Here is a 56,721-nt window from a genome sequence, read left to right as displayed (position 1 = left end):
CCTGTATTGATTGTATGGACTTACTAGGAAGATGCTCTTTCCACTCACCTGTTTAACTATTTCCTCGGTGGCGATGAGCACGGGTTTTGAGAAGAACCTGTGAAGCAGTTTCCATCCATGCGGAGAGAAGACACCGTAAGATCTTGCGTAAAGTATCAGATCTCCCTTCTCCACTTCACCCTTGATCTCGGAAAGCTCTCGGAACATCCTCTCCCTTTCCTTGTGAGTCTCCCCGTGGCCCGGGTAAAACTTCATGTAGAAAGCCCTCACGTCCATCAACGCGGAGAGATCCCTTTCAAGTGTTTTATTTTCCTCAGAAAGAATGAGAGAAATTCTCATTTTTCATTTAGAAATGATAATCTTTTTTTACTTAATAAGTTTATGGTAAAGCCCCGTGGAAACGCTGATCTCAACACAACCTTGAAGCTGTGTTAGGACAATAACGTTAAACGTTAGAGGGAGGTATTATCCTCATGAGAGTGGTAGTGACAGGAGCTGGTGGTCTTCTGGGAAAGAGGATAGTTCAGGCGTTCAAGAACGAGGAGGTGATAGGGGTATACAACAGGAGCGAGCCGGAAACCTCTAGACATCTTATCATGGATTTAAGCGCCCTCAACATGAAGCCTATTGAGGACCTGTCACCTGACGTGATAATTCACGCTGCAGCTCTCACTGACGTGGATAGATGCGAAAGGGAACCCCAGCTGGCCAGGCTAATGAACGTTGAGGTAACCAGGGAAATTGCTAAGGTTGCAGGGAAGAGTAACGCCCTTCTGGTTTACATCTCCACAGATTATGTATTTGATGGAAACCGGGGAAATTATAGCGAGGAGGATGAACCCAACCCAGTGAACGTGTATGGTCTGACAAAGCTAGAGGGGGAGAAGGTGGCGAGGGAGGTGGACAGCCTGGTGGTCAGGACCAGTACCCCTTACGGTAGCAATCCAGCCAGCGGGAAGGATAACTTCGCCCTCTGGTTATTGAAGAAGTTGAGGGCCGGGGAGCCGGTAAATGTTCTGGTAGATCAGATTACCTCTCCCACCCTCAACACTAATTTCGCCCTCATGCTGAAGGAAAGCGTGGAGAAGGGGGTTAGGGGTGTGTTACACCTTGCCGGTAAGTCTCAGATCAGCAGGTACAACTTCTCGCTGAGTCTGGCCAGAACATTCGGTCTTGATGAGAGGCTGGTGAGACCTGCTTACTCCAGGGATATGAAATGGCTCGCGAGGAGACCCCTGAACTCATCCCTGAATGTTGACAGGGCCATGTTGCTGGGTCATAAACCAATGACTGCTGAGGAAGGGCTCATGGAGTTGAGGAGGGAACTTGAAGGTGAGGCAAGGTAACGGGAAACATCTAGTTGGGGGCTACCCCGTTGTTTAGAAGACTTTGTGGTGTGTGGAGTATTTAAATGAATCACGTCAGGATAAGGCTTAGCTGAGCCGTGGTGTCACGATGGATAAGGCTTAGTTTTCAGAAAATCCACACACTAGAGCCTTTGACGTGAAATACACAACAAACCGAGCTAGGCCCTCTGGTTGAACGACTCCAGGAGGGACTTAATCACCTCGCTCTCTGTCCAGAACCCTGTCAGCACTTCCCTTTTCTCCCTCATGAAGTCCTGAAGCTCCGGATGATCCCTCACTACCCTGTCCATTATCTCCTCCACGGTCAATGACCTGTCCTTGACGTACTCTGTCACCATCTCTGACACGGCCAGGGCCAGCATCTTCCTGTCCACCCTGAGTTTCAGCTTCTTGGCTTCATCCTCCAGAAGGTTTGTGAAGGGTTTGTACTTGAAGGTTAACATATTGAAGTTTCTTCCCACTCTCATTTCCTTGAGCTCCCCGTTGTCGAAGACCTTTATCACCACCCCTTCCTTGCTCCTCAACCAGCTCATCACTCTCTCCGCATCAATATCCTGAGGGGTCCTCACTCTCATGTACTCCACAGCGTGAGGTAGGGTTATCTCGGGAGGTTCCAGGTATCTTCCCTCCCTCAGCACGTCAAAAACACTGAAGTTCAGGGGTTCCCTCTCCACGTTAAAAGGGGTATACTCTCTTCCGAAAATCTCCATCTTGACAACAACCTTCTCTTCCCTCATCAATTCCATCAGCTTCAGCAGGTCGCCCTTAAACCTGGCGTAGACCCCCAGCAGGAGCCCAAGGTCCTGTTTATCCACTTCCGTCCCGTTCTTATGCTTCATGTGGATTCTATCATCAACCCTCATGACTATCTGCGTTCCGTCATGTTTCGGCTCCAGGTACGTGGGAAACCTCAGGAAAGCCTGAATTTCTTTCAGTGAATCCAGATTTTCAGTATTGTACTGGATCTCGCTCCTGGACAGTTCCCCGTCATAGTCCCCGAAGATATCTTGAAACTCCTCCAGAACCTCCTCTCCCGGAGTCAGACCCAGTCTTTTCTTGCAGTATTGTAGAAGTTCCGATTTCATGTTGGGATTGTTCTGGAAAAGGTTCACATGATAGGTGATCTCCTCCATATAAAAGGATATGTGGAGGTGTCGATTTAGAACCCTTCAAGGACCATCTTCCCGGAATGGGTTTGTCGGATTCATGCAATCAGGTCAAAACTAGACCTTGAGAAGATCATATCTTTCTCTTAATTCGTTCAAGTCTGATCTCCTCGTTGAGTTTCTCCAGGAATCCATTGATCCATCTGTCCCTGGACATTAGGGAGAATGTGCGTTCGAACACTCCCTCATACTCAAATTTAAGGATCAACGTGTCACCGTTCTGAGTAAACACAAGTTTTCCCGTCCCTATTCCTCCGCTTTTTATCTGAAAGACATATCTTATGTCCACTCCCTTGAAGACAGTTCCGGACATCTCGAAGTCCCTCATGGCGTACCTTCCCTTGCCCACAAACTCCGAGCCATTAACAGTCAGCTCCTTCACCACGGGAAACATCCTAGGGATCACGAATCTAGGATCTGAGAGAATGGTACTTGTGGCATCCCATCCGTGTTCCAGCTTTACGCTTTTCGTTATCTCCATGAGAGAAGTTAATGCTCAACGCATAAAAGCGTTTTTACAGTGTTATTTAACGTAACGCATTTCACTCAGTGAAAGAAATCATGATCACTGCTTTCATAAATTCAATATTTTAAAATGTGAAAAATCAACTATTTTAAATCGTGACACACAACATGTAAAGAAACTTTAATAAATAAAGATTAACCTTCTAACTATATGGTTCAGTACAAGTGGATTGCTTTATCCAACACCAGTCTTGGCGTCTTCATGGGCTTCATGAACGCCAATATTGTGTTGATCTCCCTACCAGCAATATTCCGAGGAATAGGAATAAACCCCTTTAACTCATTTCAGTATCTATTGTGGATTTTATTTGGGTACAGCATAGTTTCTGCCATCCTCGTGGTGAATCTGGGCAGGATATCGGACATCTTCGGGAGGGTGAGGATGTACAACCTGGGTTTCCTCATCTTCACCATAGCTTCAGTTCTCCTTTACCTGACGCCTGGACAGGGAGATGTGGCTGCACTCCAGCTGGTGCTGTACAGGGTAATGCAGGCAGTGGGAGGAGCACTCCTGATGGCAAATAGTGCCGCCATCCTTTCCGAGGCGTTTCCACCCAAGGAGAGGGGATTCGCACTGGGACTTAACGGGGTCATAGGAATCTTTGGTGGAGTGGCCGGGATAATCATAGGCGGTATATTGGCCTCAGTGTACTGGAGAGATGTTTTCCTGGTGAATGTCCCTATAGGTATCCTTGGAACTATCTGGTCCATGAGGTCACTGAAGCAGTTGAGTAAGCCGGAGAGGAATCAGAAGATAGATATTCCAGGCAACGTGTTATTTGCAGTGTCCTTAATACTCATTCTGGTGGGAATAACTTACGGTATTCTCCCCTACGGGAATCAGGTAACTGGATGGTCAAATCCATATGTGATCTCTGCGATAGTGGGAGGCCTGGCCTTATTGGGCGTCTTCCTCTTCGTGGAAACCAAGGTTCCTGATCCCATGTTCAGGCTGGAACTCTTTAAGATAAGGGCCTTCTCCATGGCATCAGCTGCTATAATACTGGCCCAACTGGCTTTCGGTGGCCTTCAGCTGATGCTGGTTCTGCTTTTACAGGCCATATGGTTACCATTACACGGCTACAGTTACGAGGTCACCCCGTTCTGGGCTGGGATATATCTGCTTCCCCTACTTGCGGGATTCGGAATAATGGGTTCCGTAGCCGGGAGACTATCGGATCGGTATGGGGCTAGGACTCTTGCAACCCTGGGGCTGGTGATACTAGGGGTAGGCCTTCTGGCCTTGACCACTTTGCCATATAATTTCAATTATCCGGAATTTGCCACCATCATTTTCATGATGGGCTTGGGGAATGGACTCTTTGTATCTCCCAACACTGCTTCCCTGATGAATGCGTCTCCTCCACGTCACAGGGGATCAGCGTCTGGCATAAGGGCCATGTTAACCAACACCGGAAGCACGTTGAGCATTGGAGTGTTTTTCACCATTGTCATTGAAGTGCTTTACGTGATCCTGCCCACAACCCTCTCCACGGCGTTAACATCCGCTGGCGCCCCGCAGTTGATTCCCTACATGACTAGGATACCTCCCACCGCAGCCATATTTGCAGCGTTTCTGGGATACAACCCGGTATCAGCCATACTCTCCCAGCTTCCTGCCTCTGTGGCCAGCTCAATTACCAGCTCCGTGATCTCCACCATAACTGCAAATACCTGGTTCTCCAACGTGATTGCTCCCGCCTTCATGAAGGCACTTAAGATCGCTTTCTTCACCGCATCTGGGCTGTCATTTGCGGCTGCCATAGCTTCAGCTCTCAGGGGTAAAACCGTGATCTATGAAGAGAGAGTAGTGGAGACGACCAAGGGTCAAAGCAAATGATTTCTTTTTAATCAAAATCTGTGAAGCTCCATGGATAGGAGGATAGTTCTTCTAGCCCTGACCATTGTTATATCCACCCTGTTAATAAGGGCCTCGAGTAACGTGATCTCAACTACCCTTCCGATCCTCGCCAGGTATTCACTGGGTTTCTCCAGTTTAGGTGTGGGCGCATTGAGCGCCGTGTTCACCGTGACCACCTTCGTGGGGAGTGCCTTTCTCGTTAGATATTCCAGCAGGCCTGTTCTCCTCTCCAGCATCCTCCTGTACTCCCTGTCCCTGGCATTGCTATCAAAGGTCTCCTCCTCATCTGTCTGGATCGTAACTGGTACCTCTGGGGGCGCACTGGGTCTCATCATGCCCAACCTGATAACCATTTCAGGAAAAGAAGAGGAGAGGAGGACGAGGGAAAGGTTATTGAACGTATATGCTCTATCCCTCAGCATAGGTTTGGTGGTGGGACCACTTCTTGAGGCCAAATTGCTTCCTGTCCTGGGAGTTCGTGGGGTCTTCCTTGGGTTTGCCCTGGCGCCACTGGTTGCCCTACCCCTCCTGAGCGAAGCACGGATCTCCCCCAGTTCGAGCAGGACCAGGATCGTGGGAAATCCAGCGCTTACGGTGGCAATCCTCAACATAGCCAGCTACGAACTCATCTTCTCCTTTCTTCTCACTTTCGGTGGGATCTACATGAAGGAGAGATTTGGTTCAACCCTTTCTGAGGTGGAGGTAGGGTTTTCCCTTTTCTTTCTTGCCTCTCTTCTAACCAGACTGATCATGTCCATATACCCTGTGGAGAGGGTGAAGAGAGGGGTAACCCTGTCCCTCTGTCTCACGGTGACAGGTATAGTGATCATGATCCTTTCAAGGTCCCTGGTTGAGTTTCTGGTCACCTTGGCGATACTCGGGGTACCGCACGGTATAACCATGCCTCTCTCCACCGTGGCCATAACGAGGAGAGTTCCACCTGAAATGAGGGGCATAGCCAACGGTATTTTCTTCGCGTCGTTAACCATGATGGGCTCTGCCACCTCATTTGTGTCCGGTATAGGGATAACATTTCTGGGCTTTCGGGGAGTCCTGCTCGCGATTCTGGCTCTCGTGATGGCCATTGGGGTAATCTTGATGAGGAAGGTGGGAATAGTGGATGAATAAGATGGTTGTAAGCATTCGGAAAACCTCGCCCTTCAGGGCGGATAGCTTACCCACATCATATGTTCAGAGTCAAGGAGACGTTAAAATGAAATACACGCAAACTAGGCAAGCTTTAAAAAAGGAAAGGGAGTTCAAAAAGACTAGTAGGAGTCTGCAAAGTTCATGAGGGAGATCGTGTTTGCAACTTCCCTTAAGGATACCACACCTATGGGTTGGTCCTTATCCTTCACGAGGAGATGGCGAATCTTCTTTTCTCCCATCAGCTCCAGTGCCTCAAGAAGGGGTAAATCCCTTTCCACAGAGATAACTGGACCATTCCCTATTCTCCCCGCAGGGGTGGAGTAGTCGAGCCCGTCCGCCACTGCCCTCGTTATATCCCTCTCAGTCACTATGGCCACAATCTCTCCCTTTTCGTTGGTGAGTATAACCGAACTTACGTCATTCTCCTTCATAACTTTCGCGACCTCTCTCATGGAGGAGGAAACAGGAAGTGAAACTAACTTTTTTACAACTAATTGTCCAACATTCATTATCATATATTATAACACCTACTAGTTAAAAAACTTTGACTTAACCATACCTGAGGGACATCCCGAGACCATATCTGGGATAACTCCAGGCGATGTTGTGGAAGGGACAGGCAATCCTGCATCCACCGCACTCAACGCAGTTCTCGTACGACAGCACCAGTCTGTGTCCATCCCAACTATAGACGTTCGCGGGGCACACCGCTATACACGGTTGTGGCATTCCGTACTCCTGTTCGCACTTGAGGCATTGCGCCGGATCCCTTATCTTTAGATGAGGTTCTTCATCCCTCTTGTATCTCAAGGTGTAAAGTTTCTCCTCAACTCTCATGATAGAGCACCCATGAGAAGTAACGCGTGTTTGAACAGTTTCCATGAGTTCTTCTTCACGGCATCGAGGGAGAGATCTCCGGTGATCCAGGACGAGGAGAGCTCCGTGGCCATGGAGATGTAAGACTTCATGTTTTCCTCCCTCAACAATTCCTTTACCAGGGGTCTCATCTTGACAGACTGGGACACAACCCTGTCCTCGAGGAGAGCCCTCTCGTAACCCTGACATTCTCCCCTCACTGCGTACTCCCCCGCAAGGGCCCCTGAGATTACCGCGGGACCTATTCCGTTGAAGGTGACGGGGTTAACCAGACCCAGGGCATCCCCAGCCAGATACACGTTACCTGAACATGGCTTCCACGCCGGAAAACCGTTCTCAGGGATGATCTTGGCGGAGTACTCCCTCAGTGAGAAACCCTTCACTAGCTCTTGGATACCGAGCGTTCTTTTGACCTCCTCAAGAACGTCCTGTGGTCTAATCCTGTGGGAGATGAGTGAGGTCATGTGCACTCCCACGCCAAAGGCTATGGAATCCTTGTAGGTGTACAGGAATCCAGCTCCAGGGACGGGGTCCTGGAACAGGTATCTCACTGCCAGCCCCTCCTGATCGGTGGATAGGCCCAGCCTCCTGTTCACCTCATCCTTGTTGAGAGAGTACACCTCCTTCACCGTTTGAACGGTCTCCTCTGGAGTAAGGTCTCTCCTCAACCCTACTCCCATGGACACCAGGGCATTGGCACCCTCTGCGAGGATTATCACCTTTCCCTGTACCTCTCCTCTGTCAGTTACCACTCCCTCGGGCTTAAGTTTCAGGACGCTGGTCTTGGTCAGGACAAGCGCGCCAGCACTCTCCGCCTGGGAGGCCATCCACCTGTCCAGCTTCAGCCTTCCCACGTTTATCAGCCTCTCCCTGGGCTTTATCTCCAGTGAAACTTCCCCGCTATTCCCCAGCGTCAGCCTCACCCTCTTCACTTCCCTCTCCACGGGGATGTTCTTCACGTCAAATACCTTCAGCTCATCTACCCTGACCATTGCTCCCGATACGTTCTTGGCCCCTGGCTCTGGCCCTCTCTCAAGTACAAGGGTCTTTACCCCCATGCTGGCTGCCTTGAGGGCAGCAGCACTTCCTGCAGGTCCTGCACCAACTACGATAACGTCGTACATCTTCATAACCTCCTTATCAGTTCTGGCACTACCTCAAAGAGGTCCCCAATCAGACCATAGTCGGCATTGCCGAAGATCTGTGCCTCAGGATCGTTGTTTATGGCAATGACCTTCCTAGCTCCAGAGATGCCCACCAGGTGCTGGACTGCCCCGGAAATTCCCACAGCGATGTAGAGCTTCGGTCTTATGGTTGTCCCGGTCTGTCCCACCTGCCTGTCCTTGGGATACCATCCTGAATCAGCGAGAGGTTTCGTGACCCCCACCACTCCACCTAGTTTGGAGGCCAGCTCTTCAATCATCTTGATATTGGAGGGATCCCTTATTCCTCTCCCCACACCCACAACCACCTCAGCCTCTGCCAGCACGTTCCTCTTTTCCAGGGCCTTCCTGTCCAGAACCTTGAACCTTGTGAAGAGATCCTCGATTTCTTCCCTTATCACCTCTCCCTTTCCTTCCAATCGAATCGGCCTGAACACCCCTGGCCTCACGGTCACCATCACGGGCCTGGAATTGGGACAGATGATCGTGGACATCTCCTTTCCTCCAAAGTCCGGCCTGGTGGAGTTGAGTACTCCCTTGTCATCAACCTCAAAGCTGGTGCAGTCAGCTATCAGCCCCGTATTCACCGTGATCGCTGTGGTTGATGCGAGCTCTCTGGAGTTCCTGGTCCCAGGGAACAGGACTGCCTCGGGCTTGTATTTCTGAATAACCTTGGAAAGGGCCATTGTGAACACGTCATTATCGTAATAGTTGTAACCCCTGGTTACCGCGTGATACACCTTATCTGCACCGTGCTTGAAGGAGAGCTCCACCAGGGAGTCAACACTGTCTCCCACGATAACTGCTCCCAGCTTAGTGGACATGAGGTCAGCGATCCTCCTGGCCTCTGCCATGATCTCAAAGGACGCCAGGTTTGGAGTTCCACTCACGTGATCCACGTAAACCCATACCTCTCCCTGAACCTTCACCTTGGGTTGGGGTTTCACGTACTGCGCGGTGCTGGAGGAATCCTCCTTGAGCGATTCCCTTATCTTTTCCGCAAGCCAGTCTATGGCTCCCGGTTCACTCGCCTTCCTGATCTCCGGGTTCCTCGTCCTGGGTGGAGGATGAACCTTTATCACCTTCGTTGGGGAACCCGCAAGCCCAATCTTGTTCGGTTCCGCCCCAATATCATCCTTGGAGAACTTGACTATTTTGGCTGACTTCGCCCTGATCAGGGAGTTGATGTCTGGTTCCCTTGGTTTATTGGCTGTATCCATTATTGTGAGAACTGCCGGGATTGGAGACTCCATGGTAACCTCCTCCACCTCCGTTGACTTTACCGCAACAACATGTCTTTCATTCACCTCCTTCACCTCCTTCACGTACCCGATCACCGGTATCCCCAGCCACTTTGCGGTCTGGGGACCCACCTGTTCCGTCTCCCCGTCCACTGCCCTCCTTCCAAAGAGATATAGGTCTGCCCCACCCAGCTTCTGAATTGCCTTGAACAGCGTGTAAGAGGTGGCCCAGGTATCTGCTCCGGCCATTGTCCTATCGGTGATGAGATAGGCGTCATCCGCACCCATGGCCAGGGCATCACGAAGCGCCTGCTCGCCCTGAGGTGGACCCATGGTTATCACCGTGACCTTACCACCATATTTCTCCTTGAGCCTCACAGCCTCCTCTATGGCATGAAGGTCCGGGGGATTAACCACGGCAGGAACCCCTTCCCTAACCAGCGTGTTTGTAACCGGATCAACTCTCAGATCGTCAGCATCGGGGACCTGTTTAATGGAGACGATAATTCTTACCATTCTTTTTCATCATTAATTACGAAATCCGCGTATATAAATTCACCATCAATTGTAATGAACATGATGATAGATGTTTTAACATGAATTGTTGTATAAAATAACGGGTCTTGAGTGGTCAACCCAGTATTTCACGGCAGGTTTCATCCAGCAGGTCCTTCCATTCTCCCACAGCTACCTCTTTGCAGAAAGCAGTTAGTCGTCTCACGTCCTCAAGGTTCACGTAATCCAGGAGCTTAGGCAGAGTGACGTACCATGTCAGCCTTCTCACGTTGAGATCCTCATCCTTGAGTAGTTCAAGTAAACAGGGGATGTCGTGGAGAACAGCCTCCCTGTTAACCTGCGTGAGACCTGGAATCAAATTCCATACTCTGTACCGTGTTCCGTGGTCCGGAAAGCAGAGGAGTGATTCCAAGCCGAGCCTTCCCTGGCTGATAAGTTTCTCGGCAGCGATCCAAGCCTCATGCTTGATGTCCTTATCTCCACTTTGCAGGTATTTGAGCAATTCCTCCTTTCCTATCTTGAGTTCCCTTATTTTGGAAAGGATCCTTTCCTTGTCTGAGGACACCATGTAGATCCAAATGTGAAATTAAAAAGTTCTGGGTTACAAGCAGGGGTATAGGTGGATAAGGATATAGGCGAATTTAGCTAACTAGATATCTAGATGATGAAAAAGACCCTTGTCCGTCTGGACGAAAATATTTACAGGGAATTAGTGAAGCTGTCCATCAAGGAATACGGAAATACAAGGCATATATCTGACGTGTTAAACGAGTTGTTGAGAAGACAGCTAGGTCATGGAAAGAAGAGGGTTAAAATGAAAGTATCTGTGAGAGTTGAGGGGGCAGAGAACCTCTCTCCAGAGGAGGTAGATAGGCTTGCAGAGGATGCATACGGCGGTAGTTGACACGAATGTTTTGGTTTACGACTTTGTGGAAAATTCCCCCTTTCACAGGACGGTAAGGGAAAAGATAGTAACTTGATGCTATTTCCAAATATACCTGAAGAGTTTATCTCTTTGAGAGTTAAGGGGGCGAAAGGCCCTCATCGCGAGGGATGGACAGCCCCGAAGAAAGGTTTTAAATGATAATATATACATCAACTGTGGCCCGGTAAACACCATCATACGGTAATAGCTGTGGGATGACCGCCTAGGGATGGAACCGAAATCAAGCCTGCGGAGTCCAATACCACCTTAACCCTCCCATACGGGGCGTCAAGGATGGGTTCCATTCGACGCTATGAATGGAGGGTGATCGAGCATGATCAATGAACTGGGAAGTCCCATCATGCGGGCGGGACAGTTCACCTTTAGCATGCTAATTGCTTCACATTGCAAAATTGTGGTAAGAAAAATCTAACTTAAAATACTAGTTTTCCGATAGTGTACCTAGGTGTTCCATAGTGTCCGTTCCTATCACAGTAAAAGTAAAGAAAGAGATTGCTGAATTAGCCGATGAGATGGTAAGATATGGAATGGCTAAAAGTAGATCTAACGCAATTAATATAATGATAGAGCTTGGAATTCAGAAAGTTAAACAGGAATTGGATTTTTGGAAGAAAATCTCTGAGGGTGTTGAGGAACTCAAGAAAAATAACTATAGAATACAACACGGTGGTTTGTCCAAGATCTTAGAAGAGGGACGTCAATGATTTATTTAGATAGTAGCTTTATTATCTCATTTATGGATGAAAAGGACAGTAACCATGAACTGGCCATTAAGTTAGATGAAAATATTGAAGATGATAATAAGGTTGTATCAGGATTGGTTCTACTTGAACTAGCATCTGTCTATACTAGAGCTGGATTTGATAAACCTATTGAACTAGCTTTCTATTTTTATAGATAAAGTAGGCTCTAAGTTGATAGAACCAGATTTGAACATTGCTTTTAAAGAAGCTTTAAAATACTATACATTAAAGTTAAGGACTTTAGATCTACTACACTTAGTTCTAAGTAAAATAATTGGAGCTACAAAATTTGTAACTTTTGATAAAGATATATTTTCTAAAAGGGATAAGATACATAGTATCTTAGGTATTAAAGTAATATCAGTGAGTTAGTTGCATAGTATACATTTTACGTTACTGTTTCCAGTAAGATCTTTGTACAATAGGAGTCTTTGGCTAAGTATCTTTGCATGAAAACTAGTCGAAAGATTTTCAGTGATTACTATCGTTATTACTATCGTTTATTGTTTTTCGTGTTTTTAGGAGGGAAGTCCTAAGTGGTGATGGAGGTTATGTTTCAGGCAAAGGGAGAGGTGAGTCGAAAGAATTTCAGGCTCTTTCTTAGTTTTCATGAACGAGGTTATCGATGAATTTATATCTAAATATATTAAAATTATGGAATCGTTTTTTATAATTTAGATTTATCTTCAAGGGGATGATTTTGTGTCTGCCGTGAAGGACGGCGTAGCTCGCTTGATCAGCAGACGCTTTTGGATATGGGATACCTGCCCAGTATGGGAATCACGTGTCCCTTGATCATGTGTTCCACTAGTTCAGAGAAATTGAAACCTGAAGCTCTCAGCCAGATACTGGACCCATCTGAGGTATTAATCATGATCTTAACCTTTGTCCCGTCATTCACTCTGCTAGCTGAGATATCAATTTCAAACTTCGTCTGGTGATCAAGCAGTTCACCCTTGTAGGAGATACCCAAAGGCGAGTATATAGGTCCTTCAAGGAATCCTTCCCTGGTTTTCACCCCATTTCCAACCCTTATCCAGGCCTTTCCCGAACCAAAGAGGTAAGCTACGTGAAATTTCGTGTAGTTGGGGGAAGTTGCCTGGGACGGCATGACGAAATTCTGGGAGGATTCGTCATATAGCTCAAGGATGGCCACATGTCCCAAACTTCCCACGAAAAAGAAGGGATTGGTTAATCTGGACAGGACTACTTCCCTGGGATGATCAACCGTGAATTCAATATTTTCGATCAAGGGACTCTATTATTTATAATTGTCATGGTATAAAAACTTTCCTATATATTTTCTATTTCTAATTATAATTATTTTTATAAGATTCAGGGACCGATTGGTATGTTACGAGCAGATTCAAATTCGTATTGTAGAATTAACATGAGTATAGCAGGAAATCTCCGAGATTTGAAGATCTCCTGCCTCTCCTATTTAGCATTACAGGTTGGTACTGAAGCGTCGAAGCGTGAGTTCTCAAAGCATTACGTGGGCCTTTCTCACACACCTTCTCAGGGTTCGATCAAGGCTGTTAAGCTTACGGGTCAGGAAACTCTTTCCTCGTGGAGAGGGCAGACGAACCTGTGTACCTCAGTAAGGTTATGGGGTGTGGCGAGACCTGGGAAGAAAGGAACGGGCACCTCCTCATTGATGATTCGGAGATGAACCACATTTCCTCATGATGCTGATGTTTGGATATCTTTAGATCATATATGAACAACTGTTCAAGTGTAGAAATATTTATTAGTGATGACGAGGATATATCTCTATGAAGCTAAATCTTAGAATTAATCCCGAGGCATCAACGGGAGACAAATGCGAGACCTGTGGTAAGCCACTCACCCCTGAAAACCTGTATACAAGGAGGATAGGCGGTCAGGTTCATTACTTCTGCTGTTCCCATTGCGCGGATGCCTTTGAGAAGAACCAGCACTGCTGTTAGTGAAGAGAGATGTATAAGCTCGCCATCATTGGCTATGGGGCATCCGGATTTGCAGGCATGATTAAGGCAAACGAACTGGGGGTAAAACCGGTTCTCATAGGGAAGGGAGAAGTGGGAGGTACCTGCGTTAATGTGGGTTGCGTTCCTTCCAAGAGAATGTTACACGTCGGAGAGATCTATAAGGTGGCGAGAGAAGTCACCGGAAGCGAAGTCTACCCGGAATTCACAGCCTTTCGGGAGAAGGACCTCCTGGTTCAGGAGATGAGGAAGACCAAGTACGAGGATCTTCTCTCCTATTATGACGTGGAACTGATTCAGGGAGAAGCCAGGTTCGTGTCACCCCACGCTGTGAAGGTTAACGGTAAAGTTATTGAGGCGGAGAAATTCCTGATCGCAACGGGTTCATCTCCACTGGTACCGGATATCCCAGGGATAAGGGAGGTTGGGTTCTGGACCAACAGGGAGGCCTTGTCCCCGGACAGGAAAATTGACTCCCTGGTCGTAATAGGGGGTAGGGCCCTGGCCCTTGAGTTCGCCCAAATGTATAGGAGGATGAACGTGGATGTGGCAATTCTTCAGAGAAGTTCCATGCTTATCCCTGACTGGGAACCGGAGGCCTCGATTGAGGCCAGAAGGATCATGGAGAGGGAGGGGATATCCGTGGTTACGGGGGTCAGGGTTAAGGAAGTGAGGAGAGGTGCAGGGAAGGTGGTGGTCACAGACAAGGGTGAGGTGGAGGCAGATGAGATACTCCTCGCCACAGGGAGGAAACCCAACGTTGAACTGGGACTCGAAAATGCTGGTATTTCCCTGAATGAAAGGGGAGGAATCAGGGTGAATCAGGAGCTCAGGACGGATAATCCTAACGTTTATGCGGCGGGCGACGTGCTTGGAGGTAAGATGCTGGAGGCTCTCGCTGGCAGGCAGGGTTCGGTCGCTGTCGAGAACGCACTGACGGGCTCTCATAAGACAATTGACGAGAATGCCGTTCCTCAGGTCATCTTCACCCAGCCCAACCTCGCCAGGGTCGGTCTCACTGAGGTTGAGGCCAGAACAAGGGAGGGTAAGGTGGAGTCGAGGGTTCTACCCATGAGTTCAGTGGCCAAGGCGGAGATACTGGACGCCAGGGACGGATTCGTTAAGATGGTTACCCTGAACGGGAAAGTGGTGGGAGTTCACGCTGTGGGGGAGAACGTGGCGGAGATGATTGGTGAGGCCTCGCTGGCGATCAGACTCGGGGCGAGCGTGGACGATCTTGTGGAGACAGTCCACGTATTTCCCACGATTGCGGAGTCCCTCAGGTTAGTGGCATTGGCGTTCCGCTCCGATGTGAGCAGGTTGAGTTGTTGCGTGTGAACTGAGGACCTAGGTTCTTGATTTTCCCACCTTCATGGATCTCAGAACCTGAACGGCCTTCAGTGCGCTTCTTTCCTTATCCCTTATCTCCAGCATGATGTCAGCGTCTCCCACCCTGGATATCTCCTGAACGTATCTTCTGAAGTCGTCCTCATCCAGGGTACTGGCGTGAACCCCCGCTTCCTCACCGGGCTCCTGAGAGCTGTAATCGGTCATTGGAGTTCCCCTCCACGTTTCTCGGGCCAGGGAGAAGGCCTCAGATAGTCCCTCTCCACTGCTGTTAACCTGATGATGAAGGTTGTCGAATATCACGGGTATTCCCAGCTCCCTGTTAAGCACAAGGCAATCGCGAAGGGTATATATCCTATCATCATTCTCCACCGCGATCCTCCTGGCAACCCTCTCCGGCAGAAGGGAGAAACCCCTCACGAACCTCGCCAATCCCCTCTCTTTCCCTCCGCTACCGCTCCCAACGTGAATCTGTATGACTCCCTCAACGCCCATCAGGTCAAGCAGATCCGCGTGATACTCCAGCTCCCTCACGCTAGCCTCAACCACCTCCCTTTTCTCGGAATTAATAACCGTGAACTGTCCAGGATGCATTGATATCCTCAGGTAGTGGTCCCTGATGAAGGAACCGACCTCCTTGAGCAAGCCCCTAAGTTCCTCTCTCCAGTTCGCGGTGTTCATGGGATGGGAGGCGAAGGGAACGGTGTTGGAGCTAATCCTAAAGAAGAGAATATCATTGCTCACGTTCCATTTCAGAATTCTCTTGAGGCAGTTCAGGTTTGAGGACGCGGTCTCAATCACCTTCTCCTCTGTAAGATTCTTCAACCTGAAGGTTGCGTCAGCCTTACACCCCATGGAGTAGTTGGTGGAAACGTAACCTATCTTCACGGGATCCCGTGCAATTGAAGGGTTAAATTTTAGCTTTAGGGGAAATGTAACGCTGATTCCGTGGGAAACGCGTCGCTGGGTTGACGTGAGTTCTATCCCGGACAGTTAGTCGCTCAAGTCAAGAGATTTAATCCTTGCTTCACAATGTATTTTCATGTTCGTTCATGACCTCTTGGATCTTTTGAGATTCGAACATGCGGTAATTCGCCTCAGGTTCTCCATAGCCCAGGAAATTTTGGATCAGAACCCTCAACAGGGGCTATCCCTTCTCTGGGAGACTCACTCCTTTGTGGTGGGATGGCATGCCAGGATAGAGGACAAGTACGTCTTTCCCCTTCTGGGAGACAAGGCCAAACCCTTCAGCAATGATCATCTCCTCATAGATAAATACGGCACAAGTGCCATTTCCCAGGGAAGGAAGGACTGGATTCAGAAGTATGTGAAGATCGTTCTGGATCACAACCTCAACGAGGAGGAGAAGCTCTTCGTAGAGCCCTTGAACCTCTCAGGTTTATGGAACGAAATTCTTGAAGAGATAAAAAGATATTCGGATTATACTAAAATTACAGGAATGAGAGAGTGAAGATAATGTCCTGAAATTAGCTAGATGTTCTCTTCAACTCTTTTTGATGGAACTCATGTTGTCTAATATATCCTTTTTTATCTGGGTAGAACGAGATAACATATGTCATACTTACGGAACTATCTGAAGGCACTTATTCAGATTGGCAACGACCTGGGCACTGAGGTTATTGCGACCAAGATCCAAAAAATCTTCTTTCTTCTCCAGGAGGAGGGTGGAAAAAATCTGGGCCTGATGTTCGAACCTTGGTTGTTCGGTCCTTACTCCAGGGAATTGAATAATGCGTTAATAGATCTGGTTGAGACAGGCGAAGTGGAAGAACTCAGGAAGCCTGTAGTTGATCCTTTCACCGGTGACGTAGTGGGATACAAAAGAAGCTACGTTTTGAAAGAGAGGAGGGACTTGAAAGAAGTGGAGCCTGAAGTCAAAGAATTCTTCAAAAAGTGGATTGTTAAAAGCAGGAAAGATATACTAGTATATGTGTATAGCAATTATCCTAAATACAGTGACTACTCCATCATAAAAAAAGAATTCATGAGCTGATAAATGGATAAAAATGACAAAATACAAATCTCTCTTTCGGAGCTATGTTAAGGATGCTCATGGAGATATTAAAACAATACTGAAGCTTTATGACGATATTCAGAGAGAAGTTGATCCTACAGCGAAAGAGGGGTACGAAAATAACAAGATATTTCTTATGGGAGCGGCTACCGAGAAGCTAAGTAAGGCTTTACACGCAATTTACCAAATTGCACTGATCATACCCATATTTAGAAGAGGCTGCCGGAGATACACCCAGATACAGTTACGAAAGAACCCCAGAAGAAGAGGAATACCTTTTAGAGGTAAAGGAACATCAAAAGGAGATAATCCAAATTATCAAGGCGATGGATATTTTTCTCACTTATTTGTCGGAGAATCCGGAGTTCGAGGATAACCTTGACGAACTGGTAGAAAGATTGATTGAGAACAAAACTCTCTAGGATGAAGATTCGGAAAACCTCGCCCTTCAGGGCAGGGTAGCTCACCACTCTTGTCCCTGTGGATAGCTTCTCTGAAACATGCATATTTTCGGTTTTGCTTAACTATTTCAAATATTGCGGTATTCGTCCTGATTTAGAGACCTTAAGCCCAGCTTCTCGTAAGCGCCACATTTCAACAAAAACTTAATCCACGGGTAGTTGGGAGATTTCCAAAGCTAGAACATATGCCCTGGAATTACTCCATGTTCCAAAGAACAATGCGTCAGGTTGAAGAGCCTGACTGAGGCGAGAGTGATAGATGTTGTCTGCTCAAATCCGGGCCGAACAACTTAAGCAGGGAGAAAAGCCTTCTCATGATCCTCGTAGGCACTACTTCCTGGATGCGCAGACTAAAATAATACGCACAAGGACCACAGTAGCATCACGATCAGAAGGGTAGAAAGTGGGGAAGGCCAAGCGTCCACTCACCGGTATCAACATTAACCCTCAATTGCACATATTTGCGGTTTTCCCATTTATTTAAAGTATTAATTAACATAAATCGTGGATAACATAGCTAGAAATTATAAACAAAATATAAATAAATATGCTATATTTAAAGGTTTGAAAATCGAGGATGAATTGGTGATTGAAATGGTATTCATAGATGATTTAGCCCTGATGTTATTCACCTTACCCCTTGTGTCCGTTCTCATATCTTACACCACTATACAGGCCTACCTTGGCTTCAGAAAGGAGGGATACAGTGCCATAAAGAGGAGCTTAGACGATTCCATTATACCTGCAGGTATCTTGGGCGTGGTCATTACCATTATGGCTCTCTGGGGAGAGTTCACCTGGACCTTACCCGGTAGCTACAACATCCTGTTCTACGATGTTTACCTCCTGCTGGGTATCGTCATTCTTTCCTATTCCATTGCAGTTTACATGGAGAAGAGACTTCAGACCACGGGAATATTCGCCCTCTTCGCCGGGTTGATTACCATATACTACGGCGTTGTGGGTTACAGGTTGGGCTTAACTCAGGAACCTTTGGCCCTGCTAGGGCTTTACACGGCCTACGGCATTGCAGGAATACTGGGTTACCCTGTTACAGTGGCACTAGATAGATGGAGAGCTCAATCGGGAACAAACAAGGCGTCCATTGGCGCGTGGATGGTGGTTTTCGTGCTATTCTGGCTGGCAGTGATCGTTGCAGGTATACTGGGCGCGATAATAGGAATAGAGACTATCCCGGCCCACCTGGCTCACGCCCCGTGAAAAGGAATCTTTTTATCGTTCTCTTTTTTCCGCAACTACGAAATAAAACAGGTTTAAGGCCATTTCCCTGTAGACCTTGATATCCAACAACCTGGAGAAGAGGGTTTTGTAATACAGGTTCGTGGATAGCCTCCTGAATATGTAGTATATGTACCTGTAATCCTGGGGTTTAGCCCCGCCAAGCATGGCAATGTAGGGCATCAGGTAGTGCAGGTAAAACCCCACGTAGGCCCTCTTCCAGGGACTGTCTGGTTTACCCATGGCAATGAAGGCTATCAGGTGCCTGGAGACCCTATCCATCTCCCTGATCACCAGCTCCACGTCGTCTGATGCGTGAAGGGCAAAACTACTCATGACCATGTCGAAGGAGTTATCCCTGAATGGCAGTGAGTCAAAGGAACCCTGTACCCTATCTCCCTCAATTACTGCTCCTTTTAACATGTTCTCAGAGTAATCCATCATCACAGTGTAAGCGTTGGAGAACTTTCTGAAAACGTAAGTGAGTTCCCCTTTTCCTGAGGCCACATCCAGGACTAACAAGGGATTGGGGCAGAACTTCAGTGCCGTCTTGACCAGGTCAGCCCTCCATCTCACGTCCTGATTGAAGGAAATGAACCTGTTAGCCCTGTCGTAACTTGAGGGTATGTCCTCGTAAACCCTCTTCAGCTCTTCATCTGTGGCCTTAACCTCTTGCATTCTGAAAAACCCCGGGAGTTCAATTGTGATCCGTAAACCTGAAGACCTTCCCAACTCCCATGTCCAGGAAGACCTTCTGGTTCTGGGCTAACGCCTTGATCACGTTTCCGCTACAGTGTGCCGGTCCCACCTTTCTGGCCTGTCTCACGAGACTTGAGAACACCTCCTCCACATGATCCCGGGGAGAGGAGAGAAGATGGAATCCTCCCAGCACAGCCTCTATTTCCCCTGGCTTGACCTTCTCCTTCATGTCTGACAGTATGTTCAGGATTCCTGCGTGACCGCAACCCGTGAGCACAACTGCTCCCCTGTCACCGCTCACGTATAGGGATGCGTCGTCCTCCATGTTATCCGGTACAACGGAGTTCAGGGCCTTGTAGAGACCTCCTGTATACTGGGGGAAGCCAAACCTCTTCACCTCCCCACTGAAGTGAAGCCCCTCCACCACCTCCAGTGGATCCCTTGTAAGGACCAGGGAGAACTCCCTCTCCATCTCCTCCCTGGAGAGGGGGATGGAAATGTCCTGAATCCTTCCGGACCAGTTGAGGAGCTTTCGCTCAAACACGCCAGGGTGAGCTATCACCATCTTTCCCCTCAGTTTCCTCAGGAGCTTTGGGTTGCCGAGGCCACCCGTGTGGTCCCTGTGACCGTGGCTGAGGACAATATAGTCAACCTGCGTCAGGTCGATTCCCAGGAGGGAGGAATTGTGTAGCAGGGGAACACCCGAGTTACCCACGTCGAACAGCACCTTAACGCCTTCGTATTCCACGAGGGCTGAGAATCCCCACTCTCCGAGGAGGGGAGGTATGACCGTGGATGAGAAGTTATCGCTCAGGACTGTGATCTTGAGGTCCATACACTATTTCCTTCGATGAGGTAATTAGCTTTCTTTAACCGGGGAGTTAAAGACGTCGCAAGGAAGCGTCTAATGTTGCTGGTTAAGCTGATCGGGAAGCAATACTTAGTAAGAAGTAACCTGATCTCCCAATCAGGGCCCAGCTCGGTTTGTTGTGTATTTCACGCTAAAGGCTCCTTAAATACACAATCTGGAGTGGCCCCCAATCCATCTCCCGCTGTCAACAAGCTCTTAAACTAGGTGAGTAACCTTCATGTCATACTGTGGTGACGATTTTCTCCACGACCTTGTTCCAGTAACCGGGGACAAGTAAGAACGGTAAGGAAATTATGCTCTCGAACACTGCAACTCCAAGTATAACTCCCGGAATGGGAAGGAACGCCACCAGAACTATCCCCACCAGTGGAATCACCGTCAACATCCCCACCAGGTAACGGGAAGGGCTGAAGGTCATGGGATTCTGAAAGTTGATCTGATAGAACCTGGCGTATAGGGAAATTATCATGATTGAGCTCAAGGGGAGGTCCACCACCATTGCCACAGCTATTCCTATCTTTCCCAGCACAAGGAAGGAAAGGGCTATGGGCAACAGCATCAACAGGATTGATACCGCCTTGCTCAACACGTAATACCTGGCGAACTGGATGGGACTCATCACGTTCATGTCAAGCCACACTGGTTCGGATATGAAGGCTGAGTTGGAGTATGACACCGTGAATATCCAGGTCCCGAGTAGAACGTAAAAGCCCAGCGCAAACCCCCTGAAACCCAGGAGATTTAACACGTAAATCACCACCCCAATCCCTGTGGTCACGGAGAGTATCTTCCACCATTCAATTCTCCTCGAGACGAAGGTGTAACTCCCCATGAGGTTCATTCTTCCTCCTATCTCAAAGATCTTCAGGTTCCTGCTGAGCATGAGAAGGAAGGGACTCCTGGAGTTGAAGGTGATCTCCCTCTTAACCTCCTGCTTCCCTGGAGGAGTGTAGGAGAGGGTGGAGAACGTGGTGTAGTTGAACCTTCTCAGGGCCAGTGCAAGGAGCACCACGGAAAACGCCGGAAGGATCAGGTAGCCGTATTTGTAACCGGCGAACATGGAGAGGGGACTGAAGGGGAACCTCAGCAGGGCTGAAAGGAACCAGGCCACCATAACCACGCTCACCAGGGCCTTCCTCCTGTTGTCCAAGTTGTAGAGAGTCCCGGACATGGATGAGATCGCGAGGGCGAGGAAGGGGGGTATGACGAGGCCAGCCAGTCCCAGGGCATAAACAAACCATGCCACAAACACGGCTGAAAAGAGAAGACTCACCACGAAGTATCCAAGGATAAATGAGGCTATCAATTCCCTGTCGTCCACGGGAAGCATGACCAGGAAGTCGGAGTCCGACTTGGTTACGAGGTTGAACCTGGAGTTGAAGGGCGAGATTCCCACAAGGAAGGTGATGTAGAGAATGGAAAGGAGGGAGAACTCTGGAGATATTGCAGGTGAGAAACTCCTCCCGGGAAGGCTCATCCCCACGAGAACCGTGTCCAGTAGAACGATCATCAGGATTGTACTCTTGGGGAAACGGGATAGTATGATGACCTTCAACAGTTTAGTGATCATCGGTCATCATCCTCGACACCACGCTCTCTATGGGTTCGTCCTCCCTCCCCAGGGCCCTGAGCTCCTGGATACTCCCGGCCCAGATTACCCTACCCCTGGAGATCATGACCACGTGGTCCGTGAGCCTGGAGGCAATGGACATGATGTGAGTGGAGACCAGGAAGGTTGAGTTCATTCCCCTCAGGATATTGATTATTCTCTCCTGCGTTGGAATGTCCAGATAGTTCAGGGGTTCGTCCAGGAGCACTATCTCAGGATCGTGAAGCAGGACAAGGGCAAGGGAGAGCTTCTGCTGGTTCCCCCTGGAGAGCTTCCCGGCCTGTATCCTCTCGTACTCCCTCAACCCGAACAGGTCAATCATCTCCTCAGCCTTTTCCCTGGGGTTCTCAATTCCCCTCAGGGACGCGAAGTACTCAAGGTTCTCCCTCACGGTCAGGATCCTGTAGGGCACGGGATCCTCGGGCAGGTAAGCCAGGATCCTCTTGACCTCCTTGCTCCCTGGGGTCATCCCCTTGATGAGGGCCTCCCCACTGTCCGGTCTTATCAGTCCAGCGAGGATCTTCATGGTCGTGGATTTACCGGCTCCATTGGGACCCAGGAGGGAGTACCTGCCACCACACGGTATTGAGAAGGAGAGGCCATTCAACGCGTATGTGGTCCCAAACCTCTTCACAACGTTGGTCAGCGTGATGCAGTCCATTACCATTCAATGAACCCAAAAAATTAAATGGTTTTGTAAATACCTAATCGTAAAGTCGTCTAAGGAAAGGTAAAGTAAGGGTAAAGAGGTTAACTTACCGGCTTGGAAAGCATTGTCTACAACGTAAGATTTTCTCGCTTCCTGTCAGCGTTAACTTGAATTTCAATAGCTTATTTGAGTCCATAAAGAAAGTTCTGTGTACATCTTTAGAAGGATATAGCTTCAGATCACCTAACTTATTCAAACTCGTCAAAATTGAGCAATGATTATAGGCAAAATTAATATAGAATAACTTACTCTTACTATTCATGAGATACTTAAAGGGTATAATTCTAATGACCTTCCTACTGCTTCCAGCACTCATAACTACTGGGGAAATTGGTAATTACTTTCACTCCAATAGTGAAATAGGTTTAGTTGGTAATACGCAGAATCTTCAGCCTGGATTTTATACCTCTGAACCGGCCCCTATGGGAATTGCAGATTACGGGGTTGGACCCAATGGGGACTATTCCTATCACACCACACAATTTTTAGGACAGGTTTACATAAACAGCCTACAGGCTCTTAATCCGGTGGGATCTACCAGCGTTACTTTCCAGCTTAATGTAGTGCTTAACTATAAATATAACGGGGTAAGTTACGCCCTGTGGGTACAGGACGTCGCGCGGTTTAATACGATAAATAATAATATTTATTTTATAGATAATATCTGGAATTATAGTGCGCCATTTGGTAACGTTACATCACTTCAAGGAAATGGGCAGTATGGTAACTTCACTGGAAATGGGTACCCATCGCGAGTTTACTATTATGATCGCTCTTATGATCAAGGATCTTTCGTTACCCTATCACTTCCTGCGTCATTCGATCTTCTCGTGAACGTCACTACCAATAATCTTGGCCAACCGGTTATTTATTTCTGGTATAATGACGGTTACGGGTGGGTAAACTATGATACGGTCACCGTCACCAATGTCCGTGGTGCTTCTAACGTATATTTCGAAGTAAACGGAAGTGCCCTCACAGGAAGTGGTAACTACTATGATGCTGAACTTGATCTAGCCGGACCTGGGGGAGGGTCAACAACCTACATTGATCAGGCTAACGTCGATTTACTCTTATTTTACTGGAACGGGCATAATTTCCAGGAGGTGATAAATGCCTATAATTACGGTTCGGATACAGCGGAAACGTCATCCAACCTGCAAGTCCTTTATTATTATTATCTATTTTCTGGCCTCCCAACAGCGTATATAACTACTGGACCTGGCACTCTGGGACCGTTGTGGAATACATCCGACATTACCTGTTTGACCGTAAATACGGGACTAAACCAGGGATATGTTCGAATATATAATGATGATTATTCCTATCAATACGCCCAAAGGTATGGAAATCTCTATCCATTCCAGGGAGGATCGGCCACATTCACGCTAGAGCCTTACGTTAACTATTCGGTCCTTGTCTATAACACCAACGACCAGCTGGTGGGAGAGGCTAACGTGATGGCTCTGCCTGGTTCCGTAACCACCAGTGTCACTCAGTTTAATGTAATAGTACCTCCAACCGTAGATATGTCGCTAGGACAGACAACCAACGTACCGGTTCAAATTCAGGCCTACGGGTACGTTACTCTTCAGGTCTCAAGTCCATCTCAGACCAGAACATACACCTTACATGTGAACGGTCAGACCACGTTCAACATTCCCGTTGAGGCAACCACGTCAGGCTCCTATCAACTGGAGGTTAATGCTACATTATTTCCCGGATTTTCAGTCGTGAAATATGTAACGATTAACATTGCACAGCCTCAAGTTTACTCTGTGACGGGGTCCTACTCCGTCAATGGTCAAACGCCTCCCTCTACACCCATGATAACTTTCACCTTCCCTAATGGTACTAAGGTTACCGAGCCTCTCAATAACCTGAACATTAAGGTGCCATCTGGCACTACCTATTCAGCCTCCAACATAACCGAAGGAGGCTATCGATGGATTGCCGTCAATGGTCAGGGGGAGATATCGGGCTCAACTAAGCTATCAATCACCTACTATGAACAGGTTCAGATAAGCTTCCAGTATCAGGGGCCCGAGGTTCCCACAGTGAGCTATTATTATCTGGGGAATCTGAGAACTGCAAAGTTACCCACTACCCTGTGGGTAGATTATGGCACCAACTATGAATTTCCTCAAATTCTTTCCAGCAATGGAGGGGAACGAGTAATTACATATAACTATCAGGGATCAGCCACCTCTCCTAACACTGTCACCGTGACCTATTATCAACAGTATTATGTTGATGTCTCTTCAACCATTCCAGTTTACGCCATGGTTAATGGTCGCAACGAGACCTTGAGTTCAGGCTGGTATAATCAATCAACCGCCATAGACATAGAGAACATTCCATACTATGTGGCCACAGGGGAAAGGGAGGTGATTGGCCATGTAACACCTTCAACCTCTCTCACCGTTAACTCCCCTCTTAATGTTACCATTACTCCGGAGGTACAATACTACGTTCAGGTATCGTCTCCCATACCCGTGTACGCTCAAATAGGATATGAAAATTCAACTCTTCAATCGGGCTGGTACAATCAAGGAACGTTGATACAGGTGGAAAACATTACCTATTATCCGTCTCCCAACGAACGGTATGTGATAACATCAATAACTCCTTCAAATGTAACAGTGAACCAACCGGAAACTATCACAATATCAACCGTTATTCAGTATCGACTTATCCTGAACTCTCCAATCCCCACATATGCATTGGTTAATGGTCGCAACGAGACCTTGAGTTCAGGCTGGTACGACGCCGGTACAATCATAAACGTGGAAAATGTGACGTATTACGTTAACCCCACGACAAGAGAACTTGTTACCGGAATCTCTCCTGCAACTCTGACCATGAATGGTCCTGCAACCATATCGGTTAAAACAACTAAACAGTATTTAATTCAGATTAACTCCCAATATCCTGTGACCATAAACGGAGTTCAGACCAACAGCGAATGGGTAAATGCCGGATCCACTGTCACATTGAATGCTAATTTACCATTCTACTTAACTGGAAGTTTCACCGGAACAGACGTAGTGGGACTGGGCGGGAGCATCATGGTAGATCAACCAGTTCAAGAGACTTTGCAGACCTCGATAAGTTCCGTGTTTCTAGGGATTGTTATTGTCGCAATTGCGGTAGCAGGTGCAGTATTAGTGATATTGAGAAGAAGATAGTCAATATATTCAAGGTTTCACCAAGAGGATTATTAAGCTGATAAAAATTCACTAATTTCACTTTTTTATAGGATTTGGTTTCTGGATTGTGCTCAATTACATTCATGAGAAAATATTTTAGAAACATTAAAAAAACTGTAGTATATTCGGTGAGCCACATTCAGGTTTCCCCATTGGAAATATACTCTAGTCTCTCTATTTCTTATAATTCAACGAAGGATTAGTTAGGGGAGATCATCCTGATTGTGTCCCTCTCTTCTCATCATCGAGAACTTCACGCTTGTCCTTCTGAGCCTCTTGGTGCTTCTCCACTCTCAACCACAACCAGGACCTGTCAAGAGTCTTCACCTAGCATGTCTCCTCCTTTTCACGCTCTTACCTAGCTCGTGTCTCGCGCTAATCTCGTTCGCGTCCTTCAAATACAGTTCCTCTATCAACAGGTTTGTGATTCTGTGCTTAAGAAATACGGAGAAGAACGTGATGCGTGTAGAGTCCTTGGGGGATTGATACGATAATTCTTTGGTTAGATTACGCATGCTATGGTATCGCGTTCACCTTAAACCACTACAGAATTAATAGATTGAGTTTGATCAACCTCACGTATATTAATTAAATTATAAGGAAAGCCCGAATGGCCTATTCTCTCACATCTTATGTGAAACTTTTATATGGTGTACCTACGTATTATACGCGTAATATGTCAATTACTCTTACAATAAAGGTGAGGAGAGAGGTGGCCAATCTAATTAATAAGCTTCTGGAACTGGGCATTGCCAAAACTAAAAACGAGGCTGTTAATCTCCTCATAGAGTATGGCAAGGCGGAAATTGAAAGAAAGTTGAGGGAGGAAGAGGAGGTTAGGAAGCTAGTTGATAAGTGGTTAAGGGAGGGTTTTCCATACGAGGGATTGGATACCTCAGATTTAAGGGAAGAGAGAGCATGAATTACGTGGATACTAATGTTATTCTTTCTTTTGTTGAAAAAGATAATACATGATAAAGCAAGAAAAATTTTAGAACTTGATAATTTAATAACGGGAGAAATCACTTTCAATTCCTGTACTAAACTTTCTTGAAAAAATCTCACTCCGTTAAAATCCGTAAAGCGCCACCCCTATTCAACAGGATTACAATAGGATCACCCTGATCGTGACCCTCTCCGTCAAACATAGCAACTTCATGCTCATCTTGTAAGTCTCACCCTTCTCTCTCAACTGCAACCGGGAACACTCGGAAGCCTCCACCCTAGCTATCTCTTCCCTATCCTAGAGTGTCTGAAGTTACCTCGCTAGCTTCCATCAACGTCAGGGCTTCAACAGGTTCACGAATTGGTAGCCTGAAAACACAGGACGCAGTGTATATCCGCCTTTATGGAGTTAATGAACTGTGCACTATATTCTGAATGCGATATCACGTTCCCTTAAACCGTTATCGAAAATCATGGATTAGTTTTGTTTTTGATCATATCGTGTATATTAACTAATTACTATTCACAAATGAGAACTGAATATCCCTAAGATCGATCTAGTGTAAGTCTGAGAGTGTGTTCAACATATAGAAACATTAAAATAGTGGAACAAATTGTATCATACAATGTTTAAGTTTAAAGCGATGATCCTCCTGGTTATCCTGTTCCTTCCATCATTTTTTGTTGCTCCAGTTCAGCAGTCTCCCATCTTTTTCCCTCCAGTTCACGGTAAACCTCAGCCACGCGGAGAGTACGTGAATCCTTTCCTTTACTACACTTCGCCTCCAGCTCCCTCCGGGATCGCATCCTTTGGCCTCTACAACTACTCAGGTAAGGTGACACCATACGTCATAGAGACCTCCAAGGTACTGGGTTACGCCAACATAACCAGTCTGCTGGCTTACTACAAGCAGGCCAGGAAATACGGGGTCAATCCCTACTCAGCCACCCTGCAGATGAACGTGGTACTGCAGGTTAACACGACTCAGGGAACCTTTGCGTACTGGCTTCAGGATGTTGGTAGTTTCCAGACCAATAATGATCAGGTTACCTTCATTGATAACATCTGGAACCTCACTGGGAACCCCTCCACCCTGTCCTCCTCCGCTGTATCTGGAAACGGAAAGGTTGCTTCAGCGGGAAGCGGTAACACGTTCTACTACGACGTTGGGCCAACCTTTGCCTACTCCTTCCCGTTCTCCTATGTGTACGTTGTAAACACTTCGTACACAAGTAACTCGGTCACCATATGGTTCGGGTACCAGATCTTGCAGGGAAGTCAGGTCACCCCTGTTCAGTACTATGACAAGGTTACCATATCCCAGCCCGGGATAAAGTCGGCCCAAATTACCGTTAACGGTAACGTGTACACCCCAGACGGGCTCTACTACGATGCGGAACTGGTGTGGGGAGGTGGCGGAAATGGTGCGCCAACTCAGTTCACACATCTCAACTCCACCCTTGGACTGTACTACCTGTCCAGCACGGGTAGCGTGACTCCAATACCCTCGCTGTACACCTTCGGTTCTAATACTGCGGAGAGTGCCTACAACGTTCACGATACTCTGTTGAACGGCGTGCCAGACAGTTACGTGGGAACGGAGGAGCTCACACTCCTCACCAACAACTTCACAGCGATCCTCATCTAGACTATTCAAAAGTTTTTATCCTGATTTTCGAGTAATTTTTATGCCAAAACTCCTTTTCGTGGTGATGAGTGATCCCTCGAGCCTCTCTGAGTCAATTAAGGCAGCCCACGCATTTCACTACGCCGTTGAGCTGAGTCAGAGGGGGAATGAGGTTCTGGTCTATCTGGACGGACTAGGAACGAAAATACCCATCGCGGAGAGCCCATACAGGGGATTAAGACCTGCATTCGAAGAGGTGGTGAAGAGGGGTCTCCTTCTAGGGGCTTGCGGGTATTGCGCTTCTCCTCCGCACCTGAATATAAGGGATAAGCTCAAGGTCAAGCTGTTGGGGGACGAGCACGATCATTACGCCTTTCAGGACCTGGTGGAGAAGGGATTCCAGCTGGTAATTACATGAAACGAGAGGGTCAGTTAAAGTTAGCTCATGAGCTCAGGCTGACTCATGGAGTCCTGACTTGACAAACCAGTTGGAGGTATCCTATGTTGTGCATTTGAGAGCCTTAAACGCGAGATACACAAACTGAGCTAGGCCCCCAATTCGCGTGGAACAGGTTACCCTATCACTGACTGGAAGGGAGTCGAACCCTTATTACTTTGTACCCCACAAGTTACTTGGGAGGGGGTAAGTTTAGCCCTATTTGATCCTAGACCAAAAAGATCATTGAAAGAAGTTTTTGACAGGGAAAAGGAGATTGAGCAGTTAAAGGGATCTCTCGATTCCCCATTGATCCTTCTCCAGGGTCTCAGGAGGATGGGGAAAACTACTCTCATCCTCTCGCTCCTAAACAGTCTGAGAAAAAGATACATATTCCTTGACGCCAGGTCCTTCGAGTCCAGGGAATACATTGCATATAAGGATTTCCTCTCCGTTGTGGAGAGGGAGATTAACGGGAAAATCAAAAGATTTCAGGGGTTGGAGAAATTCCTCTCAAGGGTGAGAGGGGTCACCGTGACCGGGTTCTCCATCTCCCTATCCTGGGATGGGGAAAACAGGGTAAACTTCTTGGATCTGCTGGAGAGGATCAATGAGTGGGGTGAGGAGAGAGGAGAACAGGTCTTTGTGATCATCGACGAGGCTCAGGAACTGATCAAGCTGAGGGGTTACAATCTCCTTCCCTCCCTCGCCTACTCCTATGACCATCTGAGCAATCTGCATCTCGTGGTTACCGGGTCGCAGGTAAGGGCATTCTCTGGGTTCCTGAAACTGGAGAATGAGGAGTCCCCACTGTACGGGAGGGCATACGTCAAGGTAGAGCTAGGGTCCTTCGACAGGGATACCTCAGTTCAGTTTCTGAGGAAAGGATTTCAAGAGCACGGAATAGAGTTCAGCGGTGGGGAAGAGGTATATGAGGAGCTGGGAGGTAACCCGGGCTGGCTAACCTTTTACGGTTACATCGCGGTAAAGAGGGGATTTGACGGAGCACTGGAGGAGACCAAGAAGGTGGCCAGGAGACTCCTTCGCAGGGAGATCCTGAATTTCCTGAAGGAGGGGAATAGGTTAGGATCCAGGGAGAGATATGAGAGGGTTCTGAGGACGTGTAAGCAAGGATGCACATGGAGCGATGTAAAGGGTTCACTGGAGGCCCTCGAGGGAAGGAAAATAAATGATGCCACGGTCATGGCAATAATTAACAACTTAATGGATTACTCATACCTCGTGAAGACTGAGCAGGGTTATGAACTGGCTGATAGGTTGCTCTCCGAGGTTCCGTAAAAAGAGAAGGGTAGTGCGGAACGGGAACGTGTCACCCAGTGAAGACCATCATCTTCCTGGGGTCCCTACATAGGAAAAAAGAAGGATTTACCTTGACATCTCGGACGCAAGTCTCTTGGCGTATGCATACACCAGGGGTATCAGTAGTAATCCGAAACCTATGGCCAGTCCCCACGCCAGGATCTGCAAAACCCCGGTTACGTTGGCAAACGGCTGGGTAATTATGGCGACAGCAATGAGTATGAACACGGTGTAGAGAATGAATCTTCCATACGATACCAGAGTGGTGGCGTTAGGATCAGTCCTTGAGATTGTGTCGAAGGCCTTATCCGTGATGGTGAAGGCGAACATGAGGATCACAGACGCCAGGATGACATCGTAGAAGAGGTATGGGCTAATACTTGGTATCCAGTAGAATATCGCAAGTGTTGCAGCCACGGTGATGATCACGGCATATATTCCGAACCTGAGCACTGAGAAAATTGTCTGTATGAATGGATCACTGCTGTTCATCTGCTTCATCATGTAGTCAATTAGAATGTTGACCAGGGAAAGTCCCAGCGTGAGCAGGAGGATTGCCCCAGCCAACGCCGGTAGGTATCTCGCCACCTCTGCGACGTAGACCGTTGCAGGTCCCAGATTTAGCACGGATAATGCAACCGCCAGCGCCAGCAGGATTATGAGGGCCTTCACCACACCCGGTACCAGATCACTGCTTATGGCTGAGGAGGGTCCGCTCATGATCCTTGGCAGTATTCTCCTTATTACGGCAGCCACAATGTTAGCTATGATGTATCCTATAATCACTATTATGACAAATAAAATGATGGATGGTATTGCATTAACAAATTCAGTTCCTAATTGACTTAGAGATTGGGATATTGTTTGAGCTTGGGCTATTATCATTGTGAGATATAATTGGGGCTATTATCTTAAATCTTATTGTTTCTTTAGATTGTTAAAAGTAAAGAAGTGAAGGAAAATGATGGAATAGGTCGTGGTGTAGTCGGACTTGCATAAATTCGTCCTAGACGTTGTGACTTCTCATTGAATTCCTTGAAACTTAAGATACGCATGAGGACACTATGGAATAGGTGAAGAAATTAAGTGGATTTGATGCGCATTTTCTCGCGTTCTCAGAGTCTGACATCTTTCAGGCACCTAATCAAGTCATCGTTGGGTTTCCTACCCCAGGCATCCTGAAACACTAGCTCTGAGAGGGGCAGTCTGGTGTTCCATCCCTTCTGCTCAAGCTCAGGCTTCTCAGGGAAGGAGGTCACATATCCCATGGTCAGGTAAGCCACCAGGTCTATCTCCTTGGGGATACTCAGTATCTCCTTCACCTTCTCCTTATCTAGGAAACTTACCCAGCCCACCCCGATGTTTTCGGCCCTAGCTGCCAGCCAGAGGTTTTCGATGGCAAGAACAACGCTGTACTGACACGTTTCAGGCATGGTTATTCTGCCCAGAACGTGTGGTCCAAATCTGGAGCAGTCCGCTGTTACCGCCAGGTTTAAAGGAGCTTCCATGATACCCTCAATCTTGATAGTGTTGAAGAGGGATCTTCTCTTCTCGTCTAGGAGTCCCGCGTATCTGGCCCTCTGTCTCTCTGCCTCCTCCTTCACCTTCCTCCTGACGTCAGCGTCCTTCACTAGGATGAAGTTCCATGGCTGAGAGTAACCCACCGAAGGAGCCAGGTGAGCTGCTAAAAGGATTTTGGATAGCACCTCGTTGGGGATAGGATCGGGTTTGAAGTAACTCCTTATATCCCTTCTTCCCTTAATCGCTTCGTAAAGGTCCATATGGATAGAGTATCCAGGGGCTTAAATTGGTTTAGGAAGAGTTAGGTTTGTGTTATCCCTTCAGAATTTTCCCTGGTTTTTCACCACCTGATCGCGATCAACCGGAGTGTAGTAGAAAGGTTCGCAGAACGAGGTTGTAAAGATTCGGAAAACCTCGCCCTTCAGGGCAAGATAGCTCACTATTCTACCTTATGGAATTTAGGAATGAAGACGCTCTGGCTGGGATTAGACCCCATGAGTTTGGCTTTAACTTTTCTCACGTTGTCCAACATTTTTTGCGTGTCTATCGTCCATCTACCATCTACGGTGAAATGCTCGTATGGGATTGATGCAGCTAGCAGATACTTAAGCCGAGGTTCGAAGGGATGAATCATAATGTCCGCATCAACGTGGTATTTGTATTTTAATTGGGAGATATATTCTAGTATTTTTCCAGAAATCGGATCTTCTAAAAATGCTATACCAAAGTAAGTGTTTCCGCTCAACCGATGAACATGAGTTAGTGTGGGTATTCTGGTCAACTCTCGAAGAAATTCTTCATTCTCGTTAAATATGATTGAAAGTCTGGTTTGATATCTTCCGTTAAGTCGTATGCCAAATGCAGTGATTAGTCCTTTTCCAATCACATGTTCTTGATAATGTTTCAAAACAGTTTTATATTTCACATTAATTAAATTTGCTATCTGCTTAAGTGTTAGGTAATTTCTCGCCTGTTTCTTGCCAATTATTTGTAGATCTACCCAGTCAGGTTCAAATCCATCGCTCAAGTCAGGGAAGTAAACAGGCTCTCTAGGTTCCACCAAAAACTGGTCTTTGTATCTTCTAAGTTTAAAATCATAAGTGGAAAAGTCATATGCGAATTGAATGCTATCTTCAAAATCAAGAAGCTTCTCTATCTCAAACATATTATGTTCTTCGAGTTCAGTTAAAATATTGATTATTTCATTCTCAAATTTCTGAGGAAACACCAAATTGATTATCAACTTTTCATTATATATCTGATCTCTTCCTACGAACGTTGTAAATCCATCAAGCATTTCATATATATCTGTTAATTCTATTCTTGGATCACTGTTTACTAATGCAAGTATAGCTTTCAACCCTATTGATTTATATCTCACTAAATAGGAGGTGTGTAGAGAAAACTCCTCTTTTATTAATTTTATTACCGACTCTGCGTTCTTCATTCGAGCTAATGCACCAATTATCTTAGGATTCAAGTCTCCGAATCGCTGAATGTACATAAGAACCTTAGAAATGTCAGCATCGTTGATCTCTATCCCACTCATTCTAGAGTGTTTTAGTGTAACCTTCTAATAAACGTTATTCTGCTATTTGAGTTATAATACAATGAAGAATTAAATTAAATAAATAAAGTTACAATAATTACGACTTATTAATAAAAATCTTCATGACCCTCCCAAGTTTCCATCTGATATTTCGCCATGTATAATAACTCCGTGACTGGCCAACAGCAACGCAGTGGCCGCTGCTCCCATCATGGCTAACTTGATTACGAGTTGTGTTTGGATTGGATTTAACCTCATTTTTGTTCAATTTTATATTCTCCTGTACATCTTATTATTTTTTCTATCCTAATACTATAGAAATGCAATTAAATTCACAAAGACCGCACGAGAAAACTGTACATTTTTAAGTTGTTAACGTGAAGCATTAATCATGTTTACAGCATAATCTTAAACATAGAAATGTATTACGATATAAAAGCTTTTATAAGGAGTTCCTTTCCCCTGGGAAATCTTAATTCATTAAGATATCCTATCCAACTCATGCATATATGAATTCGTTAGATTTTTTCTAACTTGTTTGAGGTTGAAGCGATCATGTCGTGGAATATTTTGCTAACTAGCTCATGAAGGCCTCTCATTAGCATACAACGCCTTCAATCGTCTAAATTAGTCCTGTTATTCATAGTGTCGTCAAATTTGCATAAATATGGTTTGTGACTTTGCATTGAACTCCTTGAAAATTAAAATATGTCAACATGACTACGCTGTGCTGTTTTCCACTTGAGATGAATGAGCATAGTGGGACATAAAATTAAGCTGGAATATTCCCTGAAAATCCGCTCAAGTTTTCACCGATACTCTCTTACTTCTAGGCCAGTAAGCAACAAATTTTCCTAACATGAATGTCATCGCTCACCTATTCACACTATTTCATTTAGGTACAAACTTCCCGAGGGGCATCTCACATGGTGATCTATTTCGCCCTTACGGACGAAGCATCCCCACCACGCGAAGGGGATTTCCGGCCTCTTAGCCGAGCCTCGATCCCCTCCATTCACAGCAAAGGTTCCGCAGAACGGAACCCATCCTTGACCCACGTGTGGGAGGGTTACGGAGGTTCATGGCTCCACAGGTTATCAGGCAGTCCCAACTCTCATCCCTACCAGCACTTTCGTCCCTATAGGGAGAGATAGAATTTTGAACGCAATAATAAAATTTTTTCCTACAGGAGGCTATCCATCCCCAACCTTCTGGAGGACTTTCACCCCCTAACCACAAGAGTTGAAGCGTCGTGACACATAGTTTAAGGAAAGTTTCAAAGACCACATTAACTGGACCTAGCTCGGTTTGTTGTGTATTTCATGTTAAAAGCTCCTTAAATACACAATTTGGGTAGCCCTATTCTCACCACGACCAGCACTCAAATCTTACATCTGTTATTTTCGGCTACCCTTTCTCCCCTCTTCAGTTCCACCGAGACGTCAGGCAGGTTCCTCAGGATCTCCAATAGAAGCGGAAAGGGCTCAGGATTTAACGAGTAGTAGACCCACTGAGCTCTTTTCCTTTCCCTCACGAGATTTACCGATCTCAGCTTAGCCAAATGTTGAGACACGTTTGACTGGGATAGATCAAGAATGGAGGAGATCTCACACACGCAAAGCTCCCTTTCGCTGATCAGCTTAAGGATATGAAGACGGGTGGGATCACCAAGGACCTTTAAGATGTTAGCCATTTCGTCGATGTCGTAATTTTTGAGGCTCATTATATTAAACAGGGAGCTCCAGCTCTTAAACGTGATTACCGGACCTATCAAGGCCTTTCCTGCATGATCTGAAGGTATCTTATCGAATCAAATGATTGATCAAAGAGAGTGACGAGTTGGGAGAGACGGTTCATGGGATAAATTTTCATGCATTTCGATATGTTCAGTCCACCATGATTCATGTCACACTACAACGCGGAGATATATTAGAATATTAGAATATACTCATACATAATAAAACCTCTTTATGAAAAATCTACAATAGCCTTTATAATCTTGAGCCGCAAGCAGAAAACCAACGCGTTTGAGGTGTTACCCACGCATCTGTTCATTGTCTCCCTGGCCATATTCTTCGTGACTCTTCTTCTAGTTTTGACCAGGCCCAGAAATCTCGGTATAGGCTACTCAGCTTCCCTAGGAGCCATACTGAGCCTTCTCCTTGGAATTACCACGCTTCACGATCTTGTCATAGTGTGGGGAATAGTATGGAACGCCACATTCACCTTTATTGCGGTGATCATTGCGTCCCTGATATTTGACGAGGCTGGATTCTTTGAATACTCCGCGATAAAGGTGGCCAAGCTAGCTAAGGGAAGGGGCGTCTTCCTCTTCATATTCATCATCCTCCTGGGTTCAGGGATATCCGCAGTCTTCGCAAATGACGGAACGGCCCTAATCCTCACGCCAATTGTTTACTCTCTCCTTATTAGGGTAGGAATGGACGAGAAACACGTTATACCCTTCATTATGGCCACAGGCTTCATAGCGGATTCGGCTAGCTTACCTCTTGTGGTAAGCAACCTGGTTAACATAGTCACGGCAAGCTACTTTTCCATATCCTTTCTTGATTACGCGAGGGTGATGGTCATCCCCGACTTGGTTTCAGTGGGAGGCAGCGTGATCCTGTTGCTGACCTATTACAGGGGATCCATTCCGGCTCGCTATAACCTCGAGAATGTGGGGGATCCCAAGGGCGTGATCAGAGATCCCCTACTGTTTAGGCTTGCCTTGCCCACGATAGCAGTGCTGATAGTGGCCTACTCACTGGGAGGCCTATACAACGTTCCAGTGGCCCTTGTTGCTGTTCCTACAGTGGCAGTTATCTTTCTTGTGGCTAGAATCAATCGTAAGATTGATACCAATTCGGTTCTGAGGGGAGCTCCCTGACAGATTGTCATTTTCTCTCTGGGAATGTATGTGATAGTTTTCGGTATGGGAAGGGAGGGACTCACCCATTATCTCCTGATGATTTTGAATGGTGTTGTTAGTGTTGGAAATCCTGCCTCAACTCTTCTTGGGGGGTACCTGTTTGCCATGATAGCTGCAACCATGAATAATATGCCGTCGGTGATGATAGGGAACCTAGCCCTGAGTAAGATGGCGAACCCTGTAACCTTAATATATGCCAACGTGATCGGGAACGATATAGGGCCCAAATTTACGCCCATAGGATCTCTGGCCACCTTGCTTTGGCTTTTCATGCTTGAGAGGAGAGGAGTCAAGATATCTTCATGGTATTATATGAAGGTGGGCTTCCTCCTTGCTTTACCTGTTCTATCCCTTACCTTGCTCTCCTTGTGGTTTGTCTTAAATTAACAAGAAAAGCCATCCCTTGTGGTAACGACTCAAGCTGGAACAAGCGTTCAAACCCCGCTTCCCCTGATCAGTTTTGGGGGGGTTAAGGGGAGCATGGCCAATGAACTAAGAAACCCAATCGTGAGGGTGGGGCAGTTCACTTAAGAGCCAAAGTACCCCATCACTTGATTTTGTGTCGTAAGGAAGACAACCATATCATGAATATTTGATTGCAACTGTCTTTAGAGATATTATCAAAAATTGATATATTGTTTATCACCTCCTCAACACATTCCTCAAGCTTGTTAGTTAACGTCAGAAGATCACTTTCATCTATTGGAATCCCACGATAAGTCAGATAGGTATTTCTAATCTGATGAATCTTCTTCGCGTAACCCACAACGTTCTCCGGGTCCTGGTTTTCGAGTATGTGGGAAACGCAAGGACTTTGGGTAGATCGTACTTGAGCAACATAATAGGCAATTTGAGTAAAGAGTGTGTATTTGAACAAATGTTCGGTATATAGTTTATTTATATCTTCACTAATATCCTTCATCTTTCTGTCTATTCCATAAATGTTTCTGTTCAGCTCTTCAGAGAGGACGCCCAATAGACACTTCCTCAATAGGGTCATGTAGATGTGCTTGGTGAGTTCCTCTACTGCCGATAAAAGGTCTATTACCAGGAATCTCCTATCGAAATTCTCCTTTTTCAGAAGTTTATATTTCTTCAGATATTGCTTGGCATAGTCAAGTTCACTCATGAGAACTCACTAGAATCGGGAAACCGTGCTTATTCTGATAGACACAGAGAATTTTTTTGACTATTTCGCCCTTACTCCCGATCATATAGCCCAAAAGACCTCCCAGCGCTGCGAGCACAATCGCTCCTCCAACGTCCTTATCACTGACGCTCGATCCGCCCACCTCTTTAGCCAATGCACTCCCTGTGGCACCTTCAAAGGTTTCAGTCTCCATTATCTCTATATATTTCCACGCTATTCCCATGTCCCTCACCAATGATATAACGTCATTTATAATCTCGCAAGGTCTTGTGATCACTCTCTTTGATGGGCTATCATACCTAAGTCTTAACGATATATCAATATTTCTAGAAGAATTGTATACTATTTTGGGTTCATCATCAAGGTTGAAGTACTTAGTGGCAAAGTTCCTTATCTCTTCCCTAGAATATGGCAAGTTACTGGTTTTTAGCACAACTCTGTAGTGTTTCATGAGAAATAATATGAGGTAGAAGTCTTATAAGGGTTTAGAGTTAGAAAGTTTTTGAAAATTTTAGTAAGAATACTCTAGTTTTGGTAGATCGAATGTTGCGGCTACCCCATATTGCTGTGTATTTAAGGAGCTTTTAATGTGAAATACGCAACAAACTGAACTAGGCTACTTGGAAAGAGATATGTCACACGTAGGGAGTGAGGAGGATGGAGTCCTGTCTAACCTTGAGGATTTCCTGGTTTGTGGTGACCACTCTGGAACCCAGCTCCATGGAACTAGCAAGGAGATAGGAGTAGTTAATGAGAGTGTCCATGAAAGTCATATGGCGTGGTAATGAGAGGAGTTAAACTGTCTAGGAACTCACGGAGAGGATGAGGGAGAAAGAGGTGGAAACATGTTACGCCACCACTTCACGAAGATTTCATCCATGATAAGGGCTCCCAATCTGCCAGCGTTTGATAGGAGCTTTGTGTAACTATTAGCATATGAAATTACGGAGACCAGGTATTAACACCGAACAGGGAATGACATGTTAAATACCTCAGTTTATTGGTCATTCAGGTTTCCATTGCGAATTATAATAGTTAATCTACGTGAGATGATCAAAATAGATCTATCTTCCGGTAATACTTTAAGGAGAACATGATGTCATACCATGAGCAAGCTAACCATAGAGTCGTTGTATCAACTCCTCCTAAGAATTGATACACATCATGTGTGTCCATAGTGTCGTCACGTTGGTTTTAAGTTTCAAGGAATTCAATGCAAAGTCACGAAGTCATAAAACGAATTTATGTAAGTTTGACGACACTATGGACTCAAGTGACTAACATGATGCCTCCATAATCCATAGGCCTTAACTATTCATGATCTCCGTTCCCAGAACGGAAGTGAGGTTCTCGCTCTATGAAAATTCTGAAGATATAGATTTTTCATTTAATTCCTATTACTCGGGACACTGTCTGGAGAAGAGAAGAACGAAGATATCTCCCTGGTATTACATGAAGGTGGGTTTCCTCCTCGCCTTACCTGTTCTATCCCTTACCTTGCTCTCCCTGTGGTTTGTCTTAAATTGATGAAATATAAGTGATCTCTTGTCATACACGCTAGACCACACATGATATTAAGATGTGCTCATTAAGTCCGAAGGCCCTTACGCACTATATCGAGAAACCAGAAAACTCCGTCCTTCAGGGCAGGGTAGCCCATCCCATGCGATTTACAGAAGCCCAATCGTTACGCGATGTCCTAAGCAGCACCGGAGTGAAGGCCCTTTTCAAAAAGGAGAAGAATATAACTACAATCGGAACGAAACTGAAAAAAATACTAGTAAGTGTTAAATTCATGGACAAGGTCTGAATAGACTATTTTTGAACTCTGGAAAAATACATCCATAAATCTTCTCTCTATCACAAAAAATTCGTTGTCAGGGGGTAAATTTTTCTTTACTAAATAGAAAATTACGAAAAACTTAAATGTGTAGTTATTCGTGTAAACGTATGGATATATTCGAAGCCATATCAAACGAGACCAGGAGGAGGATACTCCAGTCTCTATCCTCTCCTAAGACCTTCTCTGAGCTGGCGAACGAGCTTGGATTGGACAGTCCCAGTCTCTCCTTCCATCTCCGTAAGCTGGATGGATTGGTAACCAAGAACGAAGAAGGGATATATCGCCTGACAGATGACGGAGTTAAGGCATTAAACCTCATCTCCATGATTAACGCGGGAGAGTCGCGTCTCTTTCCCATGGTGGTAGAGTACTTGAACTACGTGAAGGTAGACAACGAGCTTCTAATCAAACTTAGAAAAGAGGGGAGAAAGTTGGTCATAAGGAACGTTAGAAACCTGGATCTCTCTGAAGTAAATTCGTCTTTACTTAATGAAGTCCTAGAGACCATAGAAAACGTGGACAATCTATCATGTTCTAACGAGACCCTATCACTGGTGAAGGACAGGATTAAGGGGAAATATAACCTGCAAACCCAAGGGGAAGAGAGAAACTTGAACACATCCGAACCTGAGTCACCCCTAAGTAATTTCCTCTCCTATGTGACTTCAAGGCTACCTAAACTAAGCAACTTGCACGTGGTTTACGACGATCGAATTCCTCTCTCCAATAGGCTTGAAATAAACCTGAATGGCGGATTGGTTAAACTTCTCAAGGGCGAGCCTCACCTCTTGGCGCAGTGTCATGATCTGGGAGATCTTGACTTGTCCCAGGGGACGATCAACGCCGACGGTTGCAATCTCAACGTCTCCTATCCGGATCTTGATACCTTGGAACTGGACATTAATGGAGGAAAGGCGACAATTCAGGGACTGAAGGTAGACTCTCTCAAAGCGGATCTGGCTGGAGGATTGCTCCACTTGGGTGTCCATACGAGAGCGTGTGAGCTGAGAATAGATGGAGGGAAAGTGGACGGGAGGCTATCCTATCCCGTCACGGAAAGCTCGCTCTCCTTGACAGTGGAGGGAGGCATTGTTGAGCTTTCGCTCTCTCTACCTAGAGAACTGGGAATAATCACCTCCTCCTCCACTGACTTGGGTTTGACCACAATCCCTAGGTCACGCCCTGGAAAGGTGAACTTGTCAATCTCCACGCAGGTTCAGGGAGGATTGGTTAGGATCAGGGAGAGTGATTAGATGTCGCAGATAGAGGCAAGAGATATCTGGAAGAGCTACGGTAAAAACGTGGCTAACCAGGGTGTATCCTTCACCATTAATGAGGGCGAATTCGTGACTTTCCTAGGCCCTAATGGCGGTGGGAAAACCACGCTCATGAGGCAGATTTACGGAGAGCTCTATCCCGATAGGGGAGAACTTCGCATCATGGGAGAGAAACCGCAGAGGGCGCTCAAATTTATGGGGGTAGTACCTCAGGAGGGAAGGCCACTGGACTCGCTAACCGCAGAGGAGCACGTCACATTACTGGGTAAGCTGAAGAATCTGTCAAGGGAGGAGGCCAGGGCCAGGGGAAGGGAACTTCTTCAATCCATGGGAATAGACCCCAGGGCGAGAGTTGACAATCTCTCAGGAGGTAACAAGAGGAAAGTCCTGATCATCTCTGCCATAATCTCTAACCCCAGGGTGCTGATACTGGATGAACCCACAGTGGGCTTAGACCCTGAGGCGAGACGAGACGTCTGGAATTACCTCCTGGAGATGAAGAAGGATGGAAAGACCATTATACTCACCACTCATTACCTGGAGGAGGCGGAGACTCTGTCCGACAGGATTTACTTTCTGAACAAGAAGATACTCCTGGAGGGAAAGGTGTCAGAAATAAAACAGAGATTCTCAGAGTATTACGAGGTTACGAACGTGGATACGGGAGAGAAGCATTATGTGAAAAGGGAGGAGTTGAAGGAGTTTCTGGGAAGGGCAGACTTCAGGTTTGAGGTAAGGCTTCCCTCGCTAGAGGAAATCTACATGAGGTTATTCCAATGAAGTTCTTCACTCTTGTGGAAATCTACCTAAGGCAGGTACGTTTCTATATCTTGACCACACTGTTTTACCTTCTCTTCTTCCCCATTGCTCTCATACTCAACCTACCCAGCCTGAACACCCTGGTGGGTACCCTGACCCTTTACATTTTTCTGGATGGGTTCCTATCCATTTCACAGCAGATTTCGTTCATGAAAACGGAGGGACAGTTGACTCTCCTTTACGTGTCTGGATCGCCCAAGTGGTTAACAGCGTTCTCCCTGGCATTCATCACCTTGGTAATATCCATTCCCCTGGTGGTGTTAATAACGGTGATATCTAGAACGGCGGTGTTGTTCAGCCTAAATTGGGCCTATCTCATGACGACCCTAGTCCTCTCGTTAATAACTTCCATAGTGCTGGGGATGGATCTGGGATTGGCTCTCGGACAGAGGCAGGTTAATCAGCTGTCCCAGGTTTTAGGGCTTGGGCTCTCCTTCTTTGCCCCAACCTTTGTTCCGTACTCCGCACTGCCAGTTTACCTTCAGGTCCCATCACTGCTCGAGCCCACGACCTACGTTGCGCAGGCCCTAAGATACGATCTGGGAGGAAGTTTCTCTTGGGAGTGGAATCTAGGAGTTGCAGTCTTTCTCGTGATAGGGGTCTTGATCTATTTGAGGGTGAGTAGGAGACCATGATAAAGTATACCTTTTTACGGATTTTAACATGATAAAATATTCTTCAAGAAAGTTCGTGTAGAAATGAAAATGTCCATACACTATCATCACAATTAACCTCTAAAGTAAAATTTTCTCATTAGGCAATTGGGATATAACTGAAAGATTTTTAGGCAAAATGGGCTTGAAGAGATTTTCAGGGGAGTAACAGGAGTTTGAGACAATATTAGTATTTGATGCATTGTCTCGTTCCCCAGTTTACCCAAAATTGATTTTTTGTCCTCTTCATATCTAACTCATGTCTCGACTTTTAAAGGAGAAGGTGAACGGTCCACGCAAGTTAAGGGAACTCCTCTCTTCAAGGGATGTCATTCTGGCACCTGGTGCATTTGACGCCCTATCTGCCAGGCTGGTGGAGTCAGCAGGATTTGAGGCCGTCTACATGACAGGTTTCGGAACTTCAGCGGGACTTCTGGGTTACCCGGACGTCGGTCTCCTGACCATGACCGAGATGGTGGAGAACGCAAGAAGGATTGTGGACGCTGTGAACATCCCAGTAATTGCCGACGCAGATACAGGTTACGGAAACCCAATTAACGTGATAAGGACTGTTCAGGAGTACGAGAATGTGGGAGTTGCGGGAATTCACATTGAGGATCAGATCTTTCCTAAGAAGTGCGGTCATATCTCGGGAAAGGAAGTGGTATCCGTTGACGACATGGTTCAGAAGATCGCTGCAGCGAAGGACGTGAAATCCAGGGACTTCCTTCTCATTGCCAGAACTGATGCCATAGCAGTTGAGGGCCTTGATTCAGCTCTGGAGAGGGCAAAGGAATATTACAAGGCCGGGGCCGACATGCTCTTCGTGGAGGCGCCTGAGTCCATGGAACAGATTGAGACCATTTCAAGGGAATTGAAAGGTATTCCCTTACTTTTCAATTGGGCGGAGGGAGGAAAAACCCCTCCTGTCTCCCTGGAGGACCTGAGGAGGCTGGGGTTTAAGTTGATCATATTCCCCGTGAGCACCCTGCTGTCTGCGACGTCGGCCATGAAGAGTGTGCTGGAGCAGATTAGAAGAGATGGCACACCTCTCAACGTAATGGATAAGCTTTACCCCTTCAGGGATTTCCTCTCCTTCATAGGGTTGCCAGAGGTGCAGGTCCTGGAAAAGAGATATGTCACACGTAGGGAGTGAGGAGAATGGAGTCCTGTCTAACCTTGAGGATTTCCTGGTTTGTGGTGACCACTCTGGAACCCAGCTCCATGGAACTAGCAAGGAGATAGGAGTCGCTTAGGGAGAGTGTCCTGTACTTCTCCCTGAGTTTAATTGCCTCTCTCACTATCTCTTGGGATAAGGGAACGATCTTGATGGGCGAATCGAGGATAAGGTTTAGTTTAACTTCAGTGTAGGTTAAACCATGAATCCTTCTGTAACTGTCTAGGAACTCCCCGAGATTCACGGTTAGCAGATAGGCCTCGTACTCACCTGAATAGATCCCCTCCATTATCTCCTTGGATTTCTCGTTCAATCCGGAGAAATACACAGAGAAGAATCCAGAATCTAGGCTAATCTTCTCCCTCATCCTTTCTCCTCTCGTGAATTAACCTGAGAGTTTCCAGCCCCTTTACCCTGTCATCCACACTGAAAGCGTCTAGGAGGGTTAGTTTGGGACGTAGGATTATTGCCCCATCCTTGACGGAAACCTCAAGTCTTGAACCCTCCCTAATCTTTAACTCATCCCTGATTTCCCGTGGGATCACCACTATCCCTTTCCGATAAACTTTGAGCTCCATAATCTCCCTTGGATAAACTAGTTGAAAAGTTTAACCTCACGTGTTGGGGCCACGAATCCGGTCTCTCCCCGTTTAGTGTGTATTCGCTAGCCAGGTTTATCCATGTAGTTACATTTTATGCGTGAATAAATATTAACATGCTTTCGTTCTCTATTTTATGGATTCCACCATTATGGATTACGAATTGACCATAAAGTCCATTTTCTGGAGGATTGAGAAGCTCTATGGGAACAGGACAATCGTATCAAGGTTCTCATCTACCAGGAAAACGTACACTTACTCCGAGTTCGCCCAGCGAGTAAGAAAGACCATAACGTTCCTTCGTCAGAACGACTTGGCAGGAAAGAACGTGGCCTCCGTGGCGTGGAACACGAGCAGACATCTTGAACTGTATTTTGCGGTCCCCCTAACCGGAGGAGTTCTCCATACTGTTAACGTGAGATTTCATCCAAGCGAGATGGAGTACGTCATAAGGGAGATGCAGGACTCGGGGGTATTCATGGATGAGGACATTCAGGCTACCTTCAATGTGAAGACCTTTAAGTTTAACCAGGACTATGACGAGATTGTGGATTCCCTGACCCCAGCTTCAGAACTTCCAGATCTTCAGGAGAGGAGCGGGGCGGTGAGTTGTTTCACCTCAGGCACCACGGGTAAGCCCAAGGGTGTCATTTACAGTCACAGGAGCATCTTCATTCATTCCCTCTCCCTTCTAGCTGGGGACGTTCTGGGCCTCTCCTCAAGTGACGTGGTGATGGATGTCGTGCCCATGTTCCACATATCGGGGTGGGACATACCCTTTGCTTCCCTAATGACCGGGGCCAAGCTCGTGTTACCGGGGATAAGGCCCAGGCCCAGGGACCTGGTGGAGCTGATCAGGGAAGAGGGGGTAACCGTGGCTGCAGGCGCGCCCACTGTCTGGATCGACGTAATGAACTATGTGGAGAAGGAGGGGGAGGACCTTGGAAAGCTCAGGACCGTGGTAATGGGAGGAGCTGAACCGCCCAGGGGGCTCATGGAGAGGATGAGGAAAGTGGGGGTGAGAACTTATCATGCGTGGGGAATGACTGAGACTGAGGCAATAGCCACGGTGAACAGGAGCGAGGATTTGGACGCTCTGACCAAACAGGGTTATCCCATATTCGGGTTCGAAATAGCCCTCTTGGACCCAGAGGGAAAGGAGCTACCTTGGGATGGCAAGACAGTGGGCGAGCTGGCAGTCCGTGGTGCCTTCGTCACAGGGAGGTATTTCAAGGGAGACAGAACCTTCACCTGGTTCAGGACGGGAGATGTAGCAACTGTGGACCCGGACGGCAACGTGAAAGTTGTGGATAGGCAGAAGGACCTCATCAAGAGCGGAGGGGAGTGGATAAGTAGCGTTCAGCTTGAAAACGCCATAATGTCCTTTAATAAGGTCTTGGAGGCTGTGGTGGTTGGAGTTCCCCACGAGAGGTGGGGTGAGAGACCCGTAGCCCTAGTAGTGACCAGGGAGCCCACAAGTCCTCAAGAGATCGTGGATTACCTGAAGTCGTTGAGGGCCTTTCCAGACTGGTGGATACCGGATAGGATAGTGTTCGTGGACTCCATCCCCAAGACCAGTACGGGTAAACTTGATAAGAAGGTGGTGAGAGAGGAGGTCAAAAAACTCCTACAGATCCCTTGAGAGATTCCCCCGCATCAAGGGAGATAACCTGCCCCGTCATCCCCTCTACCTTGATAATGGAGAGAATGAGCTGGGCCACGTCCGCCGGATCCAAGATTCTACCTGTCAGCGTGAACCTCTTGGCGTAATCCTCCTCGCTCATCCCCCAGACCCTTGGGAGGCTCTCTCCCAACCTAGTTCTTACTAGCCCAGGGGCCACAGCGTTAACCCTGATCCTGGGTGCCAGTTCAAGGGCCATATATCTGGTGAGGGAAATGACTGCCCCCTTCATTGCACCGTAAATGGACAATCCCTTGAACGGCATAATTCCCGCCAGGGACGCTACGTTCAGGATCTCACCTCCTTCAGCGATATGTGGTGACGCAATCTTAGAACAGTACAACACGGACTTGAAGTCCGTCTGAAAGTGCTTCTCCACGATCCTGTCGTCCACCTGCAGGAATGGTGAGTATATTCCCACTCCAGCGTTATTCACCAGAACGTCAAGGCGACCAAAACTTGAAATTGCGACGTTCACCAGCTCCTTACATCCCTCTTCCGTGGAAACGTCCGCCAGTACTCCTACCACCTCCCCACCTCTCGACCTTATCTCCTTGATTGTCTCCTCCATCTCATCCTTTCCCTTCTTCGCATTTACCACGACCTTTGCATCCTCAAGGGAGGCCCCTATTGCAACCTCCCTACCTATACCTCTCCCGGACCCCGTCACCACGAAAACCTTTCCCTTAAGCTGGTACATAATGTAAAGTGGAGAAGGGATCTAATATTTTCTACTCAAGACAATGGTTACAAAAAAGGTTGTTTTAGTAAGATCTGTTAAGAACTACCCATGAGCGTCGGTAGCCTCATTAATTTCCTCCAGCCTCACCTTTATTGTTTTAGGTAACGTAAACACCGTGAGTATGGCCATTACAATGGCAGGTATCCATGGTAGAGTCCAAGCACCCACATTACCCAGAAGAGGGATTAGAGGAAATATTGCGAGCAATCCAATGGCGCCTCCCGCATGACCTACTCCATCAGCTATGGCATATCCCGTGGCTCTGGCGCTCGTTGGGAAGTTCTCACTGCATAGCAGATAATAGATATTGTACCATCCCACGCCCACTAGCTCAGCTATGAAAGCGCCTATAAAGAATGTGGGAATGCTTCTTGCGACGCCTCCAATGGCCATGATGGCTGTACCAATAGTGTACACTACGACTCCAAATACTGTCATGTACCTCCTGTCGAATCTATCTATGATGAACCTTAACAGTATGGCCCCTAGGAAAGCCCCTATTCCGGCCAATCCGAAATAGAACACAGCTGATGAGAACAGGGAACCGCTGTAACCTAGGATGTCCTTAACCCAGGTCTCTGGGAGAACTAGGAAGGGGTAATCCATGAAGTATATCCAGAACATCAGAAGGAAGAGCACTATGAGCCTCTTGAGATATTTGGGTTTAGCTAGAGTCCTGAATGGGTTTTCCTTGGGAACATTATAGGTTTTCATGTTGGGTTCGGGTAGCTGGCTAACTCCAGCTCTCTTCATGGAAGTGGATTCCATACTTGTGACAAGGTTATCGACCTCGTTGAACTTCCCCTTTACGGCAAGGAACCTGACTGTCTCAGGAGCATATGCCCTTATTGCCAGCGCCAAAGCTGCAAGAATACCGCCCACCACGAATACTATTCTCCATCCTATGCTGGGTATGGAGGTTACTATTAGTGCAGCTATGAACGGTCCAATCCCTATTCCCGCCCAGCCACCTATGAAGGCGAGATTTGTGTATTGACCCCTCTTGGAGGCGGGAGACATTTCAGCCATGTATGTCATCACTAGCACTAGGTCAGCTCCTATGGCCATGCCAGTAATAAATCTGAACCCCGCAAGCATTGGATAATTTACTGAGAAGGCATCCCCGAAGCTTCCCAGTGCCGTGAGAAGGGCCGTGAATATTAGGGTGGGTCTCCTTCCAACTAGATCTGCCATATATGAGAAAATTGGTGCTCCCACGACGTAACCCCACAGTCCCAATGAAGCGATGAGGGAGGCCTGGCCTGCAGTTATCACAAAGGGTATATAGGGAAGGGCGAATCCCACGTTTATGACGTCGTACAATGTTATAAAAAAGGAAAACCCCATAGCCCATATTAGAGCGTATGATAGGCCCCATGTGGGAAGCCTATCTACCCTAGCTATATACCAGTCTGGTGACTGTTTTAAATTAGAGCTATCTGCCATTATGGTTTAATTTGCTCATGAAATATATAAACTTTTATCGTTGATCAATATTTTAGAAATAAAGTAGATTCTATGATTTTAGAAATGACGTGAGTTCAGCCTCATTGAAACTACCTTTCTGACGAAATAGCTACGTCATTTTTATCATGTATAGTGGCAGTCCAGACCTTAGAAAATTACGTGGTTTTTACCATGTTCTGGGCAGGTACTTCCACCTTTTTAGAAGCTGAGTAATTCCGCGGATTACCTTTCTTTCTCCGCTCTTTAAAGTGTATGCAACCATGTTCACCGATTTTCCAGTGGCCTTGGCAATATCCCTTAAGTTTGACTCCTTGGGAATGTTAAAATATCCCATATCGATCGCAGCTGAGAGGACCTCAACCTCTTCCTCACTTAACTCCAATCCCTCATAGTCCTGTATTTCTACCTCGTTCACCCTTGACGCTTCCCTGAGATCATGCAGGATTTCGCTTATCTGGTACTCATACGCCAAGAAACTCCAGACCTCGTTACCGTAAACGACAGTAGGTTCCAGGACCATAACGTTCTTAGTATCCAACATGGAGAAAATGGAATTCCTATAATCCAGAGTCATATCAACGAGAACCCTCTCACTATCAAGATAACTCACGTTAGAGATCGTGTTTATTCGTGTTGACCTGTCCAAACGCTTTATGACCCTAAAGCTATCCAACTTGCCCACAACGAGGTCTCTCACCATGTTTCCGTTACTGTGATGAGCAATTACCTGAACCTTGCTGTCCAAGAAGCTCGTCCAGCATCCCTCATGTAACAGGTCCACTGTGACAAGTTTAAGGGGATATTTGGAATACATGGTACTACTTGTTCATTCATAGATTTAAACTTTAAACTTAATTTATTATCTATTTGTGAGTTACTTAAGGTGATAGAGTAAAAACTGGATAAGCTATCGCCTAGAAGTGGTAGTTAAGGCAATGTGACGTGTTGAAGGGTCTGGTACGACTTTAGCTTTGTTCTCGGTTGAAAAGTTATTAATCATTATATCACATGATAGTATATGAGAACTAAGGAAGAGTTCGTGAAGGGTTTAAGGGATAGGAGAAAGGTTTTCTACAGGGGCGGATTGATAGATGTCACGGAGCATCCAGTAATCAAGGTGGCAGTTTCCCATGCCTCCAAGCTCTTTGAGTACAGGGAAAGGGTAGGTGAGGATAACTCAAGTAAGTTCTTTCGTGTTCCGAGAGATAGCCAAGACCTTATGGAGAGGCACAGGCTAATTTACGGTCTCACCATGTATTGCAACGGGATATTCAACATATCTCAAGCCATAGGGAGCGATGCCCTCTTCGCACTCTTGATCACCTCAAGGAAAGTGGATAAGGAAAGGGGAACAGATTACACAAGAAGAGTGGAGAATTACCTGGCTTACGTTAAGGAAAGGGACCTCACCCTCGCCACAGCGCAGACAGACGTGAAGGGGGACAGGTCCAAGAGACCCAAGGAACAGGAGGATCCGGACATGTACCTGAGGATAACGGAGGTGAGAAGTGATGGGATAGTGGTGAAGGGGGCCAAGGCTCACACAACACAGGCTGCAGTTTCAGATGAGATAGTCGTGATCCCCACCAGGGCCATGAGGGATAACGAGAAGGAATACGCCGTTGCCTTCGCTGTCCCCGCGGAGACTGAGGGACTCAGAATGTACGTGAGGCCCATAGATGAGCTGGAGGGGAACTCCTCTGCGGTGGTTTCCCGGCAGGATTACGAACTGGAGACCCTGACTGTGTTCGATAACGTTTTCGTGCCGTGGGATAGGGTATTCCTGTTCCAGGAGAGCAAGTTCGCTGGACAGCTGGCAACGCTTTTCGCCACCTTTCACAGGTTCACTGCCCTCTCCTACAGGGTTGCAACAGCTAACCTATTCCTGGGAGCAGCCAGGCTGGCGTCATACGTGAACGGGATTCAGAACGAAAAACAGGTGAGGGACGATATGGTGGACATTATCATGTACAAGGAGGTTATGAGGGCAACTGCACTGTCGGCTGCCCTCTCTCCCTTGATTGATGAGAGTGTGGCAATTCCCAATCCAACCTTCACAAACGTGGGGAAACTGTATTCTAACGCCCACTTCCACGACGTAGTGAGGGATCTCATAGATATTTCAGGAGGGATAATAGCGACCATGCCCTCCGAGGAGGACCTGAAGGGTGAGGGAGGGGAGGAAATCCTCAAGTATCTGAGAGGGGCAGTGGACGGGAAGGAGAGAACCCAGGTGTTGAAGATGGCCAAGGAGCTGGGCTCCAGTCATCTCACCGGGTATCTCCTGACTCTAATGGTCCACGCTGAAGGTTCCATGGAGGCCAGCAAGATAGAGTTGTATAGGGGATATGACTTCTCGGATTCAGAGAAACTGGTTAGATCACTCCTAAAGAGCTGAACCAAGGATTTCCGTAAGGCGTCAAGTCCTCCCTAAAACGATTTAAATGGCGCTTGTCTCATTTTCACCATGCTAAAACTTGCCGGAAAAATTTTCGATGGGACAAGGGTAATCGAGAGAGGGATGGTCGTGGTGGAGGGGAATCAGATAGTGGAAGTGGAGGAGGGAGTTGAGGAAGGTGATGCAATTCACGGATTCATTATGCCAGGAATGATAGATGCGCACCTTCACTTCTTTGGAGTACATGAGGACAATGTGTTATCGTGGAACTTGGTGAATGAGATCGACGTAGCCATTAGAAGCACGAGGGATATGGAGACTCTTTTGAGGGCAGGGTTCACCACGGTCAGGGATCTGGGAAGCAAGGTAGCAACCAGGCTATCAAGACTGGAGGCGTCGGGGGAGATAATTGGACCTAGGGTGATTGCCTCAGGATATTCCCTGGCTATCACGGGGGGAGATGACGATCCCAAGGACTTACCGTTGGACGTTGCCCAGAGGCTTTCCTACTCCTTCTACTGTGATTCCCCTTACGAGTGCAGGAAGGCGGTGAGGCTTGCGGTGAGGCAGGGGGCAACTGTGATCAAGGTATACGCGTCGGGTGCATTCTCCCAGGGCGGGAAGATACTTCCAGGTCTGGGACCAGACGAACTTAAGTCAATTGTGGAGGAGTCTCACAGGTTCGGATTGAGGGTTGCCTCTCATGCCTACGGTAGGGAGGCAATCCTTAACTCCGTGGAGGCTGGGGTGGATACTATTGAGCACGGTCTGGGACTGGATGAGGAGACAGCATCCCTCATGAAGGAGAGGGGCACCTGTTATATTCCCACCCTGGCAACTTACGAGATTCCCTTTCACGTGTCTAATCCTGAAGTGAGAAGATATAGGGAGGAGGCTGTCTCGAGGCATATGAAGGAGGATGTTAAGCTGGCTAGATCAGCGGGACTGAAGATCGCAACTGGGACGGACTACGTGGGCTCAGATTCCAGGCCTCACGGGAGAAATTACAGAGAGGCGGTTCTCCTTTCACAGTTCTTGAGTAATCACGAGGTTCTCGCGTCAACTACCTCGATAGCTGGGGAGTGCCTTGGACTTAGGGTGGGTAAAATAGAGAGAGGCTATCTCGCAGACCTGGTAGTGCTGAAGGCCGACCCGACGCAGAACGTGGAAAACCTTTCTCCCGAGAACGTGATCCACGTGGTGAGGAATGGTAAAATGTACAGGGGAGCTGGGTTAGGAGTATAGACCTTTACGTGATGTAGAATCTGAACTACACCTTGTCGGGGGGTCTTTTGTATGGACAATGTCTTGATCCTCCACAGAGACTCTCCATCCACTCCTTGACCCCCTAGAAAGACCTAGGCAACTTGAGAACGTTATGGGCCAGATCCGCGAGAATTAAGTTTCTGGACACCGGTGCAACCAGAAAGAGCCTAGTTTCCCTCAATTTCCTCTCTATCCCCAAATCCTTGGAGTATCCGAGACCCCCAAACACGTCCATTGCAACGTTACCTAAATACCACGCCACCTCACTCGCCTTGTATTTGGCTATGTTGGCATAGGTTCCCACAACTCTGTTATCGGATCCCGAATCGTAGAGTTCACCGGCGTGTCGCAGGAGTAGCGCAGAGGAAATCAGTTCCGCAAATCCCTGGGCTAGGGGGAATTGAACGCCCTGATTTTGTCCAATGGGTTTATCAAAGACTTGCCTCGTCCTAGCGTATTCTGTGGCCTTCTCCAGGAAATATTCCGCGTTACCGATCATCTCCGAAGCTATCATAATTCTCTCCGCATTGAGACAGGAGAGGAGACAGTAAAACCCTTCATCTACGTTCCCTATGACGTTACTCGCTGGCACCTCCACATTCTCTATATAGAGTTCATAGGCGTCAGTGTTGGCCATGGTTCTAATCCTTTTCATCTCGATCCTCCCTCTCAAGTCCCTCATGTCCACGAGAAACATGGTTATCCCGTGAGCCTTTCTCTCCCTGTTGAAGGGCTTCGTCCTAGCTACCAATATCATGAAGTCCGTCTTATCCGCCCTCGATATGAAGATCTTATGCCCGTTTATCACGTAATGATCTCCAATCCTCTCCGCAGAGGTCTTTAACTTAGTGGTGTCGGAGCCCACTTCAGGTTCTGTCAGGGCCAGGCTGAGAACCTTGAGGTTACCCCTCACGATCTCGGGGAAATATCTAGTTTTCATGGACTCCTGGGCGCACTTATTGAGGAGGACTGTGTTATAGTATTGACCGTGGACGAAATAAGCGTTACCTCCCAGGAGGTTTATTTCCCTGAGTATAAGGGATGCATCAAGAACACCCATTCCGCCACCCCCATATTCCCTAGGAAAAAGGATGTGTCCAAATCCCAGTTCCATGAACTCATTAAAGAATGACGACGGAAATTCCTCGCGAACGTCCAGTTCGCTCCAGTATTTCTCGGGATACTTACCCATCAGTTCCCTGAGCGAACTCAGGATCAGTGACATGTCCTCATTTATGCCCAGGAGAGATGAAACCTCGTTCATAGGGCATCACCGAACAGCTCATAAGCGAGTCGGAGATCGTGACCTTCGTGACCAACCTCCTTGACCCTATCCAGGTATCGAAGGAGGGAATCCTTGAAGCTGGGATGAGCGCATCTCTCCACTATTTCCTTTGCCCTGTCTAGGGGTGCCTTACCCCTCAAATCAGCATATCCCTGTTCTGTGACCACTACGTCAACGTAATGCTCGGGGATATCCACGTGAGTTGTCATGGGAACTATCCTGGAGATCTTCCCATCTCCTGTGGTCGAGGGCAGGGCAATCACCGTAATGTAAGCGTTAGGGGCAAAGTCCACTGATCCACCAACTCCATTGTATATCTTTCCGTGAATGTGTGATATGTTGGCATTTCCGTAGACGTCCACGTTTATGGCCTGAAGGATGGACACTAGGTTTAGCCTCTGAATCACCTCAGGATTGTTAGTCACGTTCTGCCCCCTAAGTATCACGTTCTTGAAATCCCTGGTTTCATAGAACTCGTGAAGGTATTTCTCTTCCCCGTGAAGGGCAAAAAGGGCTGAGGAGCTAACATGTTTGGCGTAATCCCCAGCATGCAGGGCCCACTTGACAGGTAAAGTTTCAGCCCACACGTCAACTCTCAACCCAAACTGAGATAGCCTTTCCTCCAGCTTACTGGAGAGGGATCCCGCACCCGGTTGAAGAATTAGATCTCCCCTCTCATAAAGTTCCCTGGAAAATCCCTTCTTAATCTCTTGGGAAAGGAATTGCAGGATATTGTCCGAGATCTTCGTCTCAGCGTCTCCCGGAGACTTGTAGGCGCCTGGCGAACTATCATTCTCCTCTGTGAGCAGAATGGCCACTATCTTAGAGGAAGGTATTCTCAGCTTGATGTCTCCTATCCTTTGCCAGACTCTTCTCAAGGGAATGGGAGAATCTTCCATGTATACGTCATGAAGTCCGTCCAGTCTAGGTTTGCTCTCGTTTATCTCCACTATAACTCTCTTTGCCATCCTCACAAAGGAGAGGGAGGAATCCAGCGACAGTGAGGGTATCACAGAGCAATCCTCAAGGATTGCGGTTCCCTCAATTACCGCTATATCCACTTCTCCTAGTCCTCCAGTTCGAATCATTCTGTTGAACTTATACAGGCCATAATCGAAAAATTGGAGGACATTCGAGTTGGCCAGGTTCCTGTGCTCCCCACCGCTCAGGAAGGGGTATCTCCTGTGAAAGATCCTGGCAATCCTCGAGACTGACCTCTCGAACTCCTCTGAGGTTGCTCCTCCCGTAAGAAGGGTTAACGAGTATCCTTGATCCTCCTCCAGAAGTTTCGCCATAGCCCTCGGAAATTCCTTGGGAACGGAAGATCCTGACATGCCCCCGAAGGCGATCACTCCCTTTCTGGGAAGGAATCTTTTCACCGTGTCCATGGGATCAGAAACGAGTTCTCTAAGTTCGCTACACCCTATCCTTTCCATATTTTCACCCATGGTGAGTACTCCCTTCTGAAAACCTCTATTTCCCTGATAAAGCTGGAAACCTCAACTGAGAAGTTGTTCTTGTACACGGTACTCCTTACCGTGACTTTCCCTTTCTCCTTGTCAGGTTTCACGTCCAGAACCTCACTTATAACGTGAAGTGTATCGCCGTCAAAGACTGGAGCCTTCAACTTCAGTTCCTTTATTCCCAGATCTGCGGAGATGTTCGCCCCAAGCTCGAAGGAGGAAATTCCGGATGCGACTCCCACTATGAATGGTCCCTGTACCACTGTCTTTCCGTAATCGTGATATCTCATGTACTCCTCATCAAGATGAAGGGTCGCGGTATTCATGGATAAGACGGTGCTCAGGATATTGTCGTACTGCGTTACGGTCCTACCTAACCTGTGAATCACCCTTTCTCCAGGAGTGAAGTCTTCGAGGTATCTTCCCTCCCAGCCGGGATGAGATAGCTTCCTTTCCTCAGTGTTCAACGTTACCCTTTCCCCACTCTGCTGACTGGAGTTAGCCATCTCTCCTCTCCCCTCAAGGAACCTGATCCAAGGGGAGGTAGACCTCTTATAGATCAGATTGTTCCTCTTTATCTCGTAAACGTCCTCTCCCCTTTGATTGTATACCCTATGAATCCAGCTCACAACGCCCACGTTGGGCCTCTTGGTCTCCCTCTTTCCCACAACCTCTGTCTCCACGCACAGGGTATCTCCCGGAAAAACGGGCCTCCTCAAATTCTCGTAATCTATGCCAAGAAACGCGAGGGTATTCACGCTTGTGTCTCTGGTCGCTAGACCTATCACCACTGAATGAACAAGCCGAGGATTTAGCACAATCCTGCCAAGTTCCGTTAGAGAGGCGTAAACGGCATCCAGGTAGAGAGGAGTGTAATCTAGGGTGAGGGTTGACCACAACACATTATCCCACTGTTCCAGCGTTCTGCATGGCCTATGCCTTATTATCTGACCTAGCTCAAAGTCCTCAAAGAAAGGGCCAAATGCCCCAAATACCACTGAATCACCCTATTTCAACTGGTGGAGAAGATTAAAACAGTTATAGTTCAGACTGGCTATGTTACTATCAAGGGTTACGTAATCAACATGTCTGAAATGTTCATTTGATTTTCCGTTCACGACATATTTCAGCAGGTTCAGATTGTGAGATGAGGATAATTCTGAACCACGAAGGGAAAATCTGTCAGGAAGAAGTTAACCTTCCTAAATTCCCGGCTATCCAGCATAGCTTCATGAAATTAGAAGTTTACATAGAGATAAACTTTAAAAGTTTGCAAGACAAATTATATTCGTGGAAGAATGAGTGAGACCATCTCCGTGAGGATAAGCAGGAGGTTAAAGGAAGATCTTGAAAACCTAAGGATAGACTACGCAGAACTGGTCAGGCAATACCTTGAGGAGGTGGTCAGAAGAGAGAAAAAGAGGCTCATGCTTACAGATGCGGACAGGACCAGGGAAGAGTTAAGGGCAAAGTACGGGTTACTGTCGCCCTCCTCCCATCTTGTGAGGGAGGACAGGGATGAGGATAGTCGTTGATACCTCTGCCCTCGTTTCCGTGTTCCTGCCAGAGAGCGCAAGCGAATGCGTCAGGAATCTGCTGGAGAGATATGACGACCTTCACTTCCTCGATCTCATTTATTACGAATTCCCCAACGTGATGAGGAAAAGAGTGGTACGAGGAGAGATCTCTGCGGAAGATGGAGAGATGGTCGTAACAAAGGGGTTGAACTTCATCTCCAACTTTCCTGTCCATCAGGGAAGGGAACTTGCGCAGGAAGCTTATAGGCTCTCCGTGAAGTATGGGATAACGACGTACGATGCGTCCCTAGTAGCTCTGGCCAACACTCTAGGTGGCGAGGTGTTAACCCTGGATCTAAAGCTGATCTCGGCCCTGAAGGGAGAAAGGTTTGTAAGTTGTTCATAGGACTTTGTTTATCTTTTTTGGAGATGGGGGCAGAGGACTCCATCCATGATAGGGCAGTTCACCTATCATGCATCCGGTTTTTCCCCAGAAGCTTTTCAGCCTAACATTTCTTTCCGCTCAATATATCATTTCTCTTCATATAACCTTGTAACTGGATTGAACCTCTTGTACTAGCTCGGGTTAATTCCGGCTCCAGAAATTTTCCGTTGGTGGAAAATCCTCAATAAGCCCGACTCAATGCCAATACGAACCCTATTAGGGAAGGTGATTGTTGAGAACAAGTTGAATTATTAGATTTATAGAGTAAATTTCAAGAAATTTACAGAGTCTCCCGACACATCTTAATGAACACATCCTAGAGTTTAAATGACTCTGGATATGCTAAAACTCCTGCTCTTCATGGCATACACCCATTGATTAAGTTAACTAAAAATTGAAACATACAAGATAGGAGAATCTTTAAATCTCTTCAATGAAAAGGATAGTGATACTCATGTTTCTGAAACCTGAACCCACGGTAAAGGACCTCAAGGGGTTAGTGGAGTCAGCTGGGCTTACCCTAGACCAGTTGTTGGAGATGTATTATGAGATGAATCTCATCCGGGAGTTCGAGGAGGCTATAGGGGCCAAGTACTATGAGGGTAAAAATCCCTTTAACATGGCCTCGGGACCAATAAGGGGTGAGATGCACCTCTCCTCAGGGCAGGAGGCGGTGGCTGTGGAGTTGGTTCTAATCTGAGGAAAGAGGACGTAGTTGTGAGCACTCACAGGCCCCATCATCACGCCATAGCAAAGGGAACAGACGTCAGAAAGTTAGCGGCAGAAATATTTGGCAAAAGCACGGGACTATGCGGAGGGAAGGGGGGACATATGTAGCATTTCCCTGAACTTGACGTCAGTGCCTCGGCCCTTGAAAAGTTTTTTACCAGGGTAATACGCGTTTTGAAT

General features: G+C 47.0%; 57 protein-coding genes and 1 pseudogene (1 of these 58 only partly in view). 29 read left to right on the top strand and 29 right to left on the bottom strand.

Going from position 1 to position 56,721, the window contains the following annotated elements; all coding sequences use genetic code 11:
• Positions 1-339, bottom strand: partial view of a maleate cis-trans isomerase gene (locus tag L3N51_RS07120; protein WP_238026349.1) — the 5' portion only. It extends 273 nt beyond the left edge of the window; 339 of the gene's 612 nt are visible here — the first part of the coding sequence; it begins with the start codon at positions 337-339; the stop codon falls past the left edge of the window.
• Positions 340-473: 134 nt separating this feature from the next.
• Between L3N51_RS07120 and L3N51_RS07115 the strand changes: the two genes are divergently transcribed.
• A complete protein-coding gene (locus L3N51_RS07115) occupies positions 474-1,346 on the top strand; it encodes an SDR family oxidoreductase (protein ID WP_238026348.1) in 873 nt (290 codons plus the stop codon).
• Positions 1,347-1,525: 179 nt separating this feature from the next.
• On the opposite strand, the gene L3N51_RS07110 is transcribed toward L3N51_RS07115, so the two are convergent.
• The gene (locus tag L3N51_RS07110) at positions 1,526-2,500 is read right to left on the bottom strand and encodes a hypothetical protein (protein ID WP_238026347.1); all 975 of its coding nucleotides are present in this window, start codon (positions 2,498-2,500) and stop codon (positions 1,526-1,528) included.
• A gap of 106 nt (positions 2,501-2,606) precedes the next feature.
• A complete protein-coding gene (locus tag L3N51_RS07105; RefSeq protein WP_238026345.1) occupies positions 2,607-3,014 on the bottom strand; it encodes a DUF3211 domain-containing protein in 408 nt (135 codons plus the stop codon).
• Between the two features lie 195 nt (positions 3,015-3,209).
• Between L3N51_RS07105 and L3N51_RS07100 the strand changes: the two genes are divergently transcribed.
• Together L3N51_RS07100 and L3N51_RS07090 are read left to right on the top strand one after the other, a co-directional pair.
• A complete protein-coding gene (locus tag L3N51_RS07100; RefSeq protein ID WP_238026344.1) occupies positions 3,210-4,898 on the top strand; it encodes an MFS transporter in 1,689 nt (562 codons plus the stop codon).
• 30 nt (positions 4,899-4,928) lie between these two features.
• Entirely contained in the window at positions 4,929-6,047 is a 1,119-nt protein-coding gene (locus L3N51_RS07090) for an MFS transporter (protein ID WP_428846159.1), read from the top strand.
• Positions 6,048-6,187: 140 nt separating this feature from the next.
• On the opposite strand, the gene L3N51_RS07085 is transcribed toward L3N51_RS07090, so the two are convergent.
• The 5 genes from L3N51_RS07085 to L3N51_RS07065 all read right to left on the bottom strand — a co-directional run bounded on the left by L3N51_RS07085 (position 6,188) and on the right by L3N51_RS07065 (position 10,429).
• A complete protein-coding gene (locus L3N51_RS07085) occupies positions 6,188-6,577 on the bottom strand; it encodes a CBS domain-containing protein (protein WP_238026341.1) in 390 nt (129 codons plus the stop codon).
• A gap of 40 nt (positions 6,578-6,617) precedes the next feature.
• Positions 6,618-6,905 (bottom strand): ferredoxin family protein, encoded by a 288-nt coding sequence (locus L3N51_RS07080; protein ID WP_238026340.1) that lies wholly within the window; start codon positions 6,903-6,905, stop codon positions 6,618-6,620.
• Positions 6,902-8,074, bottom strand: a complete 1,173-nt coding sequence (locus L3N51_RS07075) for an NAD(P)/FAD-dependent oxidoreductase (RefSeq protein ID WP_238026339.1) — start codon at positions 8,072-8,074, stop codon at positions 6,902-6,904. The genes L3N51_RS07080 and L3N51_RS07075 overlap by 4 nt, the downstream gene beginning before the upstream one ends.
• Entirely contained in the window at positions 8,071-9,864 is a 1,794-nt protein-coding gene (locus tag L3N51_RS07070; protein ID WP_238026338.1) for an FAD-binding protein, read from the bottom strand. Before L3N51_RS07070 ends, L3N51_RS07075 begins: the two co-directional genes overlap by 4 nt.
• 115 nt (positions 9,865-9,979) lie before the next feature.
• Positions 9,980-10,429, bottom strand: a complete 450-nt coding sequence (locus L3N51_RS07065) for a hypothetical protein (protein ID WP_238026337.1) — start codon at positions 10,427-10,429, stop codon at positions 9,980-9,982.
• 96 nt (positions 10,430-10,525) lie between these two features.
• Here L3N51_RS07065 and L3N51_RS07060 point away from each other — a divergent pair, with 96 nt between their 5' ends.
• From L3N51_RS07060 to L3N51_RS12545, 3 genes are all read left to right on the top strand, one after another.
• Positions 10,526-10,768, top strand: coding sequence for a hypothetical protein (locus L3N51_RS07060; RefSeq protein ID WP_238026336.1), 243 nt, complete (start codon positions 10,526-10,528; stop codon positions 10,766-10,768).
• A gap of 497 nt (positions 10,769-11,265) precedes the next feature.
• Positions 11,266-11,514 (top strand): VapB-type antitoxin, encoded by a 249-nt coding sequence (locus L3N51_RS07055; protein WP_238026334.1) that lies wholly within the window; start codon positions 11,266-11,268, stop codon positions 11,512-11,514.
• Positions 11,511-11,711 carry a PIN domain-containing protein gene (locus L3N51_RS12545; protein WP_255776203.1) on the top strand — a complete coding sequence of 67 codons (201 nt, stop codon included), beginning with the start codon at positions 11,511-11,513 and terminating at the stop codon, positions 11,709-11,711. The genes L3N51_RS07055 and L3N51_RS12545 overlap by 4 nt, the downstream gene beginning before the upstream one ends.
• Before the next feature lie 578 nt (positions 11,712-12,289).
• Here the strand turns inward: L3N51_RS12545 and L3N51_RS07045 are convergent.
• A complete protein-coding gene (locus L3N51_RS07045; RefSeq protein WP_238026332.1) occupies positions 12,290-12,805 on the bottom strand; it encodes a hypothetical protein in 516 nt (171 codons plus the stop codon).
• Positions 12,806-13,328: 523 nt separating this feature from the next.
• Between L3N51_RS07045 and L3N51_RS07040 the strand changes: the two genes are divergently transcribed.
• Entirely contained in the window at positions 13,329-13,502 is a 174-nt protein-coding gene (locus L3N51_RS07040; protein ID WP_238026330.1) for a TRASH domain-containing protein, read from the top strand.
• A 9-nt stretch (positions 13,503-13,511) separates the two neighbouring features.
• Positions 13,512-14,858 (top strand): mercury(II) reductase, encoded by a 1,347-nt coding sequence (gene merA, locus L3N51_RS07035; RefSeq protein WP_238026328.1) that lies wholly within the window; start codon positions 13,512-13,514, stop codon positions 14,856-14,858.
• A gap of 9 nt (positions 14,859-14,867) precedes the next feature.
• Here the strand turns inward: merA and uvsE are convergent, their stop codons facing one another.
• On the bottom strand, positions 14,868-15,755 hold the full coding sequence (gene uvsE, locus L3N51_RS07030; protein ID WP_238026327.1) for a UV DNA damage repair endonuclease UvsE: 888 nt from the start codon (positions 15,753-15,755) through the stop codon (positions 14,868-14,870).
• 154 nt (positions 15,756-15,909) lie between these two features.
• On the opposite strand from uvsE, the gene L3N51_RS07025 reads away from it, so the two are divergent.
• From L3N51_RS07025 to L3N51_RS07010, 4 genes are all read left to right on the top strand, one after another.
• On the top strand, positions 15,910-16,338 hold the full coding sequence (locus L3N51_RS07025) for a hemerythrin domain-containing protein (protein WP_238026326.1): 429 nt from the start codon (positions 15,910-15,912) through the stop codon (positions 16,336-16,338).
• 102 nt (positions 16,339-16,440) lie between these two features.
• The gene (locus L3N51_RS07020) at positions 16,441-16,881 is read left to right on the top strand and encodes a conjugal transfer protein (protein ID WP_238026325.1); all 441 of its coding nucleotides are present in this window, start codon (positions 16,441-16,443) and stop codon (positions 16,879-16,881) included.
• A gap of 13 nt (positions 16,882-16,894) precedes the next feature.
• On the top strand, positions 16,895-17,278 hold the full coding sequence (locus L3N51_RS07015; protein WP_238026324.1) for a hypothetical protein: 384 nt from the start codon (positions 16,895-16,897) through the stop codon (positions 17,276-17,278).
• Positions 17,279-17,957: 679 nt separating this feature from the next.
• On the top strand, positions 17,958-18,584 hold the full coding sequence (locus L3N51_RS07010) for a DUF981 family protein (protein ID WP_238026323.1): 627 nt from the start codon (positions 17,958-17,960) through the stop codon (positions 18,582-18,584).
• 12 nt (positions 18,585-18,596) lie between these two features.
• Here the strand turns inward: L3N51_RS07010 and L3N51_RS07005 are convergent, their stop codons facing one another.
• The 4 genes from L3N51_RS07005 to L3N51_RS06990 all read right to left on the bottom strand — a co-directional run bounded on the left by L3N51_RS07005 (position 18,597) and on the right by L3N51_RS06990 (position 22,442).
• Positions 18,597-19,280: a class I SAM-dependent methyltransferase gene (locus L3N51_RS07005; protein WP_238026322.1), complete on the bottom strand. Its 684-nt coding sequence runs from the start codon at positions 19,278-19,280 to the stop codon at positions 18,597-18,599.
• Between the two features lie 19 nt (positions 19,281-19,299).
• The gene (locus tag L3N51_RS07000; protein ID WP_238026321.1) at positions 19,300-20,136 is read right to left on the bottom strand and encodes an MBL fold metallo-hydrolase; all 837 of its coding nucleotides are present in this window, start codon (positions 20,134-20,136) and stop codon (positions 19,300-19,302) included.
• A gap of 256 nt (positions 20,137-20,392) precedes the next feature.
• Entirely contained in the window at positions 20,393-21,742 is a 1,350-nt protein-coding gene (locus L3N51_RS06995; protein ID WP_238026319.1) for a hypothetical protein, read from the bottom strand.
• Positions 21,732-22,442, bottom strand: a complete 711-nt coding sequence (locus L3N51_RS06990; RefSeq protein WP_238026318.1) for an ABC transporter ATP-binding protein — start codon at positions 22,440-22,442, stop codon at positions 21,732-21,734. The genes L3N51_RS06995 and L3N51_RS06990 overlap by 11 nt, the downstream gene beginning before the upstream one ends.
• Positions 22,443-22,750: 308 nt before the next feature.
• Here L3N51_RS06990 and L3N51_RS06985 point away from each other — a divergent pair, with 308 nt between their 5' ends.
• From L3N51_RS06985 to L3N51_RS06965, 5 genes are all read left to right on the top strand, one after another.
• Positions 22,751-25,678: a thermopsin gene (locus tag L3N51_RS06985; protein ID WP_238026317.1), complete on the top strand. Its 2,928-nt coding sequence runs from the start codon at positions 22,751-22,753 to the stop codon at positions 25,676-25,678.
• A gap of 697 nt (positions 25,679-26,375) precedes the next feature.
• Positions 26,376-26,621 carry a VapB-type antitoxin gene (locus L3N51_RS06980; RefSeq protein ID WP_238026316.1) on the top strand — a complete coding sequence of 82 codons (246 nt, stop codon included), beginning with the start codon at positions 26,376-26,378 and terminating at the stop codon, positions 26,619-26,621.
• A gap of 649 nt (positions 26,622-27,270) precedes the next feature.
• A complete protein-coding gene (locus L3N51_RS06975; RefSeq protein ID WP_320056941.1) occupies positions 27,271-28,293 on the top strand; it encodes a thermopsin in 1,023 nt (340 codons plus the stop codon).
• A 40-nt stretch (positions 28,294-28,333) separates the two neighbouring features.
• Complete coding sequence (locus L3N51_RS06970) at positions 28,334-28,690, top strand: hypothetical protein (RefSeq protein ID WP_238026315.1); 357 nt, start codon at positions 28,334-28,336, stop codon at positions 28,688-28,690.
• A gap of 264 nt (positions 28,691-28,954) precedes the next feature.
• The gene (locus L3N51_RS06965) at positions 28,955-30,007 is read left to right on the top strand and encodes an AAA family ATPase (RefSeq protein ID WP_238026314.1); all 1,053 of its coding nucleotides are present in this window, start codon (positions 28,955-28,957) and stop codon (positions 30,005-30,007) included.
• An 87-nt stretch (positions 30,008-30,094) separates the two neighbouring features.
• Here L3N51_RS06965 and L3N51_RS06960 read toward each other — a convergent pair whose 3' ends face one another.
• The 4 genes from L3N51_RS06960 to L3N51_RS06945 all read right to left on the bottom strand — a co-directional run bounded on the left by L3N51_RS06960 (position 30,095) and on the right by L3N51_RS06945 (position 34,872).
• Positions 30,095-30,913, bottom strand: a complete 819-nt coding sequence (locus L3N51_RS06960; protein ID WP_238026313.1) for a mechanosensitive ion channel family protein — start codon at positions 30,911-30,913, stop codon at positions 30,095-30,097.
• Positions 30,914-31,143: 230 nt separating this feature from the next.
• Entirely contained in the window at positions 31,144-31,809 is a 666-nt protein-coding gene (gene bluB, locus L3N51_RS06955) for a 5,6-dimethylbenzimidazole synthase (RefSeq protein ID WP_238026312.1), read from the bottom strand.
• A gap of 179 nt (positions 31,810-31,988) precedes the next feature.
• Complete coding sequence (locus L3N51_RS06950) at positions 31,989-33,098, bottom strand: hypothetical protein (RefSeq protein ID WP_238026311.1); 1,110 nt, start codon at positions 33,096-33,098, stop codon at positions 31,989-31,991.
• A 1,381-nt stretch (positions 33,099-34,479) separates the two neighbouring features.
• Positions 34,480-34,872 carry an ArsR/SmtB family transcription factor gene (locus tag L3N51_RS06945; RefSeq protein ID WP_238026310.1) on the bottom strand — a complete coding sequence of 131 codons (393 nt, stop codon included), beginning with the start codon at positions 34,870-34,872 and terminating at the stop codon, positions 34,480-34,482.
• Between the two features lie 258 nt (positions 34,873-35,130).
• On the opposite strand from L3N51_RS06945, the pseudogene L3N51_RS06940 reads away from it, so the two are divergent.
• Positions 35,131-36,417: pseudogene (locus L3N51_RS06940) on the top strand (arsenic transporter).
• Positions 36,418-36,577: 160 nt separating this feature from the next.
• Here L3N51_RS06940 and L3N51_RS06935 read toward each other — a convergent pair.
• The 3 genes from L3N51_RS06935 to L3N51_RS06925 all read right to left on the bottom strand — a co-directional run bounded on the left by L3N51_RS06935 (position 36,578) and on the right by L3N51_RS06925 (position 37,953).
• On the bottom strand, positions 36,578-37,159 hold the full coding sequence (locus L3N51_RS06935) for a hypothetical protein (RefSeq protein ID WP_238026309.1): 582 nt from the start codon (positions 37,157-37,159) through the stop codon (positions 36,578-36,580).
• Entirely contained in the window at positions 37,152-37,631 is a 480-nt protein-coding gene (locus tag L3N51_RS06930) for a hypothetical protein (protein ID WP_238026308.1), read from the bottom strand. Before L3N51_RS06930 ends, L3N51_RS06935 begins: the two co-directional genes overlap by 8 nt.
• A 184-nt stretch (positions 37,632-37,815) precedes the next feature.
• On the bottom strand, positions 37,816-37,953 hold the full coding sequence (locus L3N51_RS06925; RefSeq protein WP_238026307.1) for a hypothetical protein: 138 nt from the start codon (positions 37,951-37,953) through the stop codon (positions 37,816-37,818).
• Between the two features lie 544 nt (positions 37,954-38,497).
• Here L3N51_RS06925 and L3N51_RS06920 point away from each other — a divergent pair.
• The 5 genes from L3N51_RS06920 (at position 38,498) to L3N51_RS06900 (ending at position 42,928) form a co-directional block, all read left to right on the top strand.
• Entirely contained in the window at positions 38,498-38,707 is a 210-nt protein-coding gene (locus tag L3N51_RS06920) for a hypothetical protein (RefSeq protein ID WP_238026306.1), read from the top strand.
• A 423-nt stretch (positions 38,708-39,130) separates the two neighbouring features.
• Entirely contained in the window at positions 39,131-40,276 is a 1,146-nt protein-coding gene (locus L3N51_RS06915) for an ArsR/SmtB family transcription factor (protein ID WP_238026304.1), read from the top strand.
• Complete coding sequence (locus L3N51_RS06910; RefSeq protein ID WP_238026302.1) at positions 40,277-41,080, top strand: ABC transporter ATP-binding protein; 804 nt, start codon at positions 40,277-40,279, stop codon at positions 41,078-41,080. It begins immediately after the preceding gene.
• Entirely contained in the window at positions 41,077-41,754 is a 678-nt protein-coding gene (locus L3N51_RS06905) for an ABC transporter permease (RefSeq protein ID WP_238026301.1), read from the top strand. Before L3N51_RS06910 ends, L3N51_RS06905 begins: the two co-directional genes overlap by 4 nt.
• 277 nt (positions 41,755-42,031) lie before the next feature.
• A complete protein-coding gene (locus tag L3N51_RS06900; protein WP_238026300.1) occupies positions 42,032-42,928 on the top strand; it encodes an isocitrate lyase/PEP mutase family protein in 897 nt (298 codons plus the stop codon).
• On the opposite strand, the gene L3N51_RS06895 is transcribed toward L3N51_RS06900, so the two are convergent.
• Positions 42,912-43,316, bottom strand: a complete 405-nt coding sequence (locus L3N51_RS06895; RefSeq protein ID WP_238026299.1) for a PIN domain-containing protein — start codon at positions 43,314-43,316, stop codon at positions 42,912-42,914. The genes L3N51_RS06900 and L3N51_RS06895 overlap by 17 nt on opposite strands.
• Complete coding sequence (locus L3N51_RS06890) at positions 43,300-43,527, bottom strand: AbrB/MazE/SpoVT family DNA-binding domain-containing protein (RefSeq protein WP_238026298.1); 228 nt, start codon at positions 43,525-43,527, stop codon at positions 43,300-43,302. The genes L3N51_RS06895 and L3N51_RS06890 overlap by 17 nt, the downstream gene beginning before the upstream one ends.
• A gap of 157 nt (positions 43,528-43,684) precedes the next feature.
• Here L3N51_RS06890 and L3N51_RS06885 point away from each other — a divergent pair, with 157 nt between their 5' ends.
• On the top strand, positions 43,685-45,190 hold the full coding sequence (locus tag L3N51_RS06885; RefSeq protein WP_238026297.1) for an AMP-binding protein: 1,506 nt from the start codon (positions 43,685-43,687) through the stop codon (positions 45,188-45,190).
• Here the strand turns inward: L3N51_RS06885 and L3N51_RS06880 are convergent.
• The 3 genes from L3N51_RS06880 to L3N51_RS06870 all read right to left on the bottom strand — a co-directional run bounded on the left by L3N51_RS06880 (position 45,165) and on the right by L3N51_RS06870 (position 48,252).
• Positions 45,165-45,929 (bottom strand): SDR family oxidoreductase, encoded by a 765-nt coding sequence (locus L3N51_RS06880; protein WP_238026296.1) that lies wholly within the window; start codon positions 45,927-45,929, stop codon positions 45,165-45,167. The two genes, L3N51_RS06885 and L3N51_RS06880, sit on opposite strands and share 26 nt — an antisense overlap.
• A gap of 84 nt (positions 45,930-46,013) precedes the next feature.
• The gene (locus tag L3N51_RS06875) at positions 46,014-47,417 is read right to left on the bottom strand and encodes an MFS transporter (protein ID WP_238026295.1); all 1,404 of its coding nucleotides are present in this window, start codon (positions 47,415-47,417) and stop codon (positions 46,014-46,016) included.
• Positions 47,418-47,604: 187 nt separating this feature from the next.
• The gene (locus L3N51_RS06870) at positions 47,605-48,252 is read right to left on the bottom strand and encodes a helix-turn-helix domain-containing protein (RefSeq protein ID WP_238026294.1); all 648 of its coding nucleotides are present in this window, start codon (positions 48,250-48,252) and stop codon (positions 47,605-47,607) included.
• A gap of 204 nt (positions 48,253-48,456) precedes the next feature.
• On the opposite strand from L3N51_RS06870, the gene L3N51_RS06865 reads away from it, so the two are divergent.
• Complete coding sequence (locus L3N51_RS06865; RefSeq protein ID WP_238026292.1) at positions 48,457-49,836, top strand: 4-hydroxyphenylacetate 3-hydroxylase N-terminal domain-containing protein; 1,380 nt, start codon at positions 48,457-48,459, stop codon at positions 49,834-49,836.
• 69 nt (positions 49,837-49,905) lie between these two features.
• On the top strand, positions 49,906-51,081 hold the full coding sequence (locus L3N51_RS06860; RefSeq protein ID WP_238026291.1) for a metal-dependent hydrolase family protein: 1,176 nt from the start codon (positions 49,906-49,908) through the stop codon (positions 51,079-51,081).
• A 103-nt stretch (positions 51,082-51,184) separates the two neighbouring features.
• Here the strand turns inward: L3N51_RS06860 and L3N51_RS06855 are convergent, their stop codons facing one another.
• Genes L3N51_RS06855 through L3N51_RS12675 form a run of 3 tightly spaced genes read right to left on the bottom strand, consistent with a single transcriptional unit; the run spans position 51,185 to position 54,848 of the window.
• Entirely contained in the window at positions 51,185-52,366 is a 1,182-nt protein-coding gene (locus tag L3N51_RS06855; RefSeq protein ID WP_238026290.1) for an acyl-CoA dehydrogenase family protein, read from the bottom strand.
• Entirely contained in the window at positions 52,363-53,823 is a 1,461-nt protein-coding gene (locus tag L3N51_RS06850; protein WP_238026289.1) for an acetyl-CoA hydrolase/transferase C-terminal domain-containing protein, read from the bottom strand. Before L3N51_RS06850 ends, L3N51_RS06855 begins: the two co-directional genes overlap by 4 nt.
• Positions 53,811-54,848 (bottom strand): MaoC family dehydratase, encoded by a 1,038-nt coding sequence (locus L3N51_RS12675; RefSeq protein ID WP_238026288.1) that lies wholly within the window; start codon positions 54,846-54,848, stop codon positions 53,811-53,813. The genes L3N51_RS06850 and L3N51_RS12675 overlap by 13 nt, the downstream gene beginning before the upstream one ends.
• Positions 54,849-55,148: 300 nt before the next feature.
• Here L3N51_RS12675 and L3N51_RS06840 point away from each other — a divergent pair, with 300 nt between their 5' ends.
• The 3 genes from L3N51_RS06840 to L3N51_RS06830 all read left to right on the top strand — a co-directional run bounded on the left by L3N51_RS06840 (position 55,149) and on the right by L3N51_RS06830 (position 56,512).
• Positions 55,149-55,385, top strand: coding sequence for an antitoxin (locus L3N51_RS06840; protein WP_238026287.1), 237 nt, complete (start codon positions 55,149-55,151; stop codon positions 55,383-55,385).
• On the top strand, positions 55,369-55,773 hold the full coding sequence (locus L3N51_RS06835; RefSeq protein WP_238026286.1) for a type II toxin-antitoxin system VapC family toxin: 405 nt from the start codon (positions 55,369-55,371) through the stop codon (positions 55,771-55,773). The genes L3N51_RS06840 and L3N51_RS06835 overlap by 17 nt, the downstream gene beginning before the upstream one ends.
• A 472-nt stretch (positions 55,774-56,245) precedes the next feature.
• Positions 56,246-56,512 carry a hypothetical protein gene (locus L3N51_RS06830; RefSeq protein WP_238026285.1) on the top strand — a complete coding sequence of 89 codons (267 nt, stop codon included), beginning with the start codon at positions 56,246-56,248 and terminating at the stop codon, positions 56,510-56,512.
• Positions 56,513-56,721 lie beyond the last annotated feature (209 nt).

Source organism: Metallosphaera javensis (ex Hofmann et al. 2022), from assembly GCF_022064045.1.
Taxonomy (GTDB): Archaea; Thermoproteota; Thermoprotei_A; order Sulfolobales; family Sulfolobaceae; genus Metallosphaera; species Metallosphaera javensis.
Note: the sequence above shows the minus strand (reverse complement) of the source record. Positions and strands in the feature narration are given on the sequence as shown.

Excerpts from the sequence above, each read along its gene's own strand:
- L3N51_RS07115 (WP_238026348.1), top strand. The coding sequence starts at position 474 with ATGAGAGTGGTAGTGACAGGAGCTGGTGGTCTTCTGGGAAAGAGGATA.
- L3N51_RS07110 (WP_238026347.1), bottom strand. The coding sequence starts at position 2,500 with ATGGAGGAGATCACCTATCATGTGAACCTTTTCCAGAACAATCCCAAC.
- L3N51_RS07105 (WP_238026345.1), bottom strand. The coding sequence starts at position 3,014 with ATGGAGATAACGAAAAGCGTAAAGCTGGAACACGGATGGGATGCCACA.
- L3N51_RS07100 (WP_238026344.1), top strand. The coding sequence starts at position 3,210 with ATGGTTCAGTACAAGTGGATTGCTTTATCCAACACCAGTCTTGGCGTC.
- L3N51_RS07090 (WP_428846159.1), top strand. The coding sequence starts at position 4,929 with ATGGATAGGAGGATAGTTCTTCTAGCCCTGACCATTGTTATATCCACC.
- L3N51_RS07085 (WP_238026341.1), bottom strand. The coding sequence starts at position 6,577 with ATGAATGTTGGACAATTAGTTGTAAAAAAGTTAGTTTCACTTCCTGTT.
- L3N51_RS07080 (WP_238026340.1), bottom strand. The coding sequence starts at position 6,905 with ATGAGAGTTGAGGAGAAACTTTACACCTTGAGATACAAGAGGGATGAA.
- L3N51_RS07075 (WP_238026339.1), bottom strand. The coding sequence starts at position 8,074 with ATGAAGATGTACGACGTTATCGTAGTTGGTGCAGGACCTGCAGGAAGT.
- L3N51_RS07070 (WP_238026338.1), bottom strand. The coding sequence starts at position 9,864 with ATGGTAAGAATTATCGTCTCCATTAAACAGGTCCCCGATGCTGACGAT.
- L3N51_RS07060 (WP_238026336.1), top strand. The coding sequence starts at position 10,526 with ATGATGAAAAAGACCCTTGTCCGTCTGGACGAAAATATTTACAGGGAA.
- L3N51_RS12545 (WP_255776203.1), top strand. The coding sequence starts at position 11,511 with ATGATTTATTTAGATAGTAGCTTTATTATCTCATTTATGGATGAAAAG.
- L3N51_RS07040 (WP_238026330.1), top strand. The coding sequence starts at position 13,329 with ATGAAGCTAAATCTTAGAATTAATCCCGAGGCATCAACGGGAGACAAA.
- merA (WP_238026328.1), top strand. The coding sequence starts at position 13,512 with ATGTATAAGCTCGCCATCATTGGCTATGGGGCATCCGGATTTGCAGGC.
- L3N51_RS07025 (WP_238026326.1), top strand. The coding sequence starts at position 15,910 with ATGTTCGTTCATGACCTCTTGGATCTTTTGAGATTCGAACATGCGGTA.
- L3N51_RS07020 (WP_238026325.1), top strand. The coding sequence starts at position 16,441 with ATGTCATACTTACGGAACTATCTGAAGGCACTTATTCAGATTGGCAAC.
- L3N51_RS07015 (WP_238026324.1), top strand. The coding sequence starts at position 16,895 with ATGACAAAATACAAATCTCTCTTTCGGAGCTATGTTAAGGATGCTCAT.
- L3N51_RS07010 (WP_238026323.1), top strand. The coding sequence starts at position 17,958 with ATGGTATTCATAGATGATTTAGCCCTGATGTTATTCACCTTACCCCTT.
- L3N51_RS07005 (WP_238026322.1), bottom strand. The coding sequence starts at position 19,280 with ATGCAAGAGGTTAAGGCCACAGATGAAGAGCTGAAGAGGGTTTACGAG.
- L3N51_RS07000 (WP_238026321.1), bottom strand. The coding sequence starts at position 20,136 with ATGGACCTCAAGATCACAGTCCTGAGCGATAACTTCTCATCCACGGTC.
- L3N51_RS06995 (WP_238026319.1), bottom strand. The coding sequence starts at position 21,742 with ATGATCACTAAACTGTTGAAGGTCATCATACTATCCCGTTTCCCCAAG.
- L3N51_RS06990 (WP_238026318.1), bottom strand. The coding sequence starts at position 22,442 with ATGGACTGCATCACGCTGACCAACGTTGTGAAGAGGTTTGGGACCACA.
- L3N51_RS06985 (WP_238026317.1), top strand. The coding sequence starts at position 22,751 with ATGAGATACTTAAAGGGTATAATTCTAATGACCTTCCTACTGCTTCCA.
- L3N51_RS06980 (WP_238026316.1), top strand. The coding sequence starts at position 26,376 with ATGTCAATTACTCTTACAATAAAGGTGAGGAGAGAGGTGGCCAATCTA.
- L3N51_RS06975 (WP_320056941.1), top strand. The coding sequence starts at position 27,271 with ATGTTTAAGTTTAAAGCGATGATCCTCCTGGTTATCCTGTTCCTTCCA.
- L3N51_RS06970 (WP_238026315.1), top strand. The coding sequence starts at position 28,334 with ATGCCAAAACTCCTTTTCGTGGTGATGAGTGATCCCTCGAGCCTCTCT.
- L3N51_RS06960 (WP_238026313.1), bottom strand. The coding sequence starts at position 30,913 with ATGATAATAGCCCAAGCTCAAACAATATCCCAATCTCTAAGTCAATTA.
- bluB (WP_238026312.1), bottom strand. The coding sequence starts at position 31,809 with ATGGACCTTTACGAAGCGATTAAGGGAAGAAGGGATATAAGGAGTTAC.
- L3N51_RS06950 (WP_238026311.1), bottom strand. The coding sequence starts at position 33,098 with ATGAGTGGGATAGAGATCAACGATGCTGACATTTCTAAGGTTCTTATG.
- L3N51_RS06935 (WP_238026309.1), bottom strand. The coding sequence starts at position 37,159 with ATGAGTGAACTTGACTATGCCAAGCAATATCTGAAGAAATATAAACTT.
- L3N51_RS06930 (WP_238026308.1), bottom strand. The coding sequence starts at position 37,631 with ATGAAACACTACAGAGTTGTGCTAAAAACCAGTAACTTGCCATATTCT.
- L3N51_RS06925 (WP_238026307.1), bottom strand. The coding sequence starts at position 37,953 with ATGACTTTCATGGACACTCTCATTAACTACTCCTATCTCCTTGCTAGT.
- L3N51_RS06920 (WP_238026306.1), top strand. The coding sequence starts at position 38,498 with ATGATCTCCGTTCCCAGAACGGAAGTGAGGTTCTCGCTCTATGAAAAT.
- L3N51_RS06915 (WP_238026304.1), top strand. The coding sequence starts at position 39,131 with ATGGATATATTCGAAGCCATATCAAACGAGACCAGGAGGAGGATACTC.
- L3N51_RS06910 (WP_238026302.1), top strand. The coding sequence starts at position 40,277 with ATGTCGCAGATAGAGGCAAGAGATATCTGGAAGAGCTACGGTAAAAAC.
- L3N51_RS06905 (WP_238026301.1), top strand. The coding sequence starts at position 41,077 with ATGAAGTTCTTCACTCTTGTGGAAATCTACCTAAGGCAGGTACGTTTC.
- L3N51_RS06900 (WP_238026300.1), top strand. The coding sequence starts at position 42,032 with ATGTCTCGACTTTTAAAGGAGAAGGTGAACGGTCCACGCAAGTTAAGG.
- L3N51_RS06895 (WP_238026299.1), bottom strand. The coding sequence starts at position 43,316 with ATGAGGGAGAAGATTAGCCTAGATTCTGGATTCTTCTCTGTGTATTTC.
- L3N51_RS06890 (WP_238026298.1), bottom strand. The coding sequence starts at position 43,527 with ATGGAGCTCAAAGTTTATCGGAAAGGGATAGTGGTGATCCCACGGGAA.
- L3N51_RS06885 (WP_238026297.1), top strand. The coding sequence starts at position 43,685 with ATGGATTCCACCATTATGGATTACGAATTGACCATAAAGTCCATTTTC.
- L3N51_RS06880 (WP_238026296.1), bottom strand. The coding sequence starts at position 45,929 with ATGTACCAGCTTAAGGGAAAGGTTTTCGTGGTGACGGGGTCCGGGAGA.
- L3N51_RS06875 (WP_238026295.1), bottom strand. The coding sequence starts at position 47,417 with ATGGCAGATAGCTCTAATTTAAAACAGTCACCAGACTGGTATATAGCT.
- L3N51_RS06870 (WP_238026294.1), bottom strand. The coding sequence starts at position 48,252 with ATGTATTCCAAATATCCCCTTAAACTTGTCACAGTGGACCTGTTACAT.
- L3N51_RS06865 (WP_238026292.1), top strand. The coding sequence starts at position 48,457 with ATGAGAACTAAGGAAGAGTTCGTGAAGGGTTTAAGGGATAGGAGAAAG.
- L3N51_RS06860 (WP_238026291.1), top strand. The coding sequence starts at position 49,906 with ATGCTAAAACTTGCCGGAAAAATTTTCGATGGGACAAGGGTAATCGAG.
- L3N51_RS06855 (WP_238026290.1), bottom strand. The coding sequence starts at position 52,366 with ATGAACGAGGTTTCATCTCTCCTGGGCATAAATGAGGACATGTCACTG.
- L3N51_RS06850 (WP_238026289.1), bottom strand. The coding sequence starts at position 53,823 with ATGGAAAGGATAGGGTGTAGCGAACTTAGAGAACTCGTTTCTGATCCC.
- L3N51_RS06840 (WP_238026287.1), top strand. The coding sequence starts at position 55,149 with ATGAGTGAGACCATCTCCGTGAGGATAAGCAGGAGGTTAAAGGAAGAT.
- L3N51_RS06835 (WP_238026286.1), top strand. The coding sequence starts at position 55,369 with ATGAGGATAGTCGTTGATACCTCTGCCCTCGTTTCCGTGTTCCTGCCA.
- L3N51_RS06830 (WP_238026285.1), top strand. The coding sequence starts at position 56,246 with ATGAAAAGGATAGTGATACTCATGTTTCTGAAACCTGAACCCACGGTA.